Source organism: Staphylococcus pseudoxylosus (assembly GCF_003697915.1).
In the GTDB taxonomy this organism is placed as follows: Bacteria; Bacillota; Bacilli; order Staphylococcales; family Staphylococcaceae; genus Staphylococcus; species Staphylococcus pseudoxylosus.
On record NZ_RCVN01000007.1, the window covers coordinates 1 to 57,671 of the forward strand.

General features: G+C 32.6%; 59 protein-coding genes, 1 pseudogene and 2 riboswitches (1 of these 62 running past the window's edge). Of the genes and pseudogenes, 24 read left to right on the forward strand and 36 right to left on the reverse strand.

From position 1 onward, the window contains the following. Both D9V42_RS07350 and D9V42_RS07355 read right to left on the reverse strand, forming a co-directional pair. A pseudogene (locus D9V42_RS07350) lies at window positions 1–329 on the reverse strand (immunodominant staphylococcal antigen IsaB family protein); the annotation flags it as partial. A 185-nt stretch (window positions 330–514) separates the two neighbouring features. Continuing rightward, entirely contained in the window at window positions 515–1,135 is a 621-nt protein-coding gene (locus tag D9V42_RS07355; protein WP_122064191.1) for a M15 family metallopeptidase, read from the reverse strand. A 606-nt stretch (window positions 1,136–1,741) separates the two neighbouring features. Between D9V42_RS07355 and D9V42_RS07360 the strand changes: the two genes are divergently transcribed. Both D9V42_RS07360 and D9V42_RS07365 read left to right on the forward strand, forming a co-directional pair. Continuing rightward, window positions 1,742–3,223: a catalase gene (locus tag D9V42_RS07360; RefSeq protein ID WP_122064194.1), complete on the forward strand. Its 1,482-nt coding sequence runs from the start codon at window positions 1,742–1,744 to the stop codon at window positions 3,221–3,223. Window positions 3,224–3,245: 22 nt separating this feature from the next. Then, on the forward strand, window positions 3,246–3,572 hold the full coding sequence (locus D9V42_RS07365) for a PH domain-containing protein (RefSeq protein WP_107555274.1): 327 nt from the start codon (window positions 3,246–3,248) through the stop codon (window positions 3,570–3,572). 56 nt (window positions 3,573–3,628) lie between these two features. Here the strand turns inward: D9V42_RS07365 and allB are convergent, their stop codons facing one another. Both allB and allW read right to left on the reverse strand, forming a co-directional pair. Then, entirely contained in the window at window positions 3,629–4,990 is a 1,362-nt protein-coding gene (gene allB / locus D9V42_RS07370) for an allantoinase AllB (RefSeq protein ID WP_107555272.1), read from the reverse strand. After that, the gene (gene allW / locus D9V42_RS07375) at window positions 4,980–6,470 is read right to left on the reverse strand and encodes an allantoin permease (RefSeq protein ID WP_107555273.1); all 1,491 of its coding nucleotides are present in this window, start codon (window positions 6,468–6,470) and stop codon (window positions 4,980–4,982) included. Before allW ends, allB begins: the two co-directional genes overlap by 11 nt. A 315-nt stretch (window positions 6,471–6,785) precedes the next feature. Between allW and D9V42_RS07380 the strand changes: the two genes are divergently transcribed. After that, entirely contained in the window at window positions 6,786–8,405 is a 1,620-nt protein-coding gene (locus tag D9V42_RS07380; protein ID WP_107555837.1) for a PucR family transcriptional regulator, read from the forward strand. 184 nt (window positions 8,406–8,589) lie between these two features. Here D9V42_RS07380 and D9V42_RS07385 read toward each other — a convergent pair whose 3' ends face one another. Next, on the reverse strand, window positions 8,590–9,108 hold the full coding sequence (locus tag D9V42_RS07385; protein WP_122064197.1) for a GrpB family protein: 519 nt from the start codon (window positions 9,106–9,108) through the stop codon (window positions 8,590–8,592). A 360-nt stretch (window positions 9,109–9,468) separates the two neighbouring features. Between D9V42_RS07385 and D9V42_RS07390 the strand changes: the two genes are divergently transcribed. After that, entirely contained in the window at window positions 9,469–10,908 is a 1,440-nt protein-coding gene (locus tag D9V42_RS07390; protein WP_107555835.1) for an MDR family MFS transporter, read from the forward strand. Window positions 10,909–10,992: 84 nt separating this feature from the next. Here the strand turns inward: D9V42_RS07390 and D9V42_RS07395 are convergent, their stop codons facing one another. Continuing rightward, window positions 10,993–11,883, reverse strand: a complete 891-nt coding sequence (locus D9V42_RS07395; protein ID WP_107555834.1) for a LysR family transcriptional regulator — start codon at window positions 11,881–11,883, stop codon at window positions 10,993–10,995. A gap of 115 nt (window positions 11,884–11,998) precedes the next feature. On the opposite strand from D9V42_RS07395, the gene D9V42_RS07400 reads away from it, so the two are divergent. Further along, window positions 11,999–13,165 carry an MFS transporter gene (locus D9V42_RS07400; protein WP_122064199.1) on the forward strand — a complete coding sequence of 389 codons (1,167 nt, stop codon included), beginning with the start codon at window positions 11,999–12,001 and terminating at the stop codon, window positions 13,163–13,165. Window positions 13,166–13,274: 109 nt separating this feature from the next. Here D9V42_RS07400 and cspD read toward each other — a convergent pair whose 3' ends face one another. Together cspD and D9V42_RS07415 are read right to left on the reverse strand one after the other, a co-directional pair. Then, the gene (cspD, locus tag D9V42_RS07405; protein WP_011303913.1) at window positions 13,275–13,475 is read right to left on the reverse strand and encodes a cold-shock protein CspD; all 201 of its coding nucleotides are present in this window, start codon (window positions 13,473–13,475) and stop codon (window positions 13,275–13,277) included. Between the two features lie 776 nt (window positions 13,476–14,251). After that, entirely contained in the window at window positions 14,252–15,526 is a 1,275-nt protein-coding gene (locus tag D9V42_RS07415; protein WP_107555830.1) for a dicarboxylate/amino acid:cation symporter, read from the reverse strand. An 851-nt stretch (window positions 15,527–16,377) separates the two neighbouring features. On the opposite strand from D9V42_RS07415, the gene D9V42_RS15285 reads away from it, so the two are divergent. Continuing rightward, complete coding sequence (locus D9V42_RS15285; protein ID WP_167456095.1) at window positions 16,378–16,542, forward strand: hypothetical protein; 165 nt, start codon at window positions 16,378–16,380, stop codon at window positions 16,540–16,542. A 179-nt stretch (window positions 16,543–16,721) separates the two neighbouring features. Here D9V42_RS15285 and D9V42_RS07425 read toward each other — a convergent pair whose 3' ends face one another. The 4 genes from D9V42_RS07425 to D9V42_RS07440 form a co-directional block, all read right to left on the reverse strand. Next, window positions 16,722–17,033 carry a hypothetical protein gene (locus D9V42_RS07425; RefSeq protein WP_122064204.1) on the reverse strand — a complete coding sequence of 104 codons (312 nt, stop codon included), beginning with the start codon at window positions 17,031–17,033 and terminating at the stop codon, window positions 16,722–16,724. A gap of 222 nt (window positions 17,034–17,255) precedes the next feature. Next, window positions 17,256–17,456, reverse strand: coding sequence for a hypothetical protein (locus D9V42_RS15335; RefSeq protein WP_244204780.1), 201 nt, complete (start codon window positions 17,454–17,456; stop codon window positions 17,256–17,258). Window positions 17,457–17,510: 54 nt separating this feature from the next. Then, entirely contained in the window at window positions 17,511–17,855 is a 345-nt protein-coding gene (locus tag D9V42_RS07435; protein WP_122064206.1) for a DUF4260 domain-containing protein, read from the reverse strand. Window positions 17,856–17,896: 41 nt separating this feature from the next. After that, window positions 17,897–18,163 (reverse strand): hypothetical protein, encoded by a 267-nt coding sequence (locus D9V42_RS07440; RefSeq protein ID WP_233665246.1) that lies wholly within the window; start codon window positions 18,161–18,163, stop codon window positions 17,897–17,899. Window positions 18,164–18,586: 423 nt separating this feature from the next. Between D9V42_RS07440 and D9V42_RS07445 the strand changes: the two genes are divergently transcribed. Both D9V42_RS07445 and D9V42_RS07450 read left to right on the forward strand, forming a co-directional pair. Beyond that, on the forward strand, window positions 18,587–18,793 hold the full coding sequence (locus D9V42_RS07445) for a hypothetical protein (RefSeq protein ID WP_122064209.1): 207 nt from the start codon (window positions 18,587–18,589) through the stop codon (window positions 18,791–18,793). A 290-nt stretch (window positions 18,794–19,083) separates the two neighbouring features. After that, window positions 19,084–19,422 (forward strand): hypothetical protein, encoded by a 339-nt coding sequence (locus D9V42_RS07450; protein ID WP_122064211.1) that lies wholly within the window; start codon window positions 19,084–19,086, stop codon window positions 19,420–19,422. 105 nt (window positions 19,423–19,527) lie between these two features. On the opposite strand, the gene D9V42_RS07455 is transcribed toward D9V42_RS07450, so the two are convergent. The 5 genes from D9V42_RS07455 to xpt all read right to left on the reverse strand — a co-directional run bounded on the left by D9V42_RS07455 (window position 19,528) and on the right by xpt (window position 25,389). Continuing rightward, entirely contained in the window at window positions 19,528–20,091 is a 564-nt protein-coding gene (locus tag D9V42_RS07455) for an LPXTG cell wall anchor domain-containing protein (RefSeq protein WP_158593182.1), read from the reverse strand. Between the two features lie 383 nt (window positions 20,092–20,474). Then, the gene (gene guaA / locus D9V42_RS07460) at window positions 20,475–22,016 is read right to left on the reverse strand and encodes a glutamine-hydrolyzing GMP synthase (protein WP_017723341.1); all 1,542 of its coding nucleotides are present in this window, start codon (window positions 22,014–22,016) and stop codon (window positions 20,475–20,477) included. A 21-nt stretch (window positions 22,017–22,037) separates the two neighbouring features. After that, window positions 22,038–23,504 (reverse strand): IMP dehydrogenase, encoded by a 1,467-nt coding sequence (gene guaB / locus D9V42_RS07465; protein ID WP_039068442.1) that lies wholly within the window; start codon window positions 23,502–23,504, stop codon window positions 22,038–22,040. A gap of 38 nt (window positions 23,505–23,542) precedes the next feature. After that, window positions 23,543–24,811 (reverse strand): xanthine permease PbuX, encoded by a 1,269-nt coding sequence (gene pbuX / locus D9V42_RS07470; protein ID WP_122064219.1) that lies wholly within the window; start codon window positions 24,809–24,811, stop codon window positions 23,543–23,545. Then, window positions 24,808–25,389, reverse strand: a complete 582-nt coding sequence (xpt, locus tag D9V42_RS07475; RefSeq protein WP_107555821.1) for a xanthine phosphoribosyltransferase — start codon at window positions 25,387–25,389, stop codon at window positions 24,808–24,810. The genes pbuX and xpt overlap by 4 nt, the downstream gene beginning before the upstream one ends. 253 nt (window positions 25,390–25,642) lie before the next feature. After that, a riboswitch (purine riboswitch) is annotated at window positions 25,643–25,745 on the reverse strand. 227 nt (window positions 25,746–25,972) lie between these two features. Here xpt and D9V42_RS07480 point away from each other — a divergent pair. The 4 genes from D9V42_RS07480 (at window position 25,973) to D9V42_RS07495 (ending at window position 30,238) form a co-directional block, all read left to right on the forward strand. Further along, window positions 25,973–26,386 (forward strand): general stress protein, encoded by a 414-nt coding sequence (locus D9V42_RS07480; RefSeq protein WP_107554767.1) that lies wholly within the window; start codon window positions 25,973–25,975, stop codon window positions 26,384–26,386. Window positions 26,387–26,659: 273 nt separating this feature from the next. Beyond that, window positions 26,660–27,325 (forward strand): hypothetical protein, encoded by a 666-nt coding sequence (locus tag D9V42_RS07485; RefSeq protein WP_122064221.1) that lies wholly within the window; start codon window positions 26,660–26,662, stop codon window positions 27,323–27,325. 121 nt (window positions 27,326–27,446) lie between these two features. After that, complete coding sequence (locus tag D9V42_RS07490) at window positions 27,447–28,505, forward strand: hypothetical protein (RefSeq protein ID WP_107554765.1); 1,059 nt, start codon at window positions 27,447–27,449, stop codon at window positions 28,503–28,505. 353 nt (window positions 28,506–28,858) lie between these two features. After that, complete coding sequence (locus D9V42_RS07495) at window positions 28,859–30,238, forward strand: L-cystine transporter (protein WP_107554764.1); 1,380 nt, start codon at window positions 28,859–28,861, stop codon at window positions 30,236–30,238. 114 nt (window positions 30,239–30,352) lie between these two features. Here D9V42_RS07495 and D9V42_RS15450 read toward each other — a convergent pair whose 3' ends face one another. The 6 genes from D9V42_RS15450 to nfsA form a co-directional block, all read right to left on the reverse strand. Further along, complete coding sequence (locus tag D9V42_RS15450) at window positions 30,353–30,532, reverse strand: hypothetical protein (protein WP_107530739.1); 180 nt, start codon at window positions 30,530–30,532, stop codon at window positions 30,353–30,355. Between the two features lie 96 nt (window positions 30,533–30,628). Next, the gene (gene sdaAA, locus D9V42_RS07505) at window positions 30,629–31,519 is read right to left on the reverse strand and encodes an L-serine ammonia-lyase, iron-sulfur-dependent, subunit alpha (RefSeq protein ID WP_122064224.1); all 891 of its coding nucleotides are present in this window, start codon (window positions 31,517–31,519) and stop codon (window positions 30,629–30,631) included. 12 nt (window positions 31,520–31,531) lie between these two features. Beyond that, window positions 31,532–32,209 carry an L-serine ammonia-lyase, iron-sulfur-dependent subunit beta gene (gene sdaAB / locus D9V42_RS07510; RefSeq protein ID WP_122064226.1) on the reverse strand — a complete coding sequence of 226 codons (678 nt, stop codon included), beginning with the start codon at window positions 32,207–32,209 and terminating at the stop codon, window positions 31,532–31,534. A 12-nt stretch (window positions 32,210–32,221) separates the two neighbouring features. Next, window positions 32,222–33,256, reverse strand: a complete 1,035-nt coding sequence (locus tag D9V42_RS07515) for a PTS sugar transporter subunit IIC (RefSeq protein ID WP_122064228.1) — start codon at window positions 33,254–33,256, stop codon at window positions 32,222–32,224. A 275-nt stretch (window positions 33,257–33,531) separates the two neighbouring features. After that, entirely contained in the window at window positions 33,532–34,107 is a 576-nt protein-coding gene (locus tag D9V42_RS07520) for a hypothetical protein (RefSeq protein ID WP_107554769.1), read from the reverse strand. 79 nt (window positions 34,108–34,186) lie between these two features. Next, window positions 34,187–34,942, reverse strand: a complete 756-nt coding sequence (gene nfsA, locus D9V42_RS07525; protein ID WP_107554760.1) for an oxygen-insensitive NADPH nitroreductase — start codon at window positions 34,940–34,942, stop codon at window positions 34,187–34,189. Between the two features lie 321 nt (window positions 34,943–35,263). On the opposite strand from nfsA, the gene D9V42_RS07530 reads away from it, so the two are divergent. From D9V42_RS07530 to D9V42_RS07555, 6 genes are all read left to right on the forward strand, one after another. Further along, a complete protein-coding gene (locus tag D9V42_RS07530) occupies window positions 35,264–37,258 on the forward strand; it encodes a catalase (protein ID WP_122064231.1) in 1,995 nt (664 codons plus the stop codon). A gap of 343 nt (window positions 37,259–37,601) precedes the next feature. Then, a complete protein-coding gene (locus D9V42_RS07535; protein ID WP_107530745.1) occupies window positions 37,602–37,955 on the forward strand; it encodes a helix-turn-helix domain-containing protein in 354 nt (117 codons plus the stop codon). A 464-nt stretch (window positions 37,956–38,419) separates the two neighbouring features. Then, on the forward strand, window positions 38,420–38,989 hold the full coding sequence (gene ahpC, locus D9V42_RS07540; protein ID WP_017723357.1) for an alkyl hydroperoxide reductase subunit C: 570 nt from the start codon (window positions 38,420–38,422) through the stop codon (window positions 38,987–38,989). A 16-nt stretch (window positions 38,990–39,005) separates the two neighbouring features. Beyond that, the gene (gene ahpF, locus D9V42_RS07545; RefSeq protein WP_122064233.1) at window positions 39,006–40,529 is read left to right on the forward strand and encodes an alkyl hydroperoxide reductase subunit F; all 1,524 of its coding nucleotides are present in this window, start codon (window positions 39,006–39,008) and stop codon (window positions 40,527–40,529) included. A 669-nt stretch (window positions 40,530–41,198) separates the two neighbouring features. After that, on the forward strand, window positions 41,199–41,819 hold the full coding sequence (locus D9V42_RS07550) for an NDxxF motif lipoprotein (protein WP_122064237.1): 621 nt from the start codon (window positions 41,199–41,201) through the stop codon (window positions 41,817–41,819). A gap of 307 nt (window positions 41,820–42,126) precedes the next feature. After that, window positions 42,127–42,342, forward strand: coding sequence for a hypothetical protein (locus D9V42_RS07555; RefSeq protein WP_017723360.1), 216 nt, complete (start codon window positions 42,127–42,129; stop codon window positions 42,340–42,342). 38 nt (window positions 42,343–42,380) lie between these two features. Here the strand turns inward: D9V42_RS07555 and D9V42_RS07560 are convergent, their stop codons facing one another. Next, window positions 42,381–42,959 (reverse strand): histidine phosphatase family protein, encoded by a 579-nt coding sequence (locus tag D9V42_RS07560; protein WP_122064239.1) that lies wholly within the window; start codon window positions 42,957–42,959, stop codon window positions 42,381–42,383. Between the two features lie 123 nt (window positions 42,960–43,082). Between D9V42_RS07560 and D9V42_RS07565 the strand changes: the two genes are divergently transcribed. Together D9V42_RS07565 and D9V42_RS07570 are read left to right on the forward strand one after the other, a co-directional pair. Next, window positions 43,083–43,448, forward strand: a complete 366-nt coding sequence (locus D9V42_RS07565; RefSeq protein ID WP_107554753.1) for a DUF4870 domain-containing protein — start codon at window positions 43,083–43,085, stop codon at window positions 43,446–43,448. A 156-nt stretch (window positions 43,449–43,604) separates the two neighbouring features. Next, window positions 43,605–43,940, forward strand: coding sequence for a DUF4889 domain-containing protein (locus D9V42_RS07570; protein WP_017723363.1), 336 nt, complete (start codon window positions 43,605–43,607; stop codon window positions 43,938–43,940). Window positions 43,941–44,047: 107 nt separating this feature from the next. Here the strand turns inward: D9V42_RS07570 and D9V42_RS07575 are convergent, their stop codons facing one another. The 4 genes from D9V42_RS07575 to D9V42_RS07590 all read right to left on the reverse strand — a co-directional run bounded on the left by D9V42_RS07575 (window position 44,048) and on the right by D9V42_RS07590 (window position 47,260). Further along, window positions 44,048–45,388 carry a PepSY-associated TM helix domain-containing protein gene (locus D9V42_RS07575; RefSeq protein WP_122064242.1) on the reverse strand — a complete coding sequence of 447 codons (1,341 nt, stop codon included), beginning with the start codon at window positions 45,386–45,388 and terminating at the stop codon, window positions 44,048–44,050. 312 nt (window positions 45,389–45,700) lie between these two features. Further along, window positions 45,701–46,327, reverse strand: coding sequence for a LysE family translocator (locus D9V42_RS07580; RefSeq protein WP_122064245.1), 627 nt, complete (start codon window positions 46,325–46,327; stop codon window positions 45,701–45,703). Between the two features lie 292 nt (window positions 46,328–46,619). Beyond that, window positions 46,620–46,934: a DMT family transporter gene (locus D9V42_RS07585; RefSeq protein ID WP_122064247.1), complete on the reverse strand. Its 315-nt coding sequence runs from the start codon at window positions 46,932–46,934 to the stop codon at window positions 46,620–46,622. Continuing rightward, on the reverse strand, window positions 46,934–47,260 hold the full coding sequence (locus tag D9V42_RS07590; RefSeq protein WP_107554749.1) for a DMT family transporter: 327 nt from the start codon (window positions 47,258–47,260) through the stop codon (window positions 46,934–46,936). Before D9V42_RS07590 ends, D9V42_RS07585 begins: the two co-directional genes overlap by 1 nt. 51 nt (window positions 47,261–47,311) lie before the next feature. Beyond that, window positions 47,312–47,410: riboswitch (guanidine-I (ykkC/yxkD leader) on the reverse strand. A gap of 289 nt (window positions 47,411–47,699) precedes the next feature. Between D9V42_RS07590 and D9V42_RS07595 the strand changes: the two genes are divergently transcribed. Continuing rightward, on the forward strand, window positions 47,700–47,924 hold the full coding sequence (locus D9V42_RS07595; protein ID WP_029378839.1) for a hypothetical protein: 225 nt from the start codon (window positions 47,700–47,702) through the stop codon (window positions 47,922–47,924). Window positions 47,925–48,046: 122 nt separating this feature from the next. Here D9V42_RS07595 and D9V42_RS07600 read toward each other — a convergent pair whose 3' ends face one another. Next, on the reverse strand, window positions 48,047–48,400 hold the full coding sequence (locus tag D9V42_RS07600; protein WP_233665253.1) for a GNAT family N-acetyltransferase: 354 nt from the start codon (window positions 48,398–48,400) through the stop codon (window positions 48,047–48,049). A 250-nt stretch (window positions 48,401–48,650) separates the two neighbouring features. On the opposite strand from D9V42_RS07600, the gene D9V42_RS07605 reads away from it, so the two are divergent. Continuing rightward, a complete protein-coding gene (locus D9V42_RS07605) occupies window positions 48,651–48,830 on the forward strand; it encodes a hypothetical protein (RefSeq protein WP_017723370.1) in 180 nt (59 codons plus the stop codon). 407 nt (window positions 48,831–49,237) lie between these two features. On the opposite strand, the gene merA is transcribed toward D9V42_RS07605, so the two are convergent. From merA to D9V42_RS07620, 3 genes are all read right to left on the reverse strand, one after another. Then, window positions 49,238–50,560, reverse strand: coding sequence for a hypothiocyanous acid reductase MerA (merA, locus tag D9V42_RS07610; protein ID WP_122064250.1), 1,323 nt, complete (start codon window positions 50,558–50,560; stop codon window positions 49,238–49,240). Then, entirely contained in the window at window positions 50,547–50,981 is a 435-nt protein-coding gene (gene hypR, locus D9V42_RS07615) for a redox-sensitive transcriptional regulator HypR (RefSeq protein WP_122064252.1), read from the reverse strand. Before hypR ends, merA begins: the two co-directional genes overlap by 14 nt. Window positions 50,982–51,203: 222 nt before the next feature. Continuing rightward, window positions 51,204–51,590 carry an SRPBCC domain-containing protein gene (locus tag D9V42_RS07620; RefSeq protein ID WP_244204781.1) on the reverse strand — a complete coding sequence of 129 codons (387 nt, stop codon included), beginning with the start codon at window positions 51,588–51,590 and terminating at the stop codon, window positions 51,204–51,206. A gap of 282 nt (window positions 51,591–51,872) precedes the next feature. Between D9V42_RS07620 and D9V42_RS07625 the strand changes: the two genes are divergently transcribed. Then, window positions 51,873–52,613, forward strand: a complete 741-nt coding sequence (locus D9V42_RS07625) for a poly-gamma-glutamate hydrolase family protein (protein WP_122064257.1) — start codon at window positions 51,873–51,875, stop codon at window positions 52,611–52,613. 151 nt (window positions 52,614–52,764) lie between these two features. Then, on the forward strand, window positions 52,765–54,069 hold the full coding sequence (locus tag D9V42_RS07630; RefSeq protein ID WP_122064259.1) for a TrkH family potassium uptake protein: 1,305 nt from the start codon (window positions 52,765–52,767) through the stop codon (window positions 54,067–54,069). Window positions 54,070–54,250: 181 nt separating this feature from the next. Here the strand turns inward: D9V42_RS07630 and D9V42_RS07635 are convergent, their stop codons facing one another. The 4 genes in view from D9V42_RS07635 to D9V42_RS07650 are tightly spaced (at most 20 nt apart) and all read right to left on the reverse strand, a layout consistent with a single transcriptional unit that may run on beyond the window. Then, window positions 54,251–55,747 (reverse strand): tripartite tricarboxylate transporter permease, encoded by a 1,497-nt coding sequence (locus tag D9V42_RS07635; protein WP_122064261.1) that lies wholly within the window; start codon window positions 55,745–55,747, stop codon window positions 54,251–54,253. Between the two features lie 18 nt (window positions 55,748–55,765). After that, on the reverse strand, window positions 55,766–56,251 hold the full coding sequence (locus D9V42_RS07640; RefSeq protein ID WP_107554743.1) for a tripartite tricarboxylate transporter TctB family protein: 486 nt from the start codon (window positions 56,249–56,251) through the stop codon (window positions 55,766–55,768). Window positions 56,252–56,271: 20 nt separating this feature from the next. Then, complete coding sequence (locus D9V42_RS07645) at window positions 56,272–57,270, reverse strand: Bug family tripartite tricarboxylate transporter substrate binding protein (RefSeq protein ID WP_122064263.1); 999 nt, start codon at window positions 57,268–57,270, stop codon at window positions 56,272–56,274. Between the two features lie 4 nt (window positions 57,271–57,274). Then, on the reverse strand, window positions 57,275–57,671 hold the end of the coding sequence (locus tag D9V42_RS07650) for a PrpF domain-containing protein (protein WP_122064265.1). Its footprint extends 758 nt past the window's final position; the window shows 397 of its 1,155 coding nt (coding positions 759–1,155); its start codon lies off the right edge, out of view — the gene reads right to left on this strand; the stop codon is at window positions 57,275–57,277.

Below are 57,671 nucleotides of genomic sequence, written 5' to 3' on the forward strand. Positions count from 1 at the left end.
TCTTGTTGATTCATGTTGTTATTCATGTATCCCATTTGCTCATTCATTGCCATGTTCTGTTGATTTATGTTGTTATTCATGTGTCCCATTTGCTCATTCATTGCCATGTCTTGTTGATTCATGTTGTTATTCATGTATCCCATTTGCTCATTCATTGCCATGTCTTGTTGATTCATGTTGTTATTCATGTGTCCCATTTGCTCGTTCATTGCCATGTCCTGTTGATTCATGTTGTTATTTGTTGTCGTATTGGCTTGAGCTACTCCTGCACCTAAAAATAGACTTGTTGCTAATAATGATGATGAAATCATTAATGTTTTATTATTCATAAATCTCCATCCCTTTTAATATTTTATGAATACTTCATGTTGTCTTATTCTTAGTCCTACGCTTAAAAACAAATAACTGTTTTACTTACAATAAAACTGATTGCTTTGCGTAATGCCCCCTTTTTATTCTACTTACTAAGACATACGTATTTTTGCTACTTTAAGTTCACTTTTATAAAAATTATTTAAACTAAATCAAAATATTCTTTTAATGTAAGGTCAGTATTTTTTATTTCTTTTGCATCTTTTTTTCCTAAATATCTTAAATGCCATGGTTCGTACATAAATTGTGTAATATGCGCTTTACCTTCTGGGTATCGAATAATAAAGCCATAATTGTGAGCGTTATCCTCCAGCCATTTACTTTCTTCTGTATATTGAAACAACGCTTTAGCTGACTCATGTAATCCTGGAGTAGCAACATCAAAAGCAAGACCAGTCTGATGTTCAGAGAATCCAGGTTTAGCACTATAAAGTTGCGCTTTTTTTAAACCATCACGTTGCACATACATCTTAAACAATCGCATCTGTTTAAGATACGAACGAAAACCACTTATAATAATCAATTGAAACCCTTGTTTATCTGCATCACTAATCATTACTTTTAAAGCATTTAATGCTTCTAATTTTGGAAATGGCGTATAAAATGGAGAAATTTCATAATCTTTATTTACAATAATATGATTATTACAGTAATATGCTCCATTCCTTTTTATAATATTATTATCATAGTGCTTTTGTTTTTTATTTATGAAATAAATGATTGCAGTTAAAAAGATAGCTACACCCGAGATTAATTTTTTCATATACTCATCCTTATCATCACTATTTTTTATTAAAATAATTTCAAATCTACTTATCTAGCGTTATTTCAATTTATATTTTATGCACTTTCAACCTCTCCAACATCAGCATCATGATGTCGACACGCTGATTGACTCCAAATACTTAATCTTCTTTTGTTCAACAACATTACATTTAATAAAATGATAAATCAATTAGAAATACAAAACATAAAAACAGATATAAAAATTGAGCTTGATATTATAATCTATAAATTTCAATTATAGATTGTAATTATCAATTAAAATGATTTTTTTAGAAAAAAACTCTGTACTTCACCGTATTTTTAGCTATAATAAATTATAATAATTATAAAAAGATATTAATTATAATTAGCATCATAATTTGGGCGGTTTCATGATTATGTAAAAATTGTCTATCCAGTCTTATATTAGAGTTATAAAAACAACGCTAGCTATGTTTGTACGACTTTCATTGTCGAAAACCCTATATAAAATATGACTTAATATAAATTTGGATCTCTGTTTTCAACACATTTTTAACTAGAAAGAATCCAAATTCATTTATTTGATGATAAAAAATATGATTACAATAAAGGAGATTAAACTATGAATAAAAAGTTAACAGGGTTGTTTGGAGCTCCCGTATCAGATAGAGAAAATAGTATGACTGCAGGCCCAAGAGGTCCTTTATTAATGCAGGACATTTATTTCCTTGAACAAATGGCACACTTTGATAGAGAAGTCATTCCAGAGCGTCGAATGCATGCTAAAGGGTCAGGTGCATTTGGTACCTTCACAGTAACAAATGATATAACACAATATACATGCGCAAGTATATTTGCTGAAATCGGTAAACAAACAGAAATGTTTGCACGATTTTCAACTGTAGCAGGCGAACGTGGTGCGGGCGATGCAGAACGAGATATTAGAGGATTTGCTTTGAAGTTTTATACAGACGAAGGTAACTGGGACTTAGTCGGTAATAATACACCCGTATTCTTCTTTAGAGACCCTAAATTATTTCCTAGTTTAAACCATGTGGTTAAACGGAACCCAAAAACAAATATGAAAGACCCACAAGCAAACTGGGATTTCTGGACATTATTACCAGAAGCGTTACACCAAATTACAATCTTAATGACAGATCGTGGTATCCCTAAAGGCTTTAGAAATATGCATGGTTTTGGTTCTCATACATACTCTATGTATAACGATAAAGGCGAACGTTTTTGGGTTAAATTCCATCATAGAACACAACAAGGTATAGAGAACTACTCTGCAGAAGAAGCCGAACAAGTGATGGCTAAAGATAGAGATTCTTCTCAAAGAGATTTATTCAATAATATAGAACAAGGCAATTTCCCTAAATGGAAAATGTACATTCAAGTAATGACGGAAGAACAAGCTCGTAATCATAAAGATAATCCTTTTGATTTAACTAAAGTTTGGTATAAAGATGAATATCCATTAATTGAAGTTGGTGAGTTTGAATTAAATCGAAACCCTGAAAACTATTTCCAAGATGTTGAACAAGCTGCATTTGCACCAACGAACATCGTCCCAGGTTTAGATTTCTCACCAGATAAAATGTTACAAGGTCGACTATTTTCATATGGAGATACTCAAAGATACCGTTTAGGTGTTAACCACTGGCAAATTCCAGTTAACCAACCTAAAGGTGTCGGTATGGAAAATATATGTCCATTTAGTAGAGATGGGCAAATGCGTATCTTAGATAATAATCAAGGGGCTAGTACACATTATTACCCAAATAGTAACGATGCATTTGAAGATCAACCACAGCACAAAAAACCAGCTTTAGATATTCAAGGGCAAGCATATGAATATGACTTTCGTGAAGATGACGATAATTATTTTGAACAACCTGGTAAATTATTCCGTTTATTATCATCTGAAGAACAAAAAACATTATTTAATAATACTGCGAATGAAATGAATCCCGTCACAGACGCATTAAAACACCGCCATATCAGACATTGCTATAAAGCCGATCCTGCATACGGTCAAGGTGTAGCAGAAGCTATGGGAATTGATATTAATGAAGTGGACTTAGATGTCGCAGACTAATATACAAGAGAAAGGTGATTTTATGATATTAGATAACGTAAATCCAGAAGATTTGTTTCCTACTGAGAAAAAAGGACCTGCCATTTTAGGGAAAATGGAATACCCTATCAACGGTAATGTAAAAACATATGATGCTGCATATATTGCAACAAATGAACGCCTTATCTTAAACGTAGATATGGATGGCCAATTTTACTATAGAAACATCCGTTATGACGAAATAAAAGATGTTCAATTAGATAATGATACGCTAACCATGCGTTTTAGTATTGGTACGTTTCCAATTACAAATTTAAATAAAAAGGACGCCGAACCATTCATAAGTTATATCAAAACTAAGCGTACTTAAACAAAAAAGATGACTTCTACCAATGATTGCGTAGAAGTCATCCTTTTTTATTAAGCTTATATAAATTGTCCGATACGTTTTTCTGAAATACCAGTTTCTTGGTTGTAAATTTCTTCGCCTCTTAAAATAGTTTGCGTCACTTGCGCGCCAATTTCACGACCAATATAAGGGCTCATCTTATTACGATATGCCAAATCTTCCGCTGTTAAAGTATATGGCGCATTAGGTTTAATTAATACAAAATCTGCATCTTTTCCAACAGCTATGCTACCTTTTGCTTCCAATCCAAAACGTTTGGCAGGTGCTGTAGCAATAATATCTGCAAATTTATTTAATGACATATTACGCTTTTGAACACCTTCATCAAATAAAATATCGACATTATTTTGTAACCCAGCGATACCGCCCCATGCTTCAAAAGCATTATCTGTATCTTTTAAATCGGGTGTACAAGGAGAGTGATCGGAAGTAACAAATCCAATATCACCATTTAGCACGCGATTCCACATACCTTCTAAGCGTGATTTTTCTCTGATTGGTGGAGAACATTTTACGACTGGGCCAATGTCATCTAATTCTTCCTTGTAGAAGTAAAGATAATGTGTACATGTTTCACATGAAATATCTACACCTTCTTGTTGTGCTTTGATAATTTCATCTACACCTTCTTCACAAGCAACATGCACAATATGTACACGACAACCAGTTTCTTTTGCAAATAAGATAATCTTACGAATTGGCTCAACTTCAGTAAATACTGGTCTACTATCGACATATGCACTTAAAGTTGTTTCACCATTAGCCTTAGCAATTTCACCTAAACGGTCAGTGATCGTTGCATTTTCTGCATGAATAGAAAGTAATTTACCAGTTTTAGCAATTTGTTTCATACCTTCGTATAATGAATAATCATCCACATTTTCAAAGTCACCTTCTATTGAACGATCACCACATGTTGCTAAAAACGCTTTATATGCTACGACGCCCGCTTCATCTAACTCTTGAATACCACCGTTTAAATTATATGGTACTAAACCTCCATAACTCGCAACATCGACTGACAATTCATCTTTACCGGCATCAAATTTTGCTTGAATAGAAGCTTGATCCGTTGTTGCAGGCACTTGGTTTAAAGGCATTTCAATAAATGACGTTACGCCACCTTTTGCTGCTGCGCGTGTACCAGTAACATAACCTTCCCAGCTATCACGATAACCGCCGCCTGGTTCAGTAATATGCACATGTGCGTCTACCATACCTGGTGATACGATTTGGTTCTGAGCGTCAATAACTTGTTCAGCTTCACCTAAATCTTGACCAATAGCAGCAATCTTGCCATCTTTAACACCGATTTCTACATTTTGCTGACTATCCTCTAAAATGACTAATCCATTTTTTAAAATTAAATCATATTTCATTATAGTTCACTCCTTCTTGTTTTTTTGAAAATAATTTAACTGAATGGTGTAAAACAATATAAACTAAACTGGATATAAAGAATCCAATAAACCATGAAAAATCAGAAATCACCTTGAATGCTGGTAAGAATCCGAGTAATGAAATAACCACACCTACTACCGTTGCAATATAGGCAGAAATATTAACTCTTTGTATTTTTATATCTTTATCATGTAAATCAAAATACAATTTATCAATATCAATGCGACATTTAGATACTAAGTAGAAATGTACTATCATTACACCTGCAACAGGCCCAAGTATGGCACCAATAGCATTTAAGAATAAAAAGATGCTATCCTCATTTTCCATCATTTTCCATGGCATAATCACAACACTTAATACAGAAGCAATCACTACACCACGTTTATAATTAATCCATTTAGGTAATAACGCACTTAATTGATATGCAGCTGGTATAATATTACTCGTTGCATTTGTAGAAATGGTTGTCATTAATAGTACCCCTGTCGATATCAAGATCGCCCAAAAATTACTCCATTCATTAATAATCGTTAAAATATTCCACTCTTGATGGCCTAAGTAAATAGAACCACCAATGATAATAAACACACTAGCAATCGCAAATAACACATGCGCAACTACTATACCGGAAATCTGACCAATAATTTGTGTTTTAGTAGATTTAGCATTTTGTGTGAAATCAGATACACTTGAACCTGGTCCAGCCCATACACCTAATAAAGAGTTAAAGATTAAAATAAATGATAAAATGGCTGGATATATAATACCGTCTGTTTTTGTTGATATTTCATAGTTCATGATATTGCTGAAACCGCCAGCAACAGTCACACCCCATATTGCCATACCACCAAACACTATATAAATGAGCGGATTTAAAATAGCAGTGAATTTATTCAGTATGTCTCCACCGCCAAATCCAATTGCAAAACTAATTGCCCAGAAGATTAAAAATGCGATTAACCCTGGGACCGAAATACCTAGAATTGAAATGCCACTTCCGATATTTTCAAATCCTGGGAAAATCTTATTTAATAAAATAAGTAACGCTTGAGAACCAGCAAATGTTTGTAAACCAAACCATGCGATACCAGCTACAACACCACGTAAAACGCCTGGCAATTTAGCACCAATATCTCCATATGTATCACGTAACTGCATTGCGAAAGGTATTCCGTATTTAGAACCAGCATATCCATTTGAAACAAGTAATAGTGCAATAACAAATGAACTTAAAATCAAGGCAAATATGACTTGTAATGGTGATAAACCTATTAATAGAAAACCACCTACCGCTGTATAGTTAGGTATATTATGAACAGCACCCATCCATAAAGTGAAAAAGTTGAATGCTGAATTATTTCGTTGAGCTGATGTCTTAGGCATTATATCTTTATTATAACCACGCTTTTCAAAGAAAGCTTGATTATAAGCCGTTTCATTCCCCTGTGTTCCCATCTGTATATCTCCTTTGCTTCAATGGGCTATAACTATCTTAATCAATCTTTAATTTACATTTTATTACGTATGAAAGCGTTTTTCTTTGTTAGTAATGACATATATTGAGTAGAAAGTTATATATTTCGAACAAAATATGTGTATAATAATTTTTATATAACATTATTTTTGATAAGATTTATAAAATTATAAACGTATTTACGATGTTTATAAATATACCATCAGATTAATAAACATACAAATAAACCTATATTTATTCGTAAAATATAATAGTATGACTCATAATACAAGAAGACGGAAACGGAGGAGTAAACCATGACTACACTTAACGAAATTTTGTCCGTTCCTCAGTTTAAAGAGTTAGAACTGATTAACAAAAACGGAGATTTATCATCAGAAGTTTCGAGCTTAGATATTACTGAAAATAATGATATTAAGCATTTCACTTCTCAAAATGCTTTTATTCTAACAACTGGTGTATTATTTCAAGAAAACCAAGAAGATTTAAAAAGGTTAATTAAAGACTTGCATGATATTAATACAGCTGGTCTCGGCATAAAAGTTTCGAGATTTTTACATGAGATAGATAAAGAGGTTATAGACTTTGCAGATAAATTGGGATTCCCTTTAATAGAAATACCAGAAAGTTGGAACTTAGGGGAAATTACACATCAAATTTCATCTTATATTTCAGACTCAGAAACTGGAAAATTAAACTACGCATTACACATTCAACAAGAGTTAAATCAACTTCTTATCAAAGGTTATAGTATTAATACAATGATTCAACGAATGAGTAAATTACTTGGTGTACCGATTATTCTTTTTGATCCTTTCAAAGCACCAGAAGCGTTAAGCCATCATTATGATCAAAATAAACATTTAACAAATGAACATATCAGTTATTTTCTTAATTATTACCAACAATCAACTGTTTACGATAAAAATAAACAAGTATTTGAAAACAAAGACCATGTTATTTTCAAAGTTTTAGGATATACGTACTTCCCGTATTATTTAATGGTTTCACAAGTCAATAAATTGTCATATCCATTCAGTTTGTTGACTATTGAACAAGTAGTTAGCGTTTTGAGTTTCGCTTTATACAAAAACACAAAAATCGAAGAAGCTGAACAAAATGATATTAATCGCTTTTTTGAAGCACTTGTTAATAACCAAAGCGACCAAACACTTTCAATCAAAAAGCATAACGATTTACTGAAACGCTATCATATTTTCGATTCTGATTATTATCAAATCATTATTTGTGACATTGATTCACCGAATAGCTTAGAGAATAGTTATTACCTTAATGAAAGGTATCAGCTAACATTCCACTGGCTTCAATATATGTTTACCGATCTTGATGATTATATTAGTATTTATAAAATACCAAGTACGAATCGCTTTGCTATTTTATTACAAAATCGTCACGACTATTACTACGACTATCTTAAACGCCTACAAAATAGTTATGGAGAACATTTTGAAGGTACGATTTCTTTTGGTATTGGCAATGAAGTTACAGAATTCACACAAATATCTTCGTCATATTTTGAAGCTAATGAAGCTTTTGAAAATGGATTAATGAATGATAAACAAAACTTCATCTCTTATTATCATTCCAAAGATATTAAAGAACTTTTACAGTTAATACCAAAAGAGAAATTACGTCCATTTATCAAACATACTTTAGGTCCATTGAGTTACCCTAAAACTAAAAAAGACTTAGAATTAAAGCAAACATTACAAGTCTACATGGATAACCAGTGCGATATAACTAAAACTGCAGAAAAGATATATATTCATCGTAATACAGTTAAATATAGAATTAATAAATGTAGCAATTTAATCGGAGTGAATATTGAAGACCCAATGCATTCATTAAACATTCGTATCGCTTTATACGTTTCTGACATCACTCAATTTGATTAAACTCCTATAAAATTATCTTAAATAAAGACATAGAGTGGAAAGTAAATTTTTTAATTGATTACCTGAGCTTGCGCTCATGCATAAGCCCCACTTCTCTAAAGAGCCACTTCTTAATTTGTTAAGTTAGTGGCTCTTACACATGAGTAGTTACTCAAGTGATCCGCTTTTAAGAGTTAGTGGGACTTTATAATTCTTTCAAATACCAATTTAACGCAGCTTGTTCTAATTTTTTCATAAAGGTATCTTTTCCATCACAATAACTTTGCCTATCATCAGGAAATCGTTGCGCTAATCGTTCTTTTAATTGTTCGTATTCACGTGCACGCTTTTTATGTTTACGTAAATAATCCCTTACCGCTATATGACGGTTAATTTCATACATATTATCCTGTTGAAATATATGCATATGATGCGTACGTGGATTTCCACCCTTTATAAAAAATCTTCTCTTTGTAATTCCATTTTCACCCAATGATGTATAACCCAGGCTCATCAATACTTCATTATAGTCATCAATTTTTTCTATTTTATTTACTACTACTAACATATCAATAATAGGTTTAGCCTTTAAATTTTCAACAGCAGTACTCCCAATGTGATGTATTTGAATGACTTCTTCACTTAAAATAGCTTCGATGTTTGATTTCTCAATTTCAAATAAAATCGACCACTGTTTTTGATAGTGTTGTACTTCAATTTCCATTATAGTCACCTTCCTCCCAATGTATTTCATCATCTCTTAAAATCCTTTTATTCTTCTAAACTAAATTATATCTTTAAAATTGATAGTTATAAATTTATTTTCAATTCAACAGATAAAGTCACTTTCATACTGCACTCCAGGATGACACTATTTTTCCTATATTGAATTCAATTTAATTTTATTTATAAATTTTGTTTCCATTCATTATACTAATTACATTCAATCAACTTCATATTTACATAATTATTTTTTTAAAGTTATTACTTTTAATATTAGATTTTTAAACCGAATGGTTTGCTTTGCTAACTTAAAAGGATTAAAATTTATCGTTGGGATGTTATAAAAGGAGATGTAATTGAAATGTCGGAGAATGGAATATCGAACAAAAAAAGAAATACAATCATTTTAGTTATGCTCAGTAGTGCCTTTGTTGCAATGCTTAACCAAACATTACTCAACACAGCACTGCCAGCCATCATTAATGGCTTAGAAATAACTGAAACGACTGCTCAGTGGCTCATTACAGGATTTATGCTTGTTAACGGAATCATGATTCCTACGACAGCTTTCCTCATGGACCGCTTCCATACAAGATCACTCTATATTTTTTCAATGAGTGCGTTCTTACTCGGTTCTATTATAGCTGCACTTTCGCCGACATTTGGTTTACTAATGTTAGCACGAGTGATTCAAGCTATAGGTGCAGGTATCTTGTTACCATTAATGCAATTCACTGTCTTCACCCTCTTTCCAGCTGAAAAGCGTGGATTTGCCATGGGGCTTACAGGAATTGTTGCGCAATCAGCACCAGCGATTGGCCCTACTTTAACTGGTTTTCTAATTGATACATTTAGTTGGAGAGCACCATTTATCGTAGTAGCAGTAATCGCTATTATTGCATTTATTATTGGTATCATTTTTGTAGAAAGTAACAATGAAACTAAACGCACTGAATTAGATAAGACTTCAGTGATATATTCTACATTTGGTTTCGGACTCATGCTTTACGGCTTTAGTAGTGCTGGTAACCTAGGATTTACTTCACCAATCGTTATCATTTCATTAATAGTTGGACTTATCATTGTCGGTATCTTTGTCTTGAGACAAATTAGAATAGACAATCCATTATTAAATATGCGCGTGTTTGCAAACAGAACTTTTTCATTATCTGCGTTCGCTTCAATGGTTCTATTTATTGGTATTGTAGGTCCTGCATTATTGATACCTATGTATATTCAATCAGGACTTGGCCTATCAGCAATACTTTCAGGTTTAGTCATCTTACCTGGAGCTGTAGTTAATGCATTTATGTCTGTATATACGGGTAAAATTTATGATAAATATGGACTGAAGATATTGGCTGTCCCTGGATTTATCTTATTAATTATTATGACCATTCTGCATTGTTTCTTAACTACAGACACACCTTATTGGTATATTGTTGTCATCTATGCAGTCAGAATGTTTGCTGTTGCGTTAATTATAATGCCGTTAAACACAATTGGTATTAATGCATTAGAAACTAAAAACATTTCACATGGTACTGCTATTATTAATTCATTAAGAATTATAGCTGGTGCGATAGGTACTGCTATTATGATTACAATTTTAACTATTGTTAGAACAAACTACGTAGAAAATGCTAATGGTAGTCACACAAAAACTGAAATAATGCAACACGCTACCGTACTTGGTGTAGACGCTGCATTTGCCTTCACAACCATTCTAATGATTATTGGTTTCATCCTAATGTTGATGATTCGTACTAAAAAAGAAACAATCAATAGTCGAGAATTATAACGTAAATCATTAAAGGAGCGTGCATATGAGATTAACTTTTAATGTCATATGTCCGCTCCTTTTTTGTATTTTATTAATTTATATTTAATAACAAGCTTCTATCGCTTTTTCTAAAAACAATTGAGCTGCCTTTGAAAATGTATGATCTTTACGCCAAACCAAATTATGCTTTGCAATTAACTTTGGCTCTAGCGGAACAAACTTAAGTTCACTTTCAACAGAAGTATTAACAATACTATCTAATGTAACAACGTAACCCATATTAGCTTTAACCATCCACCCAGCATTATATGCTAAGTTAAACGTACTTACTATATTTAAATCTTTATATAAATGTCCAAACCATTCTGCAAATTCATTTTCTTCAATATTAGTTTCTAATACTTGTCTTGAACATATCAAGGCCTCTTTTGATAAATCTGTTTTTGTTACATAATCTTTTTCTGATAAAGTGTCGTCTTTTTTAGCAATCACACCCCAATGGTCGAAAGTCGGTAAATCTAATGCTTTGTACTTATTTAAATTTACAGGTTGGATAAGCAAACCAAAATCCAATAATCCTTTATCCAATCGGCTTGCAATGTCCTCTGCATTACCACTATAAATATGAAAATGCACCTTAGGATGATGCGTCTGAATCTCTTTAAAAATATTTGCAATGATTTCCATGCCTTTGGTTTCACCACAACCTATATAGACATTCCCTTCAATATTTCTATCAATCACTTTAAATTCCTCTTGTATTTTTCGAGACATTTCTATGAGTTCTTCAGCTCTATTTTTCAATAAAAGGCCTTCGTCAGTAAGATGAATATTGTGATTGCTTCGCTTAAACAGTTTCACGTCTAACTCTGTCTCTAACTCTTTGATTTGTCTAGACAAAGTTGGCTGTGTAATGTGTAACGCATTTGCAGCACGTGTAATACTTTCTTCTTTTGCTATTCTTACAAAATATTGTAGTGTTTTTATTTCCATAGATTTCTCCTCTTAGTTATTCAATATATGCATATCTAAACAATATAAATAAGTATTTGTCATATCTCATTTTACCTTTTAAACTGAATTTATTAAAGTTCAGGAGGAACCTATAATGAAAAATAATAAATTAATCATACTCATTTTAACCATTGGTGTATTTGGTATTTTGAATACAGAAATGGGGTTTATAGGACTAATCCCTCAAATTGCCGCTCATTTTAACGTTAATATATCTACTGCAGGATGGCTAGTTTCCATTTTTGCAATTGGCATTGCTATTTCTGGTCCTATTATGCCTCTGTTACTCTCAAAAGTAGAAAGAAAAAGAGTAATGTTGCTCGTGCTCATAATCTTTATAATCAGTAATATTGTTTCACTCTTTACAACAAGCTTTACCGTATTATTAGTAGCGAGAATAATACCATCCATATTTCATCCTGTATATATCGCTTTAGCCTTTTCAGTTGCATCAGATTCAGTTAATCCAAAAGAAGCTCCAAAAGCTGTTGCCAAAGTATTTATAGGTGTTTCTGCCGGTATGGTTGTAGGTGTACCAATCGTAAATTTCTTAGCGAACCAATTCAATTTGTATGTAGCATTATCATTCTTTGCGCTTGTTAATATCATTGTACTTATACTAACAATTATCTTCATTCCAAAAATGCCAGCGAAAACAGCTGTAACGTACGGAGATCAATTACGCGTTCTCAAACGACCACTAACTTGGTTGTCAATTATAGTATCTATTCTATTTAACGCAGCAATTTTTGGTGTTTATAGTTACTTTACTGATTTCTTAAATATTGTTACAGAGGCACAAGGAAATTTAATATCAGTTATGTTATTCTTATACGGATTTTTCAATATTTTAGGTAATATTATTGCAGGAAAATTATTAACATCGATACCTCAAAAAGCGATATTAATGTTACCTTTGGCGTTGATTATAATATATATTGCTATGTTTTGTTTAGGAGCATTCTCTATTCCTATGATGGTTATCACTATGGCGTGGGGAACCTTAGCAGGTATTTCAGCAAATATAACGCAATATGTGATTACTTCAGCTGCGCCAGATGCTCCTGACTTATCAAACGGCATATTTTTATCTGCAGTAAATTCTGGCACCACAATCGGAACCTTTATAGGCGGTATATTTATTGCAACTTTAGGGTCTAGTTTCGTAATTTTAATTGGTATATTCGCGTGTATAATTAATATTGCATTTATTTTACTTAGAAAACGAAATTTTGAACACTTTGAACATAACGCATTATAAAAAATAAAACCCCTTAACGCACCAATCTATGCGTTAAGGGGTTCATGTCGTATTTCTTATTTAAATTTGCATAAAAAAAAGACGAGTTATACTCGTCTTTCAGCCGTTATTATAATTTAACAACGTTAGCTGCTTGAGGACCGCGGTCGCCTTCAACGATTTCGAATTCAACAGCTTGTCCTTCTTCTAATGATTTGTAACCTTCTTGAGCGATTGCTGAGAAGTGTACGAATACGTCGTTTCCACCTTCAACTTCGATGAAACCGAAACCTTTTTCTGCATTAAACCATTTAACTGTACCGTTATTCATAATTAAATTCCTCCATATGTGCTTTTGCACGAATATTTGTAATCTGTCTTAAAAAATCAAAAGGAGTAAATTCAAAAGAATAACTCTACAAATCAATTTCACGAACTAAATTACTTAATACCTATTATAACGAGTAATCATTCATTTGTACACCCTAAACCGTAAATTAGTTTATTAATTTAATTTTTAGTAACGATATAGTGTATTGTTCTATTTATTTTTATTCTTGTATATAGATAAAAATTCAACATACACCCTTAAATTTCATAGCCCACAACAGCTAAAATAATAGTTTTCTACTTTTAAAATAATTTATTCTTTAAAAAATACACAATCACATTTTCCCCTTTTCTAAACTTTAAAATTAACCCACAATTATCGCACCTTTTATTTAAGAATATTTTTGAAAATCTACATTTGTGTTACCTTATAAGAAATCATAACACAATTTATTTTTTATAAAAATCTACAATCAATATAAGGAGACACAGACATTGAATCTTACTCTTAAAATTCTGGTAGGTATTATCTTTGTTAGTATCATGTCTTGGAATAATACGATACAAACACGTCAAAACGTAAATAAAAAAGCATATAAAGAACAGACTCAACCCATGAATGGAAAACAATTTCGTTTCATACTTTTCTTAAATATCGTTGTAGTTACACTTTTTTATATACTTCTAACGTACACTTATTTTTAATATAAAGTGGATCTAATTTTGAAAATTACATAAAAATACCCTCCCTTACAATCTGTAAAGGAGGGGCATTTTCTATATTGTCTTCAGATACTCTTCGCCTTCTTTTTTATTGTAAACACCTTCTGTTTTAGCAATAAAGATTGTAGCTACTGAGTTTCCTAATACGTTAACACATGTTCTAAGCATTTCTAAAATTCTATCTACACCTATAATAAGCGCTAAACCTTGTGGATTTAATCCAACTGAGCCTAATGTTGTTAATAACACTACGATTGAAGCTCCTGGTACACCCGCCATACCTTTTGATGTGAGCATTAGCGTAACCATTAAGATGATTTGTTCACCAATGCTTAAGTCAACACCATATAATTGTGCAACGAATAACGCCGCAATAGATTGATACATGGCCGCACCATCAAGGTTAAACGAATAACCCGTTGGTAACACAAAGGATGCGATATCCCTAGGAACACCAAATCTTTCCATTTTTTTCATAACTGTTGGTAATACAGCTTCTGAACTTGCAGTTGAGAACGCAAGCATTAAATCATTTTTCAACAACTTGATGATTTGCGTAATCTTCACTCCACAAATTCTTGAAACAATACCTAATACAACAAAAATAAAGAAAAACATTGCAATGACTACTGTTAAACATAATTTAAACAGTGGAATTAATGCTGATAATCCAAAAGTAATAATCGTTGTCGTAATAAATGCAAATACTGCAATTGGTGCTAATAATAATACTTTACCAATCATCCAGAATACTGCTTCTAATGCGCCACCTAAAAAGTCTTTAACAGGTTGCGCTTTTTGTCCAATAGCCGCTAACGCCAAACCGAAAAATACTGAGAAGAATATGACCGGTAAAAGTTCTCCAGATCCAAATGCTTCAACAACGTTAGTCGGTATAATATTAACAATTGTATCGATTAAATGGTTTCCATATGTAGTGCCTTCTGCTGCCTTAGCAGTTGATTCATATTTTGAAATATCACCTTTAGGTAATAAATCGGGATTCAGTCCTTGACCTGGTTTAAATAAGTTACCAAATATTAACCCCATAAAAATTGCAAAACTTGTCATAATAACAAAATATAATAATGTCTTACCGCCATAGCGCCCAATCGTTTTTGTGTCTCCAACATTTGAAATAGATAGTGCTAAAGAACAAAATACAATAGGTACTACTAACATTTTAATTAAATTTATAAATACATCACCGAATGGTTGTATATAGTTAATTACATCTTTATTTCCATGTAAGATACTACCTAAAATTACCCCTAATACCAATGCTATGATAATTTGCGTCGGTAGGTTTATTCTTTTAATTACTCTCACTCTTGTTCATCCCCTTATCTAAGCTAACATTTGCATAAATGCTAGTTTTCTACAAAATACAGTTTATCACAAAGAAAATTCCACTCATATATTAAATTTACATGATTCTAAAAATTATTTATGATTTTTGTACAACTAAGCTATTATATCAGAAATTTGTATATTTTAGTTAAAAAAAGCGTTCGCCTTCAGCCTTATACCTATAGGAGTTCAAGGGTTATCAGGATATAACAAGAAAGCGCTTTCTACATTATATACAAATTTCTTTAAAATAGCTTTTTACATACAAAATTAGGGTTATTTGTTTTAATATACGTCATTTTACAATACAACTTCATTATTTTTCTATGTGTCCTAAATTGAACTAGATTGTTTTATCAATAACCTAATATCAAAATGATACACTAAAACCTTCTTTGATTTTATGAAAATAGACGACCATAAGCACCTCATTTTTTGTTAATATAAAATTATGCTTTAAATATATTGCACACATCAAAAAACATTAATGTTTCATAAAAATTTTTACAAAAAAGGAGAAGTCATAATGGCAAGACATAAATCTAGAGGCCGTCCCCAAAACCAATATACTGTTATATTAGCTAATTTACCTATTATAGTGTTTTTTACCTATATGAATATTAACAACATATTAACAAACGACAGTACTACAGCTGTTATATTATCTATAATTAGTCTAATGATTTTCTCGTCTCTATATACTTTGCTTTTCTACACTTTTTTTAAAAAGCATAAGCGCAATTGAACGTACCTCATTTTACATAACTAAAGTAGCTACTTATCGATAACTTAGTATAACAACCAACTATTTTAAAAAGGAGCGTGCTATGATGCAATTTATAAATATCAGTGCAGTAACAGAAAAAGGATTAAATAAAAAGGTCAATGCGTTTTTAGAGGAAAATCCATATATTGAAATCATTAAATTCGATTATGCTATTGGCTCTAGTAGCTACGGTGTGGGGATTTTATACCAAGACAAAGTAAAAATGTAATTTAAATTATTTTTAATCACATTGCTAAAACTGAACTACATAAAAGGCATGAAACACGAAACTAAATTGCTAGTTTGATTCCGTATTCATGCCTTTTAATTATATATTGCAGTAATATTTTTCCTAATATATTTGTTCATCACTAGTAGTTACACATAATATTTCACATTAAAATTGTATCACTGCTTAAAATTATCTTTAACTGATTTAGGAACATCTTTCTCATCAACATTTTTTTGCTCTACTATCGTCCCTTTATTTTCAGTATAAGTAACCTTTATCCAACGACCTTTTTTGATATTATTGTCTTCTTTAGTTAGTTGATAATTTAAAACCGTGCCATTGTCTTTATCAGTTAACTTATCAACTGTTCCTTCTTCATTAACAATACCGTAGTAATATTCTTCTTTATTTAAATTGTAAACAGCGTAAGCGAAGTACGCTACCATCAATAATAAAATAACACTTGTTAATAATAGTACGTTTTTCATAAACATCCTCCATATTAAGATGATATTATTTTAATATGGCGTTAACGCTATTAAATCAGTCCATAGAAGTATCATACAATATGATTAACTTTATAAGAAAAAACATCTTTATTTAGTCTCGAATGATGAATATTGCAAACAAAAAATATTGTAATAAGTGACTTTACTACTTAAAAAGTTTTAAAATATTAGATTTTAGAAATTAAGCACTTCTAGGCAATTTTAAAAACCTTTCCGTTTAATTTGTCTGTAAGTAAAAATGATAAATACGACAATAAATATCCCCTGTGTACTTCTGATTAAAGTTGAGCTGAAACTTAATATATTAATACCTAAAGTTTCTCCTACAATAGGAACAATGATATTAAATATTAATAGTAACAACGTGACCCCTACTAAAATTTGTTGAGATTTTGGAATCATATCACTCCATTCTACACGAGATATAATATTCTACTGAAGTAATCATGGCTACCGTTAAATTTTTTGAATGGTCGTTTCATTAAATCCAGATGCATATTTAAGACCAAATCCAAATGACCTATCCATACTTATATGTGCAAACCAGATCAAAGCTATTTGAAGTAATAATCCCTCGCTAAATATTAAATATAATAAAACGAATAATATAGGCACTATATATGTGTGACCAACATTGTACACTTTACTCCCAATTTCCTTATTGATCATATAACCCAGCATAAATATATCTGGTACTAATAAAAACAATAAAAACATCCAAATTGAAAAGCCAAATAATAAATACACAATCACCGTTACAAGGAATACAAATATATTTTCTAACTTAATAAAGTTACTCAAATACCCATCCCCCAATTTAAATTAAAACTATAGTTGAAACATTACTTTTCTTTCGTTCCACATGACTTTTTATCAGACATAGTAAATCCTAATATGAATTCAATCACTCCTAATATCACACCTAAAACAAGCAAACCATTTAGTTCATTGTTATTAAAAATATGAACTAAATTTAAAATTCCTAAAGTACTCCAAATCTTATTACTTCCAAAATTCCATCCCAAATAATTTAAAAGAAACGCAACTAAAAACACGCTTACTAGAACAAATAATCCGTCTTTCAAACCACTTATTACACGCCTACTCATAAATCTAATCCCCTTTCTATTATCTATAAAACACCGCTACTTAAATTAATAAAATTAAGAAACTACATTACCATTCTTTCCTATTAGAAAACCTTAATACGAATAATATATAAAATATTACATAGACTATAAATGATGTATCTAAGTAATCTTGGTTTATTTGTTTATATGTAAAAACCACTAAGAAAATAGACAAAACAACTTGTATAACAAGTAGTATCCATTTCATGCCGCCTCTACTCCTTTAAAATGTTTTAACTTTCTTCTTCTTGATTCATATGTTTTAGATGATAACTTCATGCTACCATATTTTTAAAAATAATATATTGCTTATAAAAGACTATTAATATATCTTTATTTTTGCTAGCCTTATATTAGATGAGAAAAATTTAAAAATACAACCTAAATTAAGGAGTATTACAAATGACAAAAGCTATGTATGTACATCACATCATTAACATTGTACTTATGATTGCATTAATCGTCTTTAATAACACAGATATGGGAGGATTAACTTTATCAATAATATTGGCAATTGTATTTATTACTAATATTGTATTATTAATAAGGGAAAATAGTAAAAAGGTCAAAAAAGAAGGCGTTACTATAGAAGAACATAATAAAAAATAGATTACTTCTATCTTGGAGCGTGAAATCGTGAACTTCAGTAAATACAAATATGACTATAACTATATACTCATGGCTATACCTTTACTAATTTGTTCAATTTTTGTACCAGCCGTTTTTATTGTATTTCTTGTATGCCTTATCTGTGGTTTTGAAGAACGACATTAATGAAGAAATTTAGCAGTAAATTAATACATATTCGCTTTAATCAGTTAAAATGAACTAAAAAATAAGAATTGCAAAATAGTGAAGATGATTATTCAATCAATGATGACTCACTGGAGGGTATTGTTTTGAAGACTTTTGCGTTTTTTACTATCATTTTTATATTTAGTGCTTTATGGACATCTTTGGCAATTCGCTACTTGCCTTCCGAAACTACCGGACATAAAAATAAGAAAAATTCGTTCAACACGCAACAACAATCAATGATTATTGAAATTTTCGCAAGAACTTTTGTATGGTTTGTATATTTCTTACTTTTAAATATAATCATGAAATATTTTAGTTATTGGAATAATGATAATAGCTTGGTAAAAGATTACTCTGAATTAGTATACCTTTTAGCTATCATTTTGTTGGGAGTTATGAACTATTTTTATGTAAAAAGAAAATATAACTCTAAAGGATAATGTAGATTATTTTATAATCAAAAAGTCCATAAAAACAAAAGCAGTGTAGTTTCGTTTTTATAACGATCCTACTCTGCTTTTTTATAAAATATTTAATTCGAAAACTTAATTAACCTTACGAATTAAAATAGAACAAATACCTTTAAATAAAAATAAGCTGCCAATACTTAATAATACAGTAGCAACTAATGTAGAATTTAGGTTTCCTTCCACACCTGTTGAAGGTAATTCTATTTTTTCTTCTGGTTGATTTTTTGTTACTTTATTTTTATTCGGTACTTCACTATACTTGCTCTCATCAGGATTCAACAGACTATTTTTAGTCTCTCCATAATTTAAAGCACTACTTGGTTTTTCACTGTTTAGCTCATTTGAATCAAATCCATTTTTCGCTTCATCTGTATACTTATTCATTATGGTTTCTTCTGGTTTATTATTGTTTTTAATTTCATCTAATTTTGTAGCATCCTGAAATGCCTTAGGTTGCTCTACTTCAGTTATATCTTTATGAGGCGTCACATTTGCAGGCGTAAAACTACCATCCTTATGTAATATACTGTGATCTAATACTTCTGCCTGTGTTTCTGGAATATTCGATAGAGTTACTAAAGATAATAAAAATGTTGATAATACGCTATTAAATACTACTTTTATAAAAGTCTTCCCCATTCTCATTCCACCTTTTACAAAATTATATTTAAATAAAAGTTTGAAATAGCTTTATCTATAATTATCTTAAGGTGAAATGAGTTGAATGGACATAATATTTTTATATAAGTAAAACAGAGTAATATTTAATTAAAATTTTATTCATAGTTATGCAGATTGATTGTTATTAATTTTATCAAAATGAAATTAGTATTGAATTTTCGTATTCCCTTTCTTAAAAATAGGAAATTTAGCACAGAAAAATTGTAAAATTATAGCTAAAAAACGATAGATTAAAAGATTTGTTATTTACAAGTAAGTCTTTTTTCTGATAACAAACCATTTCAAATCCATAAAAACAACCCCTTAAGCCTATGCCTAAGGGGTTTAGTCATTCTATACTATTATTCCCACTCAATTGTACTTGGTGGTTTAGATGTAATATCATAAACAACGCGGTTAACGTGATCGACTTCATTTACGATACGACTTGAAATCTTTTGTAAGACTTCCCAGTCGATGCGTGCGAAGTCACTTGTCATGCCATCGATTGAGGTTACAGCACGAATACCAACTGTATGGTCATACGTACGGTAGTCTCCCATAACACCTACTGATTGGATACCTGGTAACACTGTGAAGTATTGCCAAATTTCACGTTCAAGACCTTCCTCACGGATAACCTGTCTTAAAATTGCATCAGATTCACGTACAATTTCAAGTTTGTCTTCAGTGATTTCTCCAAGGACACGGATACCTAAACCTGGACCTGGGAATGGTTGTCTCCAAACTAAGTGCTCTGGAATACCTAATTCAATACCTAGTTCACGCACTTCATCTTTGAATAGTGTGTTAATAGGTTCAATTAATTGGAATTCCATATCTTCAGGTAAACCACCTACATTGTGGTGTGATTTAATTGTTTGAGCAGTCTTTGTACCTGACTCGATCACATCTGTATAAAGTGTACCTTGCGCTAAGAAATCTACACCTTTTAATTTAGATGCTTCATCATCAAAGACATAGATAAACTCATTACCGATGATTTTACGTTTTTGTTCTGGGTCAGACACGCCTTGTAATTTACTCATGAAACGTTCTTGTGCATCTACACGAATAATATTCATGTTGAATCCTTCACCGAACTGTTCCATAACCATGTCGCCTTCACCTTTACGTAACAAGCCGTGATCTACAAAGATACATGTAAGTTGATCGCCAATTGCTTTGTGTAACAATACTGCTACAACAGATGAATCAACACCACCGCTCATAGCACATAACACTCTACGGTCACCAACTTGATTGCGGATTTTTTCAACTTCGATTTCAATGAAGTTTTCCATTGACCATTCACCAGTACATTCACATACGCGACGTACAAAGTTACGTAATAAGTCGTTACCATATTCAGTATGACGTACTTCTGGATGGAATTGCACACCATAAATACGGCGAGATTTATCTTCAATCGCTGCATAATTTGTACTTGGGCTATCAGCAATAACTTCAAAGCCTTCTGGAATCTCAATAACTTTATCTGAGTGACTCATCCAAACATTTTGTTCTTCCGGTAAACCGAAGAATAATTCATCAGTTTTAGCATTGATGATTGCTTTACCATATTCACGTTCATTGGCACGTTCAACTTTTCCGCCTAATAATTTAGTCGTCAATTGCATACCATAACAAATACCTAAAATCGGCACTCCTAAATTGTATATTTCTGGATCAATTGTGAACGAATCTTCCTCATAAACTGAGTTTGGTCCACCCGAAAGGATAATACCTTTAGGGTTTAATTGTTTTATTTCTTCCATACTAATCTCATGGTCGTGTAACTCACTATATACACCCATTTCACGAATACGTCGTGTAATTAACTGATTGTATTGGCTACCAAAGTCTAAAACAAGTATGAGCTCTTGCTCTTTCGCCATTTCCATAACTTTAAATCTCCTTTTAACTTAGAATGAATAATTTGGTGATTCTTTTGTAATTTGAACATCATGTGGATGGCTTTCTGCTAAACCAGCAGGTCCCATGCGTGTAAATTGAGCTTCTTCTCTTAATGCTTCTAAGTTTTTAGAACCAGTATAACCCATACCAGATCTTACGCCGCCCATAAGTTGATAAATAGTGTCTTGTAGTGCACCTTTGTAAGCGATACGACCTTCAATACCTTCTGGAACGAATTTTTTAGGTGCTTTGTCTTCTTGGAAGTAACGGTCATTTGAACCACTTTCCATTGCACCTAATGAGCCCATGCCTCTATATACTTTGTATTGTCTACCTTGGAACACTTCAGTTGCGCCAGGGCTTTCTTCAGTACCTGCAAGTAAGCTACCTAACATAACTGCATGTCCACCAGCAGCTAATGCTTTAATGATATCTCCTGAGAATTTAATACCACCATCTGCAATAATTGCTTTACCATGTTTACGCGCTTCTGTAGCACAATCGTAAACGGCTGTAATTTGTGGGACACCAACACCTGCAACAACACGAGTTGTACAAATTGAACCAGGACCAATACCAACTTTAACTACGTCTGCGCCCGCTTCATATAAAGCTTTTGTACCTTCAGCTGTAGCAACATTACCTGCTATTAAAGTAACTTGTGGGAATGTTTTTTTAATATGTGCAACTTGTTCTAGTACACCTTTAGAATGGCCGTGTGCTGTGTCGATAACTAATGCATCTACACCAGCTTCAACAAGTTTTTGTGCACGGATATCAGTATCTTTCGCAATACCGATTGCTGCACCTACTAATAATCTACCATGTGCATCTTTAGCAGAATTAGGGAATTCAAGCACTTTTTCAATATCTTTAATTGTAATTAATCCTTCTAAACGGCCTTCTTTAACTAATGGAAGTTTCTCAATTTTATGTTGTTGTAATAACTTCTCTGCTTCCTCTAATGTCGTGCCTACAGGAGCTGTAACAAGATTATCTTTTGTCATTACGTCTGAAATTTTAATTGAAAAGTCTTCGATAAAACGTAAATCACGGTTTGTAATGATACCAACAAATTGTCTAGTCTCTTTACTATCAACAATTGGCACACCTGAAATGCGATATTTACCCATTAACGCTTCTGCTTCAAAAACACTTTCTTCTGGAGTTAAATAAAATGGATTCGAGATGACACCATTTTCAGAACGTTTTACTTTTTGAACTTCATCAGCTTGATCTTCAATGTTCATATTTTTATGAATGACACCAAGTCCACCTTGTCTAGCCATTGAAATTGCCATTTTTGATTCTGTAACTGTGTCCATACCTGCTGATACGATTGGAATATTCAGTTTAATACCTTCTGATAATTGAACACTTAAGTCCACTTCTTTCGGTAATACATCTGATTCTGCTGGTAACAATAACACATCGTCAAAAGTTAAAGATTCTTTTTCAAATTTATTTTCCCACATACTTGTACAGCCTCCTAATTAATTGTTTTATAGTTCTATTATTTCATAATTTCCGTGTCTTGTTGATGCTTTATGCCATTAAAAAAGAAATTCAAAACAATTGCTGAAATTGCACCTAGTACAATACCGTTTTGAGTTAACCATGCAAATTGTTCACCTAAGGCGTCAAACGCTTGAGGTACTGCACTTATACCCGTCCCTAGTCCTACAGATACAGCAATAACTAACAAATTATTTTGATTCTTAAAATTAATATTACCTAATATACTAACACCATATGCCATCACCATGCCAAACATAGCTATCATCGCTCCACCTAATACTGGTAAAGGGATCATATTTGCTAATGCACCTAATTTAGGAATACACCCACAAATAACTAATAATATAACCATACCGTATATTACTTTATTCTTTTTCGCACCTGACAATGATACTAAACCTACATTTTGTGAATATGCGGTATAAGGGAATGCGTTGAAGATAGAGCCTAAGATGATAGCAATACCTTCTGCTGTATAACCTTTACGGAAATCTTTGCGTTCCAAACGTTTACCTGTTATTTCACTTAATGCATGATATACACCGGTTGATTCTATTAAACTTACTAATGCCACTATAAAGAACACAAGTATCGCCCCGAAGTCAAAGCTGAAAGTTGAAAATCTAAACGGTTGCGGTAACGCAAACCAATGCGCCGTACCAATTTGATTTACATCTACGATTCCAAAGAATCCGGCTAGCACTGTCCCCACAATGAGTCCGATAAGTATAGCGATAGATTTCAAAAAACCTATAGTAAAACGCTGTACGAGTAAAATGACAACCAAAGTGATGACACCTAAGATAATATTTTTAGGATCACCGTAGTCTTTAGCACCTTCTCCTCCTGCCAAATAATTCATTGCAACTGGCATTAGGTTAATCCCAATAATGGTTACCACACTTCCAGTAACAACTGGAGGGAAGAACTTCACCAAATAAGAAAAGAATGGTGCAATGATTACAACTAGAATCCCCGACAAGAAGAGCGAACCATATAAGTCACCAATACCTTTAGTTTGACCAATTAAAATCATTGGTGCCACAGCAGTAAATGTACAGCCTAATACAATCGGCAAACCAATACCTGTTCCTTTCCATACTTGCAAGAACGTCGCTACACCACACATAAAGATGTCCACTGTAACTAGGAAAGCAATTTGTTCAGGTGTGAAGTCTAAACTTGTTCCTACAATAATAGGTACGAGTATTGCCCCCGCATACATTGCTAATAAATGCTGTAAACTTAAAATGAAGGTTTTCATGCTTCTTCGCCAACGAAAGTAACTTTATTTCCACTTAGCGAAGCCACTTTGCATAATGATGAAACAGTTAAACCTGCTTGTTCTAAACGTTCTCTACCAGGTTGGAAACTTTTTTCTACTACAATACCTATGCCAACTGTTGTACCTTTGGCTTGTTGTACAATTTCATTTAAGCCTAAAGATGCATCTCCATTGGCTAAAAAGTCATCTACGATAAGCACTTTGTCATTTTCATCTAAAAACTCTTTAGACACAATCACTGTACTTGTCGTATTTTTAGTAAAAGAATGTATATCTGCTTGATAAACATCTTTTTTTAGTGTGCTTGGTTTTGCTTTTTTAGCGAATAGGCATGGCACATCAAAGTGCATAGCTGCCATAATCGCCGGTGCAATACCAGACGCTTCAATTGTTAAAATTTTTGTGATGCCCTCGCCCTTAAACTGCTCGTAAAAAGTTCGCCCTACATCATGCATCAGCTTGGCATCGATTTGATGATTTAAAAAACCATCTACCTTTAAAATCTTTTCGTCAATGACGACACCATCTGCTTCGACTTTCTGCTTCAACAAATCCACTCGTAAAAAACCTCCTCATTTTGTGTACAAAAAAAACCCTAAACTAACTTAGTTTCAGGATCTATGAGTAAACGTGCAATACTATAAGTAGCTATTATCTTAATTTCAAATGATGTCTAAAAGAGGTAAGATTTTACATTCATTTCCCTATTAAATATGTAAAAAATATGTTTATAACATCGATTATGAGGAAACGGTTTAAAAAGTATAGTCCAATTATATACAACTTTTTAAATCGTTTTTAATTGCTAAAGCATTGTATAGGTTTACCCATAGTCATGTCGTTAATGGCAACATGGTAGAAACTTCTAAAGCCGTATCCTTTAGATTATATGAGTTAGATAAATTATTAACTGATGATAGCAAATTTTGGTACATTTTTCAATATACTTATTGATTGTAAGCGCTTTTTAAAAGGTACTTCAGCGTATTTTCCAAAATTAAGTAAACGCTACCATTTGCGTTAAAATGTTGTTTGCCAGGTGTAAAACTTCGTTATATAATTAAATTGTATTCGTTTCGTTATTTAAGTTACTGGGTAAACACATAATAATTAATAGAACAACGGATGGAGGAGCACAAAATGTCAGAATTCACTATTATTCAAAAAAGCGAAGAGTTAATTGATGCAGTCAAAAACAAGATTGCAGAGGGTTATAATGAGTCAGAGATTTCTGTTATCAGTAAATCAAAACTTCATATCGACGAGTTGCATGATTCCGAAGTAAACTTAACAGCTACAAGCGGTTCTTTCAGTGATAAAATGGCGAAAATGTTAACTGGTGAAGACGGTGAAGAGGTTGTCTTAGCCTATTATAAATTGTCGGACGCTGAAATGGAACGCTATAAGAAAGAAATCTTAGACGGTCACTATCTTGTCGTTGCTACGAAAGATGAATCTTCACATGAAGAAGTAGAAAATGCAAATGCAGCTTATGAAAATGAAACAGTAGTTCAACATCATTATGCTGAAGAATCTAATGGACCAAAATCCTAAACTTAAAATTCATTAATTTACAGTTTGGGCAATTAACATCATTCATTAATTACAAAATGACATATGCCAACATTAGCAGCTATCTAAAATGCACTTGTAATAAACATCACAAATGACTAATTTATATTTTTGGAGCGAACCAAGAAAATCAATTGTAAATTTTGATTTCTGTGTCGCTCCTTTTTTATTACCAAACAATACTTCCACCTATAAATTACATTACAAGTTTTGCTACTATGTTATAATGAACGCAATAATTTCGGGGGTGTACATATGAAATTCAAAATTATCACGTCAATTGATGATCCCTTCTTCAAATCAGCCATGAATTTGTATGATGCTAAATTTGATATCGGATTATCTGAATACGAGCAAATATTCAAACAATCACTTAAAAACGAGCACACTAAAGATGATTATATTTTTTTAGTTGGCATCGAGTCAGACACTGTCGTGAGTTTGGCAACTGCGCATTATGAGGCAACCACAAACTCAGCATTTTTAATCTACTTAATCGCCAACGATCAACCGAATCACGATGAACTCATTACTGAAACGCTTGCGCGTATCCAAAAAGAAATCAACATTCTATCAAACCAACTACATGAACACGACGTTAACTTTATTATGTTAGAAGTAGATAAAGAACCTGAAGAAATTTCTGAGGAAGACATACCTATCTTGGATAATAGACGCCAATTTCTATATCAACACGGATTCGAAAAACAATATGACATTAATTATTTAGCACCAAACCTTGAAGGATATAGCGAAGGTAAACCTATGGAGTTATTTATAAAATCTAATATTGAACTAACCAAAGATATTTATGGTCCTAGTATTAAATCAAACTATATACTCAAATATGTCTTTGCCAACAGAATCTCTAGAAGTATTATTTATCCATTACTAGAGGAAATGGATTTACGTAAATCATAGGAACCACCACTTGAAATCACTATTAAAACAGTTTAAACTAGCATAGAGGTAAGACTGACGTTTCACTAACCGAAGACAAACGTCCGTATACATAAATCCATTAATGAAAGGACTTATTTCTATGTTAACCAAAGAATTTGCACAACGTGTTGAGCTAAGTGAAAAACAAGTCCGTAAAATCGTTCAACATTTAGAAGAACGCGGTTACCAACTTAGTAAAACAGAATATCGTGGCCGTGAAGCTACAGATTTCCAAGAAGAGGATATTGAGTTATTCCAAGATATTGCTGAAAAGGTAAAACAGACAAATAGTTACGATTTAGCTTTTGAAGAATTAGAGAAAGAGAAAGACTTTTTACAAGTATTAGTTAAAGACGATAGTAGTCATTTACCTACAGACCAAAATGTTTCTAAACTTGTAGATGATTTACGTTCTGAAATTCAAAAAATGCGTGACGAACGTCATATGCTTGGTCAAATGATTAACCAAGTCCATCAGCAACAACAAGAATTACATGAAATGCAAAATCAAATCACGTCTAAATTGGATGCTAATACTGAATCATTACAAGCCATCCAATCTTCTACTAATGAAATTAAATCAACTCAAAACGCTATTCAAGATTCACAAAAAGAGCAATCTGAATTAGCTAAATCAAATGTTGAAACTGCGCATATTGCCGCTTCACAATCTACAAATGCTCAGAAAGACGATACTTTAACCGAAACTTCTACTGAATCAGTAGGTACAAAATCATCTACAGAATCTCAGACAGAAGCGAACAAAGAGGTTAACGATAAAGTCAAAAATGAAACATCAGACAATGTTGTTTCAGATAGCAAATCTGATGATACTGTAGCAAAGGCGCATACTGACGAATCCGAAATCACACCAGTCAGCGAACAATCTACTTCTGATGCTAGCACTGATAACGTAGGGCAACCAAATTCAACTGAAGCGAAGTCAGCTGATCAAGATACAGATGCTACTACCGCTACTGATGAAGCAAATGAATTATCAACGTCAGCAACTGATGACGCAACAATCAAAGATGAAGTAACTGAAACAAGCACTCAAGATGAAACAACTGCCCATACAACTTCTTACACATCAACTTCATCTGAAGAATCGCCAAAAGAAGAACGTAAAGGTTTCTTTGCTCGTTTGTTTAATTTATAAAACTATCATTATTTAATCTAAAAAGTACTATAATTAAAGTTCAGTCACCACCGAAGACAACATCTTTCATTATAAGAGCGAAAATATATCATCGTGTTTTAGGACTAGATGATATATTTTCGCTTGTTTTATATCTAAATCTTCCATAATTCATCTATAAAATCCTAAAGCACCCTCTCCGTATTAACATCGTAACAGCTCTTATATAAACCAAGTTTCATTATCAGAAAATAAAGACATTTTAATTTCGAAAATTTCTTGAGTAATTAACTTGAATATTATTGAGTTTGCTAATATCCTTAGTATACGTATCGGATTAAAAAATTAAATAAGAAAGTGTAGGTCCTTTTTTTATGTTATTGACTATTCTTAACATCATTATTTTTGTGGCCTTCCTCATCGGATTATATATAATGGCTAGAAAACACGTTTCATTTCCAAAACGTGTTTTCTCTGCTTTAGGTATCGGTATCATTTTTGGTATCGCAGTACACTTAATCTATGGTGTGGACTCTAAAGTTACTAAACAAACTATGGATTGGTTTAGTATCGTTGGTGATGGCTACATTTCATTATTACAAATGATTGTAATGCCTTTAATATTCATTTCAATCGTTTCAGCATTCACGAAAATTAAAGTAGGAGATAAGTTTGCTAAGATTGGTGTTTATATCTTTGTATTTCTTATAGGCACGGTTGCAATATCTGCAATTATTGGTATTATCTCAGCACTTGCATTCGGTTTAGACGCCTCTTCTATTGATTTAGGCGGCGCCGAAAGTTCAAGAGGTAGCGAACTTGCGAGTCAAGCTAAAGATATGACAGCCAATACATTACCACAACAAATTTTACAATTATTACCTAGTAATCCATTCTTAGATTTTACTGGTCAACGTACAACTTCTACAATCGCCGTAGTTATATTTGCAGCGTTTATAGGTTTTGCATTCCTACGTGTTATGCGTAAACAACCAGAGAGTGGCAACTTACTTAAACGTGGTATCGATGCATTATACAGTTTAGTTATGGCAATCGTAACGTTCGTATTACGCTTAACACCTTATGGTATTTTAGCGATTATGACTTCTACAATTGCTACAAGTGATTTTGCTGCAATTTGGACTTTAGGTAAGTTTGTAATTGCGTCTTATGCAGCACTTATCGTAATGTATTTGATTCATTTAATCATTATCTCAGGTTTAGGTTTGAACCCAGTGACATTCGTCAAAAAAACTGGCGAAGTACTATTATTCGCCTTCACTTCTCGTTCTAGCGCTGGTTCATTACCCCTTAATGTTCAAACACAAAAAAATCGCCTAGGCGTGCCAGATGGAATTGCAAACTTTTCTGCATCCTTTGGTCTGTCAATTGGACAAAATGGTTGTGCTGGTATCTATCCTGCTATGCTTGCAGTCATGGTAGCACCCGCTGCTGGCGTGGAAGTTAACTTACAATTTATATTAGCTGTGATTGGCGTAGTCATAATTAGTTCATTTGGTGTAGCTGGTGTTGGTGGCGGTGCTACGTTCGCTTCTATCATTGTATTATCGACATTAAATTTACCAGTTGCACTAGCAGGTGTCTTAATCTCTGTCGAACCATTAATCGATATGGGTCGTACAGCATTGAATGTTAATGATTCTATGCTTGCTGGTACAGGTACAGCAAAACTAACAAACAACTTAGATCAAGACACTTATAACCAAAAAGAATATGCTGAAATTGCAAATTAATACCAAATGATTTGCTGCTGCTCACTTCACATATTCGATCTATTTTAAGAAACATTGAAAAAGGTCGGTATACACGCAATGTATACCGACCTTTTTTATGATTCTCAACTAAGATTATTTATTTCGCTTAAGCTCTATCATCAATTTTATATAATTAAATAGAAAAACAAGAATTAAACTTAAAGATAATGACTTTAACAGTAGGTTGACCCACGTACCCTCTGCTGTAAAGTAATGTGTCATTATGCTACATATAATAAACGCCAAAAATATAAGCCCCAATTTAAATAACATGTCTCCCACCTCTTTTAATATAGTTTAGTGGGAAACATGTATTTTTTCAATTTAATTTTTATTTATTAATAAGTTTACTGATTCTTTTACTAAAGACTATGAATTAACCGTTGATTGTCCGAAGATTTTTCTCTTAATAGCTTCTCCAGTAGGCGTACCCGCTAAACCACCTATACCCGTTTCACGTAATGAAGCAGGTAAATTACGTCCTACTTTATCCATAGCTTCAATGACTTCATCAACAGGAATTTTGCTTTCAACTCCTGCTAATGCAAGATCTGCTGAAATCAATCCGTTTCCTGATCCTATGGCATTTCTCATAACACAAGGAATTTCTACCAAACCAGCAACAGGGTCACATACAAGACCTAATAAATTGCTGATAGCTAGTGCCATTGCATGACCACTCGCTTGTGGTGAAAATCCAAATATCTCCACTGCTGTCGCTGCTGCAATCGCAGATGCTGAACCAACTTCAGCCTGACAACCTCCTATAGCACCTGCCACGCTAGCATTATTTGCAATTACCTTTCCGCATAACGCCGCAGCAAATAGGAAATCAATCATTTGATCTGTAGTTAAATGATGTGATTTTTCTAACTTAAACAGAATTCCAGGTATCGTTCCCGAGGAGCCAGCCGTAGGAGTCGCACAGATAATACCCATTGCCGCATTAACCTCATTAGTAGCAATGGCACCTTTTAATGCTTCGATCATTTCGTAACCAGACAATGCATGTTCTTGCTCATTATAAGTTGCTAATTTAACAGCATCCTGTCCCGTATAACCTGTAACGCTTTTCACGCCTTCACCAGTTGTACCTTTTTCTACCGCTTCTCTCATAACATCTATATTTTGTTTCATAAGTGCTCTAACTTCATCTCTTGAAATGCCTTTTAATGACATTTCTTCACTAATCATAATTTCCGCAAAAGTTGTTTCATTTTCCACTGCATAATCAATGATTTCTTGCATCGAATTTAGCATATTGTCACTCCTCTAATGTATATATGAAAAACTTAAAGCATCGTATCTTTCCCGTAATTCATCTATCGTTCCAATTGATAACGCTTTATTCAAATGCAACGCAAGTAAACATTTCCCTTCATTAATTGTCTTTATTTCTTCATTAATATCTATCTGACGTTCTATCAAATCATTAATGATATAGTTTATCATAGATATATTCGCAACGCCCTCTACTACTAAAATAGGTAAGCCATGATTCATTAATATACACGCACCATCAACGTGTATACTTTTTATTTTAATAGCACCCCCACCAATCGAAATACCATTAATTTCTACATGTCTACCACAACAATCTAATTTTACAAGCGCACAATTAGGGTGTTCTCCAAGGCTTGCTCCAGATTCTTCAATAATTTCCACTTCTATATCACACTCTTTTGCAATTTCCGTGGATTGTTTAATGCGTTCATCAAAGGTCCCAAAACCTAAAGCACCTCCCACAATAGCCAAATCTGTTCCATGTCCCTTATGCGTGGAAGCAAACGACTCGTAATAGTGAATCGTAATTTTTTGTGGCTCATGTTGTAACAAGGTGCGGGCAGCATTACCAATTTTAACTGCGCCTGCTGTATGAGAACTCGACGGACCCATCATAATCGGTCCAATAACATCAAATGCACTTTGATAATCTTGCTTTCTAGCCATCATTACATCTCCTTAATTAGCATGTTTTTTCATACGCGGTAAATTGAAATTTAGACTTGTCATATTGAATTTATTTATCGTTTTACCTATAACTAGACTTAAAAGAATGCTTGTTATTGATACAGTAACAATAGTAATCGTCGCACGAATTGGATCGTTAAAGCCAAATAGTACAATGGCTCCTGCAATCGGTGTCGCCATACCTGTCACATTTATGACTAATCCACTAAAAGTCACTATACATGCGTTAACAACACCAATAATCGCATTAGTTCCATATAATTGAAGTGGATATTTAGCTATAATATCTATTTGTGTCAATGGTTCAATAGCTACCGCAAAAGCTTTAGAGCTGTTACCAATTTTTAATTGTTTAAACATAATAAAGTTAACAAATGAACTTCCTGTACATGTCAATGCTCCTATCGCCATTGGCAAACCAGTAAGTCCTAATAAACTCGTCAACACCATTGAACTTAATGGCGTCATACCAGTTACAGGTATAATTAAACCTAATATTGTTGCAAGGATATATGGGTTATTATCACCCACAGCCGTAACTGCACTACCTATTTGTTGTAACAGTGCAATAACACCAGGGCTCATCATACTAGCTAATAAGAAAGCCGTTGCTGGCGCAAACAAAATAACCGTAATTAAATCCAAGCCTTCTGGTACTTTCTTCTCAATAAATTTAATTACAAAAGCAATCATGTAAGCTGCCAAAAACGCAGGTAAAAGTTTGAAATCATGTAATACCAGTCCAACAATCACTGCAAAAACTGGAGAAACTCCCAATTTCAAACATGTCAGAAAACCTACAGCAACACCGCTTAAACCTCCTGCCAAATCTCCTATTTCTTGCAAAAATTTAATATCAAACACGCCACCAATCGCATAGCTCAAAAATGCTTGTGGTAAAAACGTTGCACAGGCGGCTCCCGAAAGTGCCTGTAGCCCCTTTTTACCGTAAGGTGCAAAATTCAAAAACAAAGTCATTGCTAGTAAGACAATTAACAAAGTACCTACACCTAAAATAATATCCATTGCTCAAAACCTCTTCCTAAAATTTTAAATTGCATTTTTAAATATTTCACAATTCAATAATATTGCTTATTGTAAGCACTTACAATATCTATAAAGCGATTTTTTTGAACTTTTTGTGAAGAAATTCACAAAATGAATTAAATAAGTTTATCCAATTTTGAACTTTCTGGATTGTAAAGGTAGGTTGAATTAGGACCAACACAATGCTCTTTACAAATTAAAAAAAGCTTTTCAATCCACCATATAACGATGATGAATTGAAAAGCTTTTTTTAATTAATATACCGGTTTGAAAGGCCCCCATGTTATTCGGTGTTTACCGTCTAAAGGAATCGTATCAATTGATTTAGATACATCATCAAACCATTTTAAGAATGCAGGGTATTTATCTAACTTAGCCTCAGCGCTATCTAGTGATACATCGTGTAAATACCATGCTTTACTTTCGAATTCGTATTGAACTTGCGCATAGGCAAGCCGCGTCATATTCACACTATCATACAAACAGTTTACTTGTTTCGCTATAATGGGCGCTTGTGATACTAAACTTTGAGAAATAACCTTTTTATGTTCTTCATTATCTAAGTCATTCCACATTCTCAACTGGCCGTCCATTTGGAAAAACATATCAATTGTAGGTTCTTTTTCATCGAAAGAAACCAAGATAAAGATACGTTCAGCAGTGTAATCTACAGAATTAATGGCACCGACAACGAGTTTTTGTGCCACCTTTGCCCAGTATTCTTGTGCCTCTTGAGGGGTGAGCTGACTCTTCGATGAATAAACACGCTTATCCTTATCATCTTGAACTTCCGGATCCTTCGACTGTTTTTTAAAAATCTTATCGAACATGTTCAACTTCACTACCCCCTTCCAGAGAATGAATGGCACATTAAATACGCCTAGAATACTCAGGCTATTTCAAGGTGCGTTATTTTCTAATAAATCCTGATTTATTTAACTGCTCTAACATATCTAACCTTTGTTTCGAACTCATAAAGTTTGCAATTTGATTAGACCATGTTTCTGAACGTTCTCCGTTTGTGCGAGCACTATAGTAATCACTAACTGTTTGGTCATAAGCTTTTAATTGTGCTCTTTGAGATTCTATATCATTATCGTATTGGTTTTGATGGAAGACATGTTCAAATGGTAAGCGAGGTTTAGGACTACCGTCCTCATCATCTTCTGGAATACCTAGTGCCATACCAAATAATGGGAATGTGTGTTCAGGCAAGTTTAATACTTCTCGTACACGTTCAACATCATTTCTTAAAGATCCTAAATAAACAATACCGTATCCCATATCTTCAGCTGTAGCAGCAATGTTTTGAGCTACTAACGTGGCATCAATGGTACCGACAAGTAAGCCTTCTGCTGATTCAAATGACGTTTCCATGTCGTGTTTTGATTCTTGGTTAACGATGGAATGTCTATAATAATCCATTACAAATACAAATAAATACCCATTTTCAACCACATAAGGTTGCCCTGATACTTCTTTTAAATCTTCTTTTACTTCTGGATCGTTGATACCAATAATTGAGTATGCTTGTAAGTAACTAGAGGTTGAAGCACTTTGTCCTGCTTCTATAAGTTGTTTGATATGCGATTCTGAAATAGGTTCTTTCTTAAATTTTCTAACTGAATGATGTTTCTTCAGTAGGTTATATACGTGTTCAGACATCTTTCCACTCCTCATTTCTGTAAATATATACCCATAGCATAACAAACACACATTTCCATTGCTTACATTCTGTTTACCCGATTTTCATGATAGTTAAAAGGGTTAAATGTAATTATCTTTAAGTTTCTATAAATACTTTGCTGATTACTATAAAATTTTAAAACATCATCAATAAATATCTTTTTTAAAACGGTAATATAAACACTCACACTTAGGTGTAATTTCAAACCTGCAGTGTAAATAGATAATTATAGATACATGTTTCTCTTTTGTTTTTAGTGGAAAACAAATTATGGAAGTTTTATTTAAGGAGGGTTTCATTTGGTTAACAAGAAACAAAAACAATTAAATGAAGTAGAAAAGCGCAATAACGATAAAGCGATGACTACAAACAACGGCGTTAAAGTAAGTGAAGACGAAAACACTTTAACAGTTGGCGAACGTGGCCCCAGTCTATTAGAGGACTTTCATTTTAGAGAAAAAATTATGCACTTCGATCATGAACGCATACCAGAACGTATTGTGCACGCTAGAGGATTTGGTGCACATGGTGAGTTTAAAGTATATGAAGATTTATCTAAATATACCTCAGCAGACTTTTTAACTAACCCTGATAAAACCACGCCTGTCTTTGTTAGATTTTCAACTGTACAAGGCTCTAAAGGCTCACCAGATACGGTTAGAGATGTAAGAGGTTTTGCTACTAAATTCTATACAGACGAAGGTATTTTTGACCTTGTTGGTAATGATATTCCTGTATTCTTTATTCAAGACGCTATCAAATTCCCTGACCTTATCCACGCAGTAAAACCAGAACCCCACAACGAAATACCACAAGGTGGCTCAGCACATGATACTTTTTACGATTTCTTCGCTCAAAATCCAGAATCCACACACACAACTGTATGGGCAATGAGTGACCGTGGTATCCCTAAGAATTTCAGACAAATTGAAGGCTTTGGTATCCATACATTTCGCCTCGTTAATAGCGAAGGAGGTTCATATTTTGTAAAATTTCATTGGAAACCACTACAAGGGTTAGAATCTTTAGTTTGGGATGAAGCTCAAATGTTACATGGTAAAGATGTAGACTTTCATCGTAAAGACTTATATGAATCTATTGAAAAAGGTGATTATCCAGAATGGGAATTGGGCTTACAAATCATTCGTCCCGAACAAGAATTCGACTTTGATTTTGATATTTTAGACCCAACTAAAATCTGGCCAGAAGATCAAGTGCCCGTTAAAATAGTGGGCAAAATGACATTAAATCAAAATGTAACCAATGTTTTTGACGAAACTGAACAAGCCGCTTTCCACCCTGGCCATATTGTACCCGGGATTGATTTTTCAAACGATCCATTATTACAAGGTCGTCTATTCTCATACACCGATACTCAAATTTCTAGATTAGGTGGTCCAAATTTTAATCAAATACCAATTAACCGTCCAGTTAATGAAGTCCACAATAATCAAAGAGATGCTATGCATCAAATGAATATCAATAAAGGACAAGTGGCTTATCATAAAAATGCTCTCAATAACAACGACCCACATACAGCACCTAAAAAAGAAGGTGGCTATGAGCACTATCAAGAAAAGGTAGAAGGTCACAAAATCCAAAAACGTAGTGAAAGTTTTAAAGATTATTATAGTCAGGCTAAGCTATATTTAAATAGTCTGACGCAACCTGAATTTGACCACACTGTAGATGGTTTCTCTTTCGAAATAGGTATGTGTAATTCAGTTATGGTAAAACAAAACGCAGTGAATCAACTGAATAAAGTTGATCGCACATTAGCAGAGCGTGTTGCTGAAAATGTTGGTGTTGAAGTGCCTAAAACAAACGAAGAAGTTAAAACCGATGCACAAGATAGTCAATTAACAATGGAAAAATTCGACATTCCACTAGCTGGTCATTCTGTCGCTGTAGTAGTAAATGGAAACATCAGTGCTGAAACATTGAAATCTTATGCCAAAACATTTACGGAAAACAAGTTAAACTATGCGTTTGTCGGACAACACCCTAAAGATATATCAGAGACGTTTGGTATCACAGAAACATTTGATACTGCCCATCCGACATTATTTGATAGTCTGATAGTACTATCAGATGATAGTGAAATACTCCCAGCTGCTGAAGAATTTGCAGAACTTACGTATAAACACAACAAACCTATAGTTGTAAATGAGTCCGCAGCACAAGGCTTAACAAACGCTAAATTAAATTTTGAAGCACCTGGTATATTCGTTTCTGATGAACCACAAACTATCGTACAAGCATTCGACCGTAAAAGATATTGGAGTAGAAAATGATTAGAACATCCACTGTTACGATATCAATTGATATCGTAACGGGGCAAGGTATTTTCGCATGCATCATTTGATAAGCACGCTATAATATAGGACGAGAAAGAAATCAGATTTTACTAATTGATTTCTTCCTCGTCCTTTTTCATTAATAAATTAACATATTGGGTAAATATATATTAAATTAATTATCAATAAATTTTAAGATTTCCATTACATTTTTATCAATATTAGCTATGAAACCTTCACTAATGTACTAATGCAACCTCCAGTTGCAACCATAGTAAACCATTTAGTGCGCGACATTATTAACCAATCATTTTACTTTTTATTAAAAGGAGTGATTCACATGGAAATTGGTTCAAGAATTAAGGAGCAACGTGAACTCAAAAATTGGTCTCAAGACGAATTAGCAGAAATATTAAATATATCGCGCCAGAGCATATCTAAATGGGAATTAAACAAAGTTTATCCTAGTATTGATATGCTAATAAAAATGAGCGATTTATTTGATGTATCTTTAGATGAACTTATCAAAGGAGATAAAGACTTAAAAAAGACCATTATAGAAACATATCAGCAACCTGTTTCAACACAGTCTAACAATCATCCTATGAATGGGTGGGAATTCTTAGCACGCTATTGGTGGTTATTCTTCCCTGTTGCTGGTGTGCTTTGGTGGATGATTCAAACATTTATTTAATAACACTAGTTCAATATAATGCGAGCAGTCTTAAGGAAGTCTTATTTTACGAAAAGTTTATGATTACAAATTCCGCAAAAGATAAAACATTCATAAATTTGTAATAATTCCATTTAGCCCTATCAAATCAATACTAAATAAACATATAATCCTTTAAAGTAGCCTTTCTTCTCATTTTCATTGTTTAGTTGAGAATAAAAAGGCTATTTTTAATCTATAGGTAGTTTTCCCAAAAATAAATACGCCTACTTCACAGGTGTAAATTTGCACCAACAAACTCAGTCACACGTTCGATTACAAGGCACCTGTCTACTATTCATCTTAGCGAGCTTTCTTTGTTGACGAAAATAATGGGAAATGCAATAATAGTAAACGAAGATTAGAATTATTATAATTAAGAAATAATAATAATTTAACACCATAATTCTAATTAAAATTCAGTTCAAAAATAGGAGGATGTTTTTATGTCTTTAATAAATAAAGAAGTTTTACCATTCACAGCTAACGCATATGATCCACAAAAGGATGAGTTTTTAGAAGTATCAGAAGAAATTTTAAAAGGTTCTTGGAGTGTAGTTTGTTTCTACCCAGCAGACTTCTCATTCGTGTGCCCAACTGAATTAGAAGATTTACAAGGTCAATATGACAAATTACAAGAATTAGGTGTCAATGTATATTCAGTATCAACAGATACACACTTTGTACACAAAGCTTGGCATGATCACTCAGAAGCAATTAACAAAATTCAATATACAATGATTGGTGACCCATCTCAAACAATCACTCGTAACTTTGATGTATTAGACGAAGATCTAGGTCTTGCTCAACGTGGTACTTTCATCGTTGACCCTGACGGCATCGTACAAGCAGCTGAAGTAAACGCTGACGGTATCGGTCGTGACGCAAGCACATTAGTACACAAAATCAAAGCAGCACAATATGTACGTCAACACCCAGGCGAAGTTTGCCCAGCAAAATGGGAAGAAGGTTCAGAAACATTACAACCTGGTCTTGACTTAGTAGGTAAAATCTAAGGAGGCATTGATTTAAATGCTAAATGATCAGCTTAAATCACAATTACAACAATTACTTCAATTAATGGAAGGCGATGTTGTATTAAAAGCAAGTCTTGGTACTGATGACAAGTCTAACGAACTTAAAGAGTTATTAGACGAAGTCTCTGCAGCTTCTTCTCGCATTACTATAGAAGAAACTGACTTAAAACGCACACCAAGTTTCTCAGTAAATAGACCTGGAGAAGAAACCGGCATTACTTTTGCCGGTTTACCTATGGGTCACGAATTCAATTCACTTGTACTTGCATTATTACAAGTAAGTGGACGCGCGCCTAAAGAAGAACAAGCCGTGATAGATCAAATCAAAGCACTAGATCAACCACTACACTTTGAAACGTATATTAGTTTAACTTGTCAAAAATGTCCTGACGTTGTTCAAGCATTAAACTTAATAAGTTTATTAAATCCTAATATCACACATTCAATGATTGACGGTGCTATCTTTAGAGAAGAATCTGAAGATATCATGGCAGTACCAGCAGTTTTCTTAGATGGCGAAGAATTTGGTAACGGGCGTATGACAATTCAAGATATCCTTGCAAATTTAGGTAGCCAAGCAGACCCAGCAGAGTTCAATGATAAAGATCCATATGACGTGTTAATCGTTGGTGGTGGACCTGCAAGTGGTAGTGCCGCTGTTTATACAGCTCGTAAAGGACTACGTACAGGGATTGTTGCGGATCGTATTGGCGGACAAGTTAATGATACAGCAACTATTGAAAACTTTGTCACTGTTAAAGAAACAGATGGTCCAAAATTTGCCTCAGCATTAGAAGATCATATAAAACAATATGACATTGATGTAATGACAGGCATTCGTGCTAATGAAATTGAAAAAACTGATAGTGGTATCGTTGTTTCTCTTGAAAATGGCGCAAAATTAACAAGTAAAACAGTTATCATTTCAACAGGTGCACGTTGGCGCAAGCTTGAAGTACCTGGCGAAGAGGCATTAATTAACAAAGGTGTTGCATTCTGTCCACATTGCGATGGGCCTTTATTTGAAAATAAAAACGTAGCCGTAGTCGGTGGCGGTAATTCAGGTGTCGAAGCAGCAATTGATTTAGCAGGTATCGTTGAACACGTCACACTATTGGAACGTAATGCTAGCCTTAAAGCAGACAATGTTTTACAAGAACGTTTAAACAGCTTACCTAACGTAACTGTTATTAAAAACGCACAAACAACTGAAGTACTTGGTGAAAACGCTGTAACTGGTATTAGATATCAAGATAAATCTCTCGGTGAAGAACACACACTAGAACTTGAAGGTATTTTCGTCCAAATCGGACTATTACCAAATACTGAATGGCTTAATAATTATGTTGAACTAAATGAAGCGAATGAGATTATGATTGATCGTAAGAACGCTACAAGCATCCCTGGTATTTTTGCAGCTGGTGATGTTACTGACGATCGTAATAAACAAATCATTATCTCAATGGGCGCTGGTGCAAATGCTGCATTAAATGCCTTTGATTATATCATTAGACATTAATTATTGTGTCAAAGTTATTTCATAGTGAGTGGCCAACGAAATCATTATAAAAAATATGATTGTCGTGCCACCACTTACATATAATTAAGAACAACCCATAGGGAGTGCGATGACGAAATTAAATGCATTAAAAAAAATTCGTTGTTCACAGGCAAAGATAACTAAGTTTATAAGGGATAAAAGCGTTTAGCTTAGCTAAAGCTCATGTATAAATCCCATTAACGAAATATAATAATTTAGGCTGGGGTAATTAAAACTTATCCCAGCCTATTTATGCATGTATCCAGTTGTTCAAGGGCCCCCATTCTCCCTCCCCATATTTAACTATAAGTTTTATCTCAAATAAATCTATTACTTATGCTTTTTCACCCATGCATCCTTACCTCTGTTCAGATTAATACAACCAAATTTTATTACAAACAACAAGGCATTATATACCACCTTCAATAACATTTCAAAGTTAAAATCTAATGAATATTTTAACTTTAATTATAATAAATTTATTGTTTTCTTATTTTGTTCAAAAGATTGTGCGTTTATCATTTAATCACTTATTCAAATCAATAGCTCTAAATGATACGCTTAAGTTATAATTTTTATAAAGCGCGTTTAAACATTCACTGTATTGTTATACCCGTACGATTATTATTAAAGGAGCCATTAAAATTTATGAAAAAAAGTATATTACTATCGTTAGTGCTAGTGCTAACTGTTATACTCGCAGCATGTTCAAACGATAAACCTAAAGATGACAATAGTCATAGCGAGAGACATGCGCCTAAAAATGTGAAGAAAATCACTGAAAAAGACATCTTTAACTCAGATAAAAAAGGTGCAACTTTAAGTGAAGATGAAACAAATAAAGCTATCAAAAAATATTTAGATGTGAACTCTGATATTATTGATAATAAGTATCTGCTTCAATATAGAATAGATAAACAAATTGGTACAGATAAAAAAATTACTGATGAACAGGCTGAACGTTTATCTGATTTATCACATAATGCGGTTAAAAATGATGTAAGATTCAAGAAATTCGTAGAAGAGAATAAACTCCCACAAGGTTATCAAGAAAATGTCGACCGTATTATCAAATATTTTACTGCTTTAAATACCACAATTAAAAATGCAGATGAAGATATAGAACAATTAGACTATCAACCACAGAATGAACTTAATGTTGTAGATGTATCTACTAAATACGCTGGAGATGTTAATGGAAAACAGCAAGATAAAATCAAAAAATTCCTAAAAGACAAAGGCATTGAATCTGACGCTGTAGATAAATAACCTGAACGTTGCTTAATCGATTGAAATCAAAAACATGTAATTATAGGATTATTCTGTGCGTATTCTATTAAATTACAATATGATTACAAGACAATTGTTCTTGATAACAAAGGCTTGAAGGTCATTTTTATGTATAACACTCAATTGCCCTGACTTATTTCTGTAAAAAACCTTACTTAATTGTAAGGTTTTTTAACATAAAATCCCTTTTTTTCTCAAAGTAACATTTGTTAAGATTAATTTAAGTTAATAAAAAAATGAATAGAAGCACAGCCACTCAGTAATAATTCTAAGGAGGCACACCTTTATGGTTTTAACTATTTTAATAGGTGCAATGGCTGCTATCTTCATAGCTTTTAATCTCTTTGAGAAGAAAGAAAAATATGGTGTTGTTTCATTTAAAACAATCGCCCTTAGTGTAACTTACGTTATACTTGCCGTTGTTGTCGGCAGTTTTTTAGACAATATCAATACAATATTCCAAGGATTTCATGATAGCTTAACAGCAGCTAAAAGATATTAACCTGAACCGACAAAGTCGTAGTTCAGGTTTTTTTGTGTTTATTTTTCTAACTCGTAGGGTATACAGTTTTCAATTTTACGCTCAATCACCGTTGCTTGTGTATCATATCTTAGATAGACAAAGCAGCAACGAAGCACGACCTGATGTGCAACAATTACAATAGTTTCTAAACTATTATCTACTTCATGTTCAAAAAATTGCGTCACACGTTGCAATACGTCTGCATAACTCTCCCCACCTGGTGCTTTTTGGCTAAAGCTATGACGAAACGATAAATAATCCTCATCATTAAAATAACGTTCATATTCAGGTTTTTGTTCAATTTTGTCCACCATTTCCCCTTCAAACTCGCCAAGCGAACGTTCTCTTAACGAAGCGGTCACACTTGCAGGGATAGCGTTATCGAATATCGCATTATACGTCTGCCTAGTACGCAGTAAATCTGATAGATACACATGATCTATGTCCTTTTTATTAAAATAACTTTGCAGTGACTGTGCAGCGCGTGTTCCCTTCTCCGTTAACGGTACATCTAATTGTCCACAAAAGTAATTTTTACCTTCTTTTTTATCATAATTTGATTGTGATTCACCGTGGCGCACTAAATATATTTTCATATGTCTTCCTCTTCTCTTTTATAATCATTGTTCCACAATTGTACCTAACAAAAATGTAATATTAAATATCCCCACTATATTTATATCTAATTTATTGTTACTATCCTATCTGAGGTGATAAAAATGAACGAACAAGTTACACAAAACAATACACAAAGCGAGCGCATACTTGCATCTATTAGCTATTTCAGTATATTTTTCGCACCTATTATTGTACCCATAATAATCTGGATTTTTGCTGACAAACCAACGTCTATACATGCAGCAAAATCATTGATTTATCATATTATAACTTACATCGGACCTATCTTTTTAATCATGAGTGCTGCTATGGGCGGTATTGTGATTGATTCACAGAATACAACTGTTAGTTTAGTAGCACTCGCATTAGGTATACTATTATTTGCAATTACTATTTGGTATACGCTTAAAAATATTTACCGCGGTATTAAAGTGCTCATTTCAGATTCAACCCTTTATAATCCTTAGTCCTATATTTAATTACTATTGGTCTAAAATCCATTCAGAATTGTACATTTTCTTATCAAGTTATAATTAAAATATGACAAAGTTCAAAACAATTTAAAATTTTGTATACTTAGACAGTAATATCTTTTATGCTTAATGTTAAAGGAGACTGAGAATATGAGTAAAAAATTAACAATATCTTTAATTAGTATTTTAGTTATTATTGGTTTAGCTTTCACGATATTCATGATATTTTCTGGTCAAAAAGATACTTATTATGGCTATATGTCTGAAAGTACAACTGCAGAAAAAGTTGTCAGCGAAAAAGATGGCATCGTAACAAAAGATGTCAAACTTGAACATGACGATGATTTCAAACCTAAAAAAGGTGATTTTGTAAAGTTAGTATCTAAAGATGACGGTAAATCATTCTACAAAAAAGAAGTAGTAAAACATGATGATATCCCTCACGGATTAATGATGAAAATCCATGAAATGGATATGAATCACTAATTTTATAATGACGCATGTTTCAAACATAACAGTCCTATTTAAAACGGGGTGTAACACAAGATCAAATTAACTAATTTGATTCTGTGTCACACCCCTTAACTATGCCTTTATTTCTTCTGTTTATTTCTTCGATCTTTATAATATAATAAAGCTTCGATAATAAATACAACAATCAATGAGAAACCAAATAACGGCATCAAGATACCAAGTACAATAAGTACGATAGCCAATGGAATTGACATCGGTTTTTTAACTCTTGGTGGTACCTTCACGTTACTATCTTTCATTTTTTTAATCCATGATGTTAATCCTAATCCAACTGCTGTTAGTAAAGCAATACATACAAGTAAATTAATAACTTTATTAGCTACACCAAAGAGATGACCTTCGTGTAGTGGTACGCCCCACGTAAACCATTTTCCGATAATGCCATATTCTTCATACTTCACTTTACCTAAATCTTTCCCATTATATTGATCTAAATATAACGTTTGCTCGTCATATGGCGAAACATCTAACCCAGTTACACCTGTATTACTACCCTTAGAAACTGTAAAAGCTGCTGATTCATTAGATGGATAAACAATAGAATATGGTTTATCTATGCCGTTCTTTTTGGCTTCAGTAGCTACTTTATCAATCGAAATTTGATTTTTAATATCTGTCCTCGACATTTCGCCACCACCGTGGTGAGCAGCATGGCCTTCTGAAGCAGGTTGTTTATTTTCACGCGTTGCCCAAGGAATTTCATTCACATCCGATTTTGGAGGATTAATAGCTAATTCTGATTGTCCCAATTCGCCAGAATTGTCCATCACATTTGCAATCTTAGCCCCCATATAGCCTGACCAAGGTAAACCAGTAAGCACTAACACAAATACTGGTATTGCTATAACTACACCTAAAATACCATGCCATTTTAGGAATCTTAGTTTTTTATTTTGATTTGATATTAATTTTTTCTTAATAAGCATATATATCCCAGAAAGAATCATAAAAATTGTCCAACATGCAGTTAATTCTACAAGATAATTTATCAATGTATTTTCTGTGAATAATGAACTATGTATATTTCTTACAACATTTGCGTATGTATGTTTAGCATTTTGATCTGCTACTATTTGATTATTTTGATCTAAAAATACATAACGCTGATTACCTGCCATGTCATCCAATGTAATACGATTATTATATGGCTCATCCATCATACTTACTTTACTGATATAAAATCCATCAAACTTATCTTCTACTTCATCTACAGCTTCATTCAATGTTTGATGGGTTTTGACGGAACTATCTCCGAAAAACTCTGTTTTATATATATTATTTTCTACTTCCTGAAAAAAGAGATAACCAATGCCCGAAATGGTTAATGTAATTAATAATGGTGTTATAAATAATGCAGCATAAAAATGTAATCTTTGTAACGGATTAAATATATTTTTCAAAATTCTTCCCCCTTCTCCCTTAACATTATAAATAAATAACAAAATTATTATGTAGATAATTTGTGAATATTTTATAAAAAATTGCATTTAATTAGTTAATCTCTTTTAAAGTTAATTGCATTATTCTAATACCTTATGTTCTGTATTATATCGACTTTCAAATCATTAAAAAAGGAACGGAATTGAAATCAAATTTTGCAACTTGATTTCACATTTCCGCTCCTATTTTGCATGTGTGTTTTTATATTTGCCAACATAACATGATGCTATTTGCATTAAATTCTAGACAATAAGCTTATTTTGATTTAATACTTAACTACTTTTACTGAATAATAAATTAAGTGATAAGCCAATCAATATTGCACCAACTGTATAGTCAAAAATTGCCTTTACAGTTCTATTAGCAAATAATAATTTAATATACTGGAAAATATAAACACAAAATATAAACCACAACAGAATAACAGTCGTAACAATTGCTGATAATATGGCAATTTGAGACGTTACCCCTTCTCCAGTAGTTAAAAATTGAGGTAAAATACTTATGTAGTAAAGTAATGCTTTAGGGTTTAATATCGTACTTAATAAACCTTGTCTATAAGAACTCAAATAACTAATTTTTTGAGCGCTCATCTGAGATGTAGAAAAATTCATACCCTGGCGTGCGCTAATAATACTTCTGATACCTAAATAGATCAGATAGAATGCACCTAATATTTTAATAGTCATGAAAACATAGTACATATTTGCCAAAATAAATATGATACCAAATACTGCTAATAATGAATACAGTACATGACCAGATGTAATACCTAAAGCTGCCATAGCACCATTGCCTTTTCCAGAAGTAATGGAATTTTTCATTACTACGAAAAAGTCTGGACCAGGTACAATAATAATCATCAAAGTAATTGTAATAAAAGCTGCAAGTCCTTCCATATCAAACACCCACCTTCCTGCTTTATGGTATCAATTACAATGTGTGTCTGCAACATGAATAATCTCATATTTTAACTGTCTTTTTTATTGAAGATATAGTCTTAACTATGATATATTAAGGGTGTAGTTGGAAACCGACTACTAGTCTTTTATATTCATGAACATATTACTCTTAAGGCGACACTCATGTGTCGTCTATTTTTTTAATATAAGGACATATGTACAACCCCCCCTCTCATTTTCACGAATTTTCATACACCTAATAATGTCCTCATCTTCATTTCAAATCATTTTAACTCACTAATTTCAAACCTACTGTGCTGCCTAAAATTACTAAAATACATATTACTCTCTTAATATCTTTAGATTCTTTATAAAATATCATACCTACTAATGCGCCACCGACAGCACCTATGCCTGTCCATACTGCATATGCTGTACTCATAGGTAATTCAAGCATTGCTATTGATAATGCCAAAAAACTCATACTAAAGAAACCAACTAAACCTATTAATGCACGAAATTTCCCACTATTTACATATGCGTTTAAAAAAGTAATACCAATCATTTCAAAAAGACCAGCAACTACCAATAATATCCAAGCCATTATGTTTCTCCTCCTTTACTTGAAGTCACTAATTTCAGACTGATTACCCCAACTAATAACATAAATATCAAAATAACTTTAACCATGCTGAAAGGGGCACCGAAAAAGACAAAATCAAATATTGTTACACCAGTAGTCCCTAATCCTACAAAAACTGCATAAGCACTTCCCACAGGTAAGCACTTTGATGCTTCAATTAATAAATAGAAACTTAGAAATATAGCAATCATTGTAAATAGCCATTCAATGACTGATGTGGCATGAGTTAAACCGATGACCCACCCAACTTCAAATAGCGAAGCAATAATTATTTTCAACCAATTCATAACGCATCCTCCTTAAAAAATAAAAAAGCCCGAGAGATAGTGTTAGCTACTATCTCCCAGGCTTTTATCCTTCCGTGTCACATATAAAAATGTGGCTTTCTCTCGGACCAGACCAAGTCATATCATTGCGGAACCCTAGAAAGCATTTATTTAATTCAGTAAATCGTATCAAATTACTTCATACTTTTCAACAATTACTTTCCAACTCCCCTAATTTAAAATTATTATAATTTATAAATAGCTAAAGTACACGCTTACATGTATTTTATACTTAAAATTTATGTTTTTTTGAGACTAAACCCTCTACATTTGACTAATTTTAATGTATACTAAGTATTAGATAATAACAATTATAATATAGAATGAAATTACTGACATTCATTCTCAATTAATTCACTTTGTTACTAGGCTTACAAATTTATAAAAGCGAGGGATTTTTATGCAACTTCTTAATTACAAGATGCACAATGACGAACTTATTGCCACAGTGTTATCGGATAAAAAACAAGTGTTTAAATACACATTTGATGTTACAACACCTGAATATGAAATCTTAGATGTTCTCGAAGAAATTAACGATTACGTAGACAATGGTCAGCATCCATTAGGCTGTTCTTTACTTAAAAACTATTCTTATGAGGACGTGAGTCACAATATTTTATAATCTAGATTACACACCAAAAAGATGAGTATAGCTGTTAATTACTAAACAGTATACTCATCTTTTAATTTTTCATTAGTATATACAGCCATACCAGTTTTTAGATTCTTGAAACCTAACTGTCTTTAAAATCCTTCATATCCTGTAGTTGTAATTAGATGGACACAAGACAACTCTCCTAAATATACCAATATGCTACGTATCATGTCTTGACCGATACCTTGTTTTTGATGTGACACATCTACCATTACATCATAAATTGCTGCGTTAAAAACACCATCCGACATCGCCCTTGCAAATCCAACAACTTTCCCTTGGCATTTTGCAATAATAACATGTGTTGCCGTGTTAAAAATTGTAATCATTTTTTCCTGATCATGACCTATCCAACCATTATCATGATAAATTTGAATAAGTTCGTCTACATCCTTTATGTCTAATGCATATTCATAATCAATATCCATTTCTACACCGTCCAATCAAATCCACCGTATAATTATCTACTTTATATTATAATCTAATTTGGGCACTGTTAGTTCCTTTTTTTCCTTTTTATCATCTTAACGCGGCTCATTTTTAGTTAATAATTCCTTTCGAATATTCAGTTTACTACTTTTCAAGCATATGCTTACAAAAAATGCTTTAATCGATCAGGTTACGACTTAGTAATTGGTGGGTAAATACATAATAAAGAGATTGTAATAAATATAAATCAAGGAGGGACACATCATGTGGATAGCTTCAATTGTTCTTATTATTGTTGGTATTGTGTTACTCATTTTGAATAAACGTACTTCTAAAAAAGAAGGTGTTTCTAAAAAACAAAGTTATATTAGTATCGGGGTTGTATGTATTATCGTTGGTGCTTTCTATTTTGTAGGACAAATCATTAGAGTGATAGTTTCATGACAATTTTAAGTAGTCCCACTAAAAGTTTGAGCATACATGACCAAAATAAAAAAGCGCGCTAAGCCATTAGTTTAGCCCTCAGAACGTAAACAAACCTTAGGAATTATTCCTAAGGTTTGTTTATTTATATGTGTATAATGATCTTTCACAATAGCAAGGGACTTTCAGACCACAGTTGGCTCGTTTATCAATTGATTGATTCAACATAATAAGCACCACCACTAATTAATTTATAAATATAATGATTTTTTTAATGTAATATTGGCATTGATATGGGCTGACTTCTGCGGGATGCGCGCACAAAAAAACTGCCAACAAAGTTGGAAACTTTGTCGACAGTCTGTGAGTTAAGCCATTAAGTTAGCTCTTTTATAGCTACGTCGTAGCACAGACACTCCCTTTAGCTACTACATATTAAATAAATCATTAAACGATTCTACCATTGTAGGATGTGTGTATATGTTTTCTTTTAATACTTTATAAGATAATTTTTGATCTATTGCTAATTTGATTAAGTTTATAATTTCTTCTGATTGTAAACCGTATAGAGATGCACCTAAAATTGCTTCATTATCTTTATTAACAACTGCTTTAAACAATCCTCTGGTATCATTGTTTATTTTATGTCTAGGGATCGTATTAACAGGTATAGCATTTTCTATCACATTATACCCTTGTTCTTTCGCTTCTTCTCCTGTTAATCCAACGCGTGCCAATGGTGGATCTATAAATACTGTGTAAGGTACGACGCCACGATTTCCCGTAGAACGTTGGCCTTCTCCGAACAATTGCTCTTTTACAATTCTGAAGTCATCTAATGAAATATATGTGAATTGCATGCCTCCTTTGACATCACCTAATGCATAAACATCGGATGCATCTGTTTGTAGATATTCATTCACTATAATTTCACCATGGTCACCAATTTTCACATCAGTATTTTGAAGATCTAAATCAGTATTAGGTTTACGTCCTGTTGCTATCAGTACAGCATCAGCTACATACTCACCATTTGATGTATGCACAACTGTACCTTTATCTGTATCATCAAATTTCTTAGTATCCACATTTAAGACGAGTTTCACATTTTTGTCTGCTAAGTCTTTTTTCACCTCAGCAACAATATCGTTATCTTCTTTAGTCATAATATCGTTACCACGCTCTAATACAGTTACTTGTGTTCCAAAATTCGCAAACATTGAGGCAAATTCTAATGCGATATAACCTCCACCAACAATTACGAGATGATTAGGTTGAGATTTTAAATTCATAATACCTTCAGAATCATATAAATGTTGCGAAGTATCTATACCTTCAATTGGTGGAATAACAGATTTAGCCCCAGTATTAATGACGATTTGTTCTGAACCGATAGTTTCTACAACTTCACCTTGATCATTTAATAAATTTAATTCATGATTAGATTTAAATTTAGCAGTATAATCTAACACCTCTATATTGTCATCATCAGCTAAGTTATGATAATTCTTACTATTTAATGCATTGACAACGTCTGTTTTTCTTGAAAATGCTTGATCAAAGGAACCATGTTCTAATCCTTCATGTACTAGCGTTTTTGATGGAATACAGCCTATATTGATACATGTACCTCCGTACATTTTTTTCGATTTTTCAATAACTGCTACCTTTCGACCTTGTGCAGAAGCAAATTTTGCTAGCGTTTTTCCACCTTTACCAAATCCTACAATGATTAAATCAAACTGTTTCATGAGAATCCCCCTTTAATATGTCCTTTAATACATCTTTTATCGTAATATTTTTATAATATGCCTCTAATAAGTCTTGCTCTCTTTGGTGAAATTGAGACATTGTGTGACCTATTTCCCTGGAAATTTCACAATCGCTACCTTGATTGCCAGTAAATATTCTACCTTCTGATTTTTCTTCGTTGAATAATACAAATAAATCTGCAAGGTTTACATCGTGCGTTGTTTGATTTGATTGGTAGCCACCGAACTTACCACGGGTAGCGTCCAAATATTGTTGTTCATTTAACCTTCTAGTCACACGACGTAATTGCACAGGATTGACACAAATACGTTCTGCTAATTCACTACTTGAGTAACGTTCGTCCGGATGTTTCACTAAAAAGGTTAAAAGGTGCACCGCAATATTAAACTCTAAATTCATAATCATCACCTTTTAATTGTAACTTTAATAATTACATTATAACTTTTCTTAAATGATCAGCAAAGTTATTTGCTTACAGTTACTATATTCCCAAATAAGTTTATATTATTAAAATAAAGCAGGGTAAAAATCTAAAAATAATTAGATTTCTATCCTGCTTTAAGTCTTTAATACATATGAGGCTTCGTTGATCTATATTAACTTTTTAAGTCTTTACAATGATTATAATATTGCAGCTCGAATTCTCACGTTGTGTTCCAAATATGCTTTTAAGCAACTAAGCATATAAACCCAACCCTCTTTTTGTCCTAATAATTGCTCTACATCTTGTGTATCAAAATCTTTTTCTATTGTAGTTACTATCGTACTTCCACCAATACCTTCAAATTGAATCGTTACAGGATGATCTCCCCAAATAAATTCAATACTTTTATTTTCCTCGATGCTTTTTATCTGAACATCTAATTCTGCGTTATATTCTTCATAACATAGGGTAATGGTTTTACCTTGTTCCCATCTTTCTGAACTTGAAGAAAACCAAAAACCTCCAATTTGATTTGGATTTACAAAAGCTTCAAACACATTTTCTTTCGGCACGTTTACTTGCATTTTCGTAACGATATCCAAGTCACACACATCCTCTCTCCAAGTTAAATACAACATTTTCCCACTTCTATTATATACATTTTGCACTCATGTCACAAAGCGCATGTCATTATAAAATACATGAAATTATATATTACAAATTATGCATTATAAAATTATATTTATTAAGAATGTAAATATTAAATACTCAAATAGTAATACAATTGTAAAAAACATATTAGTCGGTGTTATCATAATTTCTGTTATAATTTCATCATCACAACTATAAAATTAAGGGAGATTTCTATGAAAAATATAATCCATTCTTATTTATATTATTTAATCATGTTACTTATAGTAGGTGTAATTCTAACTTCCTTATATATTTTATATGTTTGGAAAAATGATCAACCACAAAATCAGGATTACTATAAAAATTTTTCAGAACTTAAAGCCGATACAACAGAAGGACGCGATTGGCAGATTAATACAAAGACAACAAATAATAAAGATATATTGATTACTGCTATTCATGGTGGTGGAATTGAACCAGGAACCTCTGAACTAGCAAAAATCATTTCTAAAAAAGGAAATTTCAATTTATATAGTTTTGAAGGATTATTAAAATCTAATAATGCCAAGCTACATATTACTTCAACTCGTTTTGACGACCCTAAACTTAAAGATATGATTTATAAGTCTAATGAGTCTATTTCTATCCATGGAATTAGAGAAGAAAAAAAAGTAGTCTATATTGGCGGAAAAGATAAAGATATGTCTCAATCCATTCGAAAAGAATTAGAAAAAGAAGGATTTAATGTAGAACAAAGCCCCAATTATGTAAATGGCGATTCTAGCAACAACATCATCAATAAAAATGATACAGGGTCTGGCGTTCAATTAGAAATTTCAACAAAATATCGTAAATCTTTCTTTGATAATGGAGATTTCAATCGAAAAACGCGCGAAAACACTAATGACTACAAACAATCTATTTATGATTTTGCAGAAGCTGTTACTAAAGGTATCAAACAACAAACCAATTAGAATTCATTCCACTAGCGTCCAGAAATCCTTTGATTAATAAAGGTATTTCTAGACGCTTATTTTTACTAAATATTTTCTTTTATATTTGCTTGCTTTTTAAAACAATAGGTATAAAATACTGTTTATTAAAATCAGTAAAGGAAATGACCTAATGAAAATATTAAATAAGCCTTTGTATTTTTACCTTTTACTTTTTATCACTACAACATTAATTGGCGCGTTACTTTTATACTTACCTGTTACCGGCAAAAATCCCATTGATTTTATAGATGCATTTTTCATAGCTTCCAGTGCGTTTACAGTAACCGGACTAGTGACTGTTGATGTCTCAACACAATTCAATTGGTTGGGCGACCTTATTATTATGCTCTTAATTCAAATCGGTGGCCTTGGTATTGTGACAGTCACATTATTAACCTTTATATTAATCAACAAAAAAATTAGTATAAAGAATCGTTATCTAGCAATGGCGATGTGGAATATCGATAAACCAGGGGGAATTATACGCCTGATTCTTCAATTTGTGCTATACAGTGTTACAACTGAGATCTTAGGAGCAGTATTTATTGCGCTCTCATTTGTCCCTAAATACGGGTTTGGCCAAGGCTTATTTTTAAGTATGTTCACATCAATATCTGCATTTAACAATGCAGGTTTTGCCCTTTTCAAAGATAATTTAATGAGCACGATTAATGATCCAATTATTACGATTACTATTCCGTTGCTCATTATTATGGGGGGGATCGGACCTTTAGTGTTCTTTGATTTAATCATGTCTCAAAAATTAGTAAACTTAAAATTACATTCTAAGATTGTGCTAAGCACATCACTCATATTAATCATTTTAGGTTCTATACTATTTTTCATCTTAGAGTATCACGCTACATTAAATCATTTATCATTTCCTGAAAAAATTGGGGCTTCATTCTTCCAATCTGTCACAACACGAACTGCAGGATTTAACACTGTAGATATTGGACAAATAACGGCACCGACTTCAATGATAATGATGCTGTTAATGTTTATTGGCGGAGCACCTATCAGTGCTGCTGGTGGTATTAAAGTAACAAGTTTGGTTTTAACTCTATTATTCATTACCAGTACACTAAGCAACGAAACACACCCTTCCATATTTAAACGCTCTATTTCAAATCGAACTTTAAATATAGCCGTTACAATTACACTCTGTGCTACTATATTTGTCTTAAGCGTCTCTATGATAGTGAGCATGCTTAACCCACATACGCCATACACAACTGTATTATTTGAAGTTATTTCAGCTTTTGGCACGGTAGGATTAAGCATGAATTTTACAATGGATTACCATACCGCTACGAAAATCATCATTATTGCAACAATGTTAATTGGAAAAATTGGTATTCTCACTTTTGTTCAATTGTTCATTACTGAAAAGAAAACTTTATTTTATTACGCTAAAGGCAACATACATTTATAGTTAATGCAATAAAGTAAAATAACTAATGAAAATTAGTTCTTTAAACCTAATACACTGAATCATAATTACCTATGCAAACATAAAAATGATGATTTCCAACTTATTTAGATGGAAATCATCATTTTTGTTTTTTTGAGTGATTGGACTAATAGTTTCAAACTATTATTATCTATGAAAGGACTTAATTAGAATTCGATGATTTTGCTTTTTTCTTATCCATAATAATTGGTACTACAATGATTAGAACACTAATAACCAATAAAATAACTGTAATCGGAGAGTGGAATAATGATAAAAACTCTCCATTGTTAATTAACAAATGTCTTCTTAATGATGTTTCCATCAACGGACCGAGTACAATTCCTAAAATTAATGAAGCAATTGAGAAATGATATATTTTCATTAAATATCCTACAACACCAAATAATAGCATAATCCAAACATTCAATAAGTCATTGTTTGTAGCATATGCACCAAGTAGTGAAAGTATAATAATAAATGTCGCTATAATACTATAGGGTGCTTTTAACAATAATGTAAATACTTGAACGCCCGCTCTACCAGCAACCAATGTCATGACACTTGCGAATAACATAGCTAAAAATATCGAATATAAAAGTATAGGCTGATCCGCCATGAGTTGTGGCCCTGGCTGTACACCTTGAAGCACTAAAGCAGCTAATATTACTGCAGTTGTTGGACTACCTGGTATTCCAAGAATTAGTGTAGGAATCATTGAAACTCCAGCTGCTGCATTATTAGATGTTTCAGGTGCAACTACACCTTCTGCCTTCCCTTTTCCGAATTCTTCTGGATTTTTATCTGTTTTCATAGCTACACCATAACTTACAAAAGAAGCTATGGCTCCACCTGTTCCAGGCAAAATCCCCAGTAGACTACCTATTGTCGCTGATTTTAAAGCAGTCCATTTATATACAAAAAAGTCTTTAAACTTAAACACACCTTGTGATAATTTTGAAGATGCATTTAAATTTTGTGGCTTATTGTTAGTAACTTGTGAAAATACTTCACCTAATGCAAACGCGCCAATCATAATTGGAATATAGTCAATTCCATTCATCAATTCTAAAGTATTAAATGTAAATCTATCTGTAGCTGTTAATGGATCTAAACCTATAGTTGAAATAAAAATACCAATAAGTCCTGATATAATAGCTTTAACCATATTACTGGTTCCTAAAGCAGAAATGACGGTCATACCTAAAATAGCTAAGGCAAAATATTCTGAAGCATGTATCTTAAATGCAACCTCTGAAAGTATAGAAGCCAGGGAAAACATTAAGATGACTGCAAATATACCACCGAATGCAGAACTGCTAATCGCTAAACCCAAAGCTTTTTTCGACTTTCCTTGCTGAGACATAGGATGACCATCAAACGTCGTAGCGACCGCTTCTGGCGTCCCAGGTGTATTAAAAAGTATCGCTGTAATAGACCCTCCATAAGCCGATCCAACATAAATTGTTGATAAAAATGCAATAGCCGGCAATACATCTAAGAAATAAGTAAAAGGTAATGCTAATACTATCGCCATTGAAGAGCCTATCCCTGGCAATGCACCTAAGAATATCCCAACTAATAAACCTAATACAACTAACATAATATTGGTAGGTTCAATTATCGTTAAAAAAGAATCTTTCAATAAGTTTATATTCATTCATTACACCTCCATGTCTCAATATATAAAATTACTAATTTCAGAAAAAATACCAATTCCTTTTGGTAGTGGTATACTCAATATGTTTCCAAACAAGAACGTAAAAAGGATTGGAATACCTACAGAAAAACTAATAATTTGAATCTTACTTTTTGAGCCTAATAATACTAATAGTAAAGGTGTTAAAAATAAACATGATAAGAAAAATCCCATCTTATTTAACACTAAAATAAATATCGCTATGCCTACAGTTATGATCATTATGATGAGCGCCGGTTTAGTAAATAGCGCATTGTGATTCGTTTTTTCTTTATTTTTCTTATATTTAACAATCTCTTTAATTAATGTATAAATAAGTAATGCAACTAGAATAAAAAGTATAAAAGTTGGTATACCTGACGCGCCAATTGGATCAACATCTCTTAAATTCTCCATATTTATTGAGTTAATTAAGAAATATACAAATATAATTAGTAAAATGAAACAAAATAATATACTTCCCATATAATCCCCCCATTACATGTTTAAATACCTAAATCATCCGAAATTTCATCAAATTTTTCATACTCCTCTTCTAATTTTTTCTCAAATTCATCTGGACCTAGATAGCCCTCACCTATATCCACTAAATTATTTTTGGCATATGTTTTATATTCCTCAGTTTCATACGCCTCTTTTAATTGTTTCGTCAGCTGTTTTTTTACTGCTTCTGGTGTTCCTTTTTTAATGACAAAGCCTCTCCATGAACCAATATCTACATCTAAACCTTTTTCTTTTGTCGTAGGCACACTTTTAAATTCTTCTATTTTATTAATTCTGTCTTCATTAAAAATCACTAACGGCCTAACTTTATTAGATTTAACATAGTCTACCACATTCACAACTTTATCTAGATATACATCTACTTCTCCACCTAATGCAGCTGCTTTCACCTCAGATCCTGATTTATAAGGAATAAATTCACTATTTATATTGGCTTCACTTTTAAATTTACTAGTTGCGAAGTCATCTAAACCTGTCGAACTTGTTCCACCAATCGTAAGTTTATCCTTTTTACCTTTTTTAATTAATTCATCATAATTTTTGATTGGGCTATCTTCAGCAACAGATAATACATAGATATCGCTTTGAATTTGTACTAGTGGTTCAAAATCATCTAACAACTTAACCTTGTCACTTTTATCTAAATTATCCGCAATTACTTGGGATGGTGTAATCTCTAACACATTATAACCATCATTGTTTTGTTGATACGTATACAACATCCCCAACAAACCGCTACTTCCATCCTTATTAATCGGTTGAAAATTGACGTCAGAACGTTCGGAAAGAATCTGAGAATATTGCCTTACAAAAGCATCACTGGCACTCCCTTCACCAAAAGGTATAATCATATTTATTGTTTGATTGGGATACGCTTTAATTGCCTCTTTATCTATCTGGTTACTAGTACTCCCTTTTGCACTGCAGCTTGCTAATAGTATTGATAATGTAATGATGAGTAACCCCTTTTTTTTACTCATATTTTCACTTCCTATCCATTAAAGATATTGGAATAACTGCATTTCCTTCCATGATTCTTCTAGCGGTACGACCAGTACCTCCTTTAATCAATTTGTAAGCACTTTCATTTTTTTGTATAAAAACTTCAGACGAAATGCTTCCACTAGGATGTCCTATCTCTATTGTGTTTAGCGCGTTTTTCTGACAAACAGTAGCCGGGACTGTCCCAGGAATTTTACATGCAGTTGCCAAGCATATAGAGCCACTAACAGCAAAAGCTGGATGCAATTTGCCCATAGAAATATATCTACCTATTATATTAATATTTTCCTTTTTAATTAAACTACCTTGTTCTGTTATATAATCTTTTGGCTCGCTAACTAATGTTATTTTAGGTAATGCTTCTAATTCATGATTTACA

What these genes read in the sequence shown, in the direction of transcription:
- D9V42_RS07355 (WP_122064191.1), bottom strand. Translation starts at nt 1,135, where the DNA reads ATGAAAAAATTAATCTCGGGTGTAGCTATCTTTTTAACTGCAATCATT.
- D9V42_RS07360 (WP_122064194.1), top strand. Translation starts at nt 1,742, where the DNA reads ATGAATAAAAAGTTAACAGGGTTGTTTGGAGCTCCCGTATCAGATAGA.
- D9V42_RS07365 (WP_107555274.1), top strand. Translation starts at nt 3,246, where the DNA reads ATGATATTAGATAACGTAAATCCAGAAGATTTGTTTCCTACTGAGAAA.
- allB (WP_107555272.1), bottom strand. Translation starts at nt 4,990, where the DNA reads ATGAAATATGATTTAATTTTAAAAAATGGATTAGTCATTTTAGAGGAT.
- allW (WP_107555273.1), bottom strand. Translation starts at nt 6,470, where the DNA reads ATGGGAACACAGGGGAATGAAACGGCTTATAATCAAGCTTTCTTTGAA.
- D9V42_RS07380 (WP_107555837.1), top strand. Translation starts at nt 6,786, where the DNA reads ATGACTACACTTAACGAAATTTTGTCCGTTCCTCAGTTTAAAGAGTTA.
- D9V42_RS07385 (WP_122064197.1), bottom strand. Translation starts at nt 9,108, where the DNA reads ATGGAAATTGAAGTACAACACTATCAAAAACAGTGGTCGATTTTATTT.
- D9V42_RS07390 (WP_107555835.1), top strand. Translation starts at nt 9,469, where the DNA reads ATGTCGGAGAATGGAATATCGAACAAAAAAAGAAATACAATCATTTTA.
- D9V42_RS07395 (WP_107555834.1), bottom strand. Translation starts at nt 11,883, where the DNA reads ATGGAAATAAAAACACTACAATATTTTGTAAGAATAGCAAAAGAAGAA.
- D9V42_RS07400 (WP_122064199.1), top strand. Translation starts at nt 11,999, where the DNA reads ATGAAAAATAATAAATTAATCATACTCATTTTAACCATTGGTGTATTT.
- cspD (WP_011303913.1), bottom strand. Translation starts at nt 13,475, where the DNA reads ATGAATAACGGTACAGTTAAATGGTTTAATGCAGAAAAAGGTTTCGGT.
- D9V42_RS15285 (WP_167456095.1), top strand. Translation starts at nt 16,378, where the DNA reads ATGCAATTTATAAATATCAGTGCAGTAACAGAAAAAGGATTAAATAAA.
- D9V42_RS07425 (WP_122064204.1), bottom strand. Translation starts at nt 17,033, where the DNA reads ATGAAAAACGTACTATTATTAACAAGTGTTATTTTATTATTGATGGTA.
- D9V42_RS15335 (WP_244204780.1), bottom strand. Translation starts at nt 17,456, where the DNA reads ATGATTCCAAAATCTCAACAAATTTTAGTAGGGGTCACGTTGTTACTA.
- D9V42_RS07440 (WP_233665246.1), bottom strand. Translation starts at nt 18,163, where the DNA reads ATGAGTAGGCGTGTAATAAGTGGTTTGAAAGACGGATTATTTGTTCTA.
- D9V42_RS07445 (WP_122064209.1), top strand. Translation starts at nt 18,587, where the DNA reads ATGACAAAAGCTATGTATGTACATCACATCATTAACATTGTACTTATG.
- D9V42_RS07455 (WP_158593182.1), bottom strand. Translation starts at nt 20,091, where the DNA reads ATGGGGAAGACTTTTATAAAAGTAGTATTTAATAGCGTATTATCAACA.
- guaA (WP_017723341.1), bottom strand. Translation starts at nt 22,016, where the DNA reads ATGGAAATGGCGAAAGAGCAAGAGCTCATACTTGTTTTAGACTTTGGT.
- guaB (WP_039068442.1), bottom strand. Translation starts at nt 23,504, where the DNA reads ATGTGGGAAAATAAATTTGAAAAAGAATCTTTAACTTTTGACGATGTG.
- pbuX (WP_122064219.1), bottom strand. Translation starts at nt 24,811, where the DNA reads ATGAAAACCTTCATTTTAAGTTTACAGCATTTATTAGCAATGTATGCG.
- D9V42_RS07480 (WP_107554767.1), top strand. Translation starts at nt 25,973, where the DNA reads ATGTCAGAATTCACTATTATTCAAAAAAGCGAAGAGTTAATTGATGCA.
- D9V42_RS07485 (WP_122064221.1), top strand. Translation starts at nt 26,660, where the DNA reads ATGAAATTCAAAATTATCACGTCAATTGATGATCCCTTCTTCAAATCA.
- D9V42_RS07490 (WP_107554765.1), top strand. Translation starts at nt 27,447, where the DNA reads ATGTTAACCAAAGAATTTGCACAACGTGTTGAGCTAAGTGAAAAACAA.
- D9V42_RS07495 (WP_107554764.1), top strand. Translation starts at nt 28,859, where the DNA reads ATGTTATTGACTATTCTTAACATCATTATTTTTGTGGCCTTCCTCATC.
- D9V42_RS15450 (WP_107530739.1), bottom strand. Translation starts at nt 30,532, where the DNA reads ATGTTATTTAAATTGGGGCTTATATTTTTGGCGTTTATTATATGTAGC.
- sdaAA (WP_122064224.1), bottom strand. Translation starts at nt 31,519, where the DNA reads ATGCTAAATTCGATGCAAGAAATCATTGATTATGCAGTGGAAAATGAA.
- sdaAB (WP_122064226.1), bottom strand. Translation starts at nt 32,209, where the DNA reads ATGGCTAGAAAGCAAGATTATCAAAGTGCATTTGATGTTATTGGACCG.
- D9V42_RS07515 (WP_122064228.1), bottom strand. Translation starts at nt 33,256, where the DNA reads ATGGATATTATTTTAGGTGTAGGTACTTTGTTAATTGTCTTACTAGCA.
- D9V42_RS07520 (WP_107554769.1), bottom strand. Translation starts at nt 34,107, where the DNA reads ATGTTCGATAAGATTTTTAAAAAACAGTCGAAGGATCCGGAAGTTCAA.
- nfsA (WP_107554760.1), bottom strand. Translation starts at nt 34,942, where the DNA reads ATGTCTGAACACGTATATAACCTACTGAAGAAACATCATTCAGTTAGA.
- D9V42_RS07535 (WP_107530745.1), top strand. Translation starts at nt 37,602, where the DNA reads ATGGAAATTGGTTCAAGAATTAAGGAGCAACGTGAACTCAAAAATTGG.
- ahpC (WP_017723357.1), top strand. Translation starts at nt 38,420, where the DNA reads ATGTCTTTAATAAATAAAGAAGTTTTACCATTCACAGCTAACGCATAT.
- ahpF (WP_122064233.1), top strand. Translation starts at nt 39,006, where the DNA reads ATGCTAAATGATCAGCTTAAATCACAATTACAACAATTACTTCAATTA.
- D9V42_RS07550 (WP_122064237.1), top strand. Translation starts at nt 41,199, where the DNA reads ATGAAAAAAAGTATATTACTATCGTTAGTGCTAGTGCTAACTGTTATA.
- D9V42_RS07555 (WP_017723360.1), top strand. Translation starts at nt 42,127, where the DNA reads ATGGTTTTAACTATTTTAATAGGTGCAATGGCTGCTATCTTCATAGCT.
- D9V42_RS07560 (WP_122064239.1), bottom strand. Translation starts at nt 42,959, where the DNA reads ATGAAAATATATTTAGTGCGCCACGGTGAATCACAATCAAATTATGAT.
- D9V42_RS07565 (WP_107554753.1), top strand. Translation starts at nt 43,083, where the DNA reads ATGAACGAACAAGTTACACAAAACAATACACAAAGCGAGCGCATACTT.
- D9V42_RS07570 (WP_017723363.1), top strand. Translation starts at nt 43,605, where the DNA reads ATGAGTAAAAAATTAACAATATCTTTAATTAGTATTTTAGTTATTATT.
- D9V42_RS07580 (WP_122064245.1), bottom strand. Translation starts at nt 46,327, where the DNA reads ATGGAAGGACTTGCAGCTTTTATTACAATTACTTTGATGATTATTATT.
- D9V42_RS07585 (WP_122064247.1), bottom strand. Translation starts at nt 46,934, where the DNA reads ATGGCTTGGATATTATTGGTAGTTGCTGGTCTTTTTGAAATGATTGGT.
- D9V42_RS07590 (WP_107554749.1), bottom strand. Translation starts at nt 47,260, where the DNA reads ATGAATTGGTTGAAAATAATTATTGCTTCGCTATTTGAAGTTGGGTGG.
- D9V42_RS07595 (WP_029378839.1), top strand. Translation starts at nt 47,700, where the DNA reads ATGCAACTTCTTAATTACAAGATGCACAATGACGAACTTATTGCCACA.
- D9V42_RS07605 (WP_017723370.1), top strand. Translation starts at nt 48,651, where the DNA reads ATGTGGATAGCTTCAATTGTTCTTATTATTGTTGGTATTGTGTTACTC.
- merA (WP_122064250.1), bottom strand. Translation starts at nt 50,560, where the DNA reads ATGAAACAGTTTGATTTAATCATTGTAGGATTTGGTAAAGGTGGAAAA.
- hypR (WP_122064252.1), bottom strand. Translation starts at nt 50,981, where the DNA reads ATGAATTTAGAGTTTAATATTGCGGTGCACCTTTTAACCTTTTTAGTG.
- D9V42_RS07620 (WP_244204781.1), bottom strand. Translation starts at nt 51,590, where the DNA reads ATGCAAGTAAACGTGCCGAAAGAAAATGTGTTTGAAGCTTTTGTAAAT.
- D9V42_RS07625 (WP_122064257.1), top strand. Translation starts at nt 51,873, where the DNA reads ATGAAAAATATAATCCATTCTTATTTATATTATTTAATCATGTTACTT.
- D9V42_RS07630 (WP_122064259.1), top strand. Translation starts at nt 52,765, where the DNA reads ATGAAAATATTAAATAAGCCTTTGTATTTTTACCTTTTACTTTTTATC.
- D9V42_RS07635 (WP_122064261.1), bottom strand. Translation starts at nt 55,747, where the DNA reads ATGAATATAAACTTATTGAAAGATTCTTTTTTAACGATAATTGAACCT.
- D9V42_RS07640 (WP_107554743.1), bottom strand. Translation starts at nt 56,251, where the DNA reads ATGGGAAGTATATTATTTTGTTTCATTTTACTAATTATATTTGTATAT.
- D9V42_RS07645 (WP_122064263.1), bottom strand. Translation starts at nt 57,270, where the DNA reads ATGAGTAAAAAAAAGGGGTTACTCATCATTACATTATCAATACTATTA.